Genomic DNA, 57,671 nt, shown 5'->3' on the forward strand with positions numbered 1-57,671 from the left:
AAGATTAGATTTCCCATAGCGTAAGCTAGTAAGATCCCTTGAAGAACACAAGGTTGATAGGTTAGGGGTGTAAGCATGGTAACATGTTCAGCTGACTAATACTAATAGATCGAGGGCTTGACCAATAAAAATATCAACAGAATTTGATGTGCAATTTTCAGAGAACATCTGATAATTTGGTGATGATGGCATAGAGGGTACACTCCTTCCCATTCCGAACAGGAAAGTTAAGCTCTATAACGCCGATGGTACTGCATGGGAGACTGTGTGGGAGAGTAGGAAGTTGCCAAGTGAGAACTCAGGAAGAGTCAGTAGATTTATCTACTGGCTTTTTTTATTTAAAATAAATATAATTAAATTTAGTTAATAATGATTTTATTTTAAATAATAGATTTGATTTATTTTATAGTTACTAAATAAATCAACAGATAAAATTTTTAGATTAGAGATTGAATAATAACAATATGCTTCTTATTAAAATAAATATATGGTATTATTTGTATGTGAGGGGGTAAGTTATGAGATATTTATGGAGTTGTATAGGAGTATTAGCTGTTATTTATTTTATAGTTATTAATATATTAGGTGGAAGAATTTATTTTAGTGAGGTATTTTTAATTTTAGGATTAATTGCAATAGTAATATCAGTTTTCTATAATAAAATATTAAATGTAGATTTTATAAAAAAACATATAAAATTTATTAGGGGATTAATTGTTGCATGTATTTCTATTTTTATTATTTTTGAAACTATGATAATAATGTATCCAAAAAAAAGTTTGGAAAAATCAAATGTTATAATTGTTTTAGGAGCAGGACTTAGAGGATCTATTCCAAGTTTGACATTAAGATATAGATTGGATTCTACTATTGAATATGTGAATAAAACAGATTATAATGGAAAAATAATTGTAAGTGGAGGGCAAGGTCCAGGCGAGGATATTACTGAAGCTGAGGCAATGAAAAATTATTTAATTGATAAAGGAATTTCTTCTGATAGAATAATAAAAGAGGATAAATCTACTAGTACAAGTGAAAATTTAAGATTTTCAAAAGAAGTGATTAAAAATAATCTTAATTATGATGTAGGTAAAAATATAACAACAACAATAATAACAACTGATTTTCATGCTATGAGAAGTAATATGTTAGCTAAAAGGAATGGATATGAAAATGTTGAATTATATACAACTAGTACTGAGTGGTATTTAATTCCTAATATGTATTTTAGGGAGTTTTTTGCTTTTATAAAATCATTAATTTTAGATAGATAATGTCAATGAAGAGAGGATATTTTTATGAATAGAAACATTGAAGATTTAAAAGGAAAAGTAGTAAAACATTTTAAAGGAAAATTATATCTTGTAGTAGATATAGTTAAACATAGTGAAACAATGGAAGAATTAGTTTTATATAAAGCTTTATATGGAGAGTTTGGATTGTTTGTAAGACCTAAAGAAATGTTTTTAAGTGAGGTAGATAAAATTAAATATCCAAACTGTAATCAAAAATATAGATTTCAATTAATAAATGAAATAGATATAGATAATATAAAAAATTCTATAATTGAGTAATTTAAAATTTACAAGATAAAATAAGCTGTCTTTAATTTTTAGACGGCTTATTTTTATGTTAAAAATATAAGAACCAATATTTAATATAATATATATTCATGTGATTAAAATAATAAATTAAAAATAGATATAATATACATTTATATATATAATATTTATTTATATTTAGCTAAAAAGAAAAAACTTTTTATTGTCAACTATTTATATTTTAATAGTTGACAAATAAAAAAAAACAATATAATATTTTAATATATTTTGATTATCAAACTATTATAGTTATTTTTATATAACAGTTATTAGATATTACTAGTATAGAAAACTTTATAATTTTTATTATGAATATATTTTTTATTTAAATTAAGTATTAAAAATTCATTTAAATAAGATATAAAAAAATAATATTTAATATATGAATTTTATTTTGAAGAAAAATAAGGAGAAAAGTTTATGAGTTTGAAAACTAGAGATTTAGTTTTAATTTCAATTTTTGCGGCACTTACTGCAATAGGAGCATTTATAAGAATACCATTACCAATAGTACCATTCACTTTACAATATTTTTTCTGTGCTTTAGGAGCAATATTATTGGGAGCAAAAAAAGGTGCATTGGCTCAAGTACTTTATATTGGGGTTGGATTAATTGGATTTCCTGTATTTACTCAAGGTGGAGGAATTGGATATGTTGTTCAACCTACTTTTGGATATTTAATAGGATTTATTTTTGGAGCATATGCTATTGGAAGAATAACAGAAAGAATGAAAGAGCTTAGTGCTTTAAAAATTTATTTTGCTGGATTCATGGGACTTATGATTATTTATTTTTTTGGAGTTATATATATGTATTTCATTTATAATGGATATCTTGGGCAGGCTATGAGTCCTTGGAAAGCTGTTATGGTTGGAATGATAGATTTTCTTCCTAGTGATTTATTATTAACTTTGATAATATCATTAGTTGGAATCAGAGTAGTACCAAGACTTAAAAAATTAGGTTATGTCTAAATAGACTAGGAATAATAATGAAAAAGTTGATAAAAAATAAAGGTCTAATTGGAAAAGAAATAAATAAGAAGATTTAAATTTATATAATTCAGATTTGGTGAATTGTTTTTAGTAGCAAATGATATAAGAGAAAATTTTGTGATAATAATATTAATTTATGTGTGATTATTAATTGGAAGATGAGATGGTTCTCTGGAAAATTGAGTTTATTGTTCTTAATTGAAATGTTTTGAGCTAATAGAAATGTATATAAAAGCAGTTCCAATTAATTTGTTTGCAGTAATAACAGATGATAAAAGAAGTATTAAGAGAAGAGGTTCCTAGTATAATAGAAATTTTATATTTATAAATTTAAAAGTAAATGCAAGACTTTTAATATGGAGAAATATTAAATGCAATTAAGGAATAGAGAAAAAGCTTATCATTTAATTTTTGTAACTAATGAGATTATAACGAGAAGTTTATTAATTACTTTTGGTAATAATATAAAAAAGATAAAAATAAAAAAGTAATTTATTTAAATAATATAATTAATTAAAAAGGCTGTAGAAATACTTGTTTTATTACAAATATTTTTACAGCCCTTTTAAATTATAATTTAAAAATATTAAAGTAATTAATATTAAATTATATTATATTATATCAGCTAAAGTATATTTAGAGAATTCATCAAAAAAGTGAGATAATGAACTATTTATTATTCCTTTCAATTTACAGTTTTCTGAAAAATAAGGACAACAATCATTATTTTTAAAACATTGAACTATATTTAAATTTTCTTCTGTTATTTTTAAAATATCTCCTAAGTTTATTTCAGATGGGGATTTACCAAGTTTTACCCCGCCATTTCTACCTTTTATAGAAATTATATAATCTGTCTTAGCTAATTTATTAATAATTTTTTTTAGGTGATGTTCAGATATTTCAAGGTTAGTTGCCATTTCTTCTATATTACAAAGTTTTTCATTATTTAAAGCAAGAAACATTAATGATCTAAGAGCATAGTCACTAAATTTAGATAGTTGCATATTATTTGCCTCCTTAAATTAATATAAAGTTATATAACTATTATAAGAGTTTTTGTGGAAAAAGAAATAGAATTGATATGGTAAAATTTAAAAGAGTATTTTATTTGCACATTTTAAAAAAATATGATAATATTATTTTAGAAAATAATTATTAATTAATATGATTTATTAAAAACTTAGAATAAATAGAAATATAGGAGATAGAATTATGTTAGATCAAAAAACAAAAGATATAGTAAAAAGTACAGTTCCAGTTTTAAAGGAACATGGAGTTGAAATAACAACTGAATTTTATAAGGATATGTTTAAACGTTACCCTGAAGTAAAAAATATGTTTGATATGAGCAAACAAAAATCAGGAGAGCAACCAAAAGCTTTAGCTATGACTGTTCTTGCAGCAGCACAAAACATAGATAATTTAGAAGTTTTAGCTCCAGCTGTTGAAAGAATAGGAAAAATACATGTTGATGCTAAAGTTAAAGCTGAGCATTATCCAATAGTAGGAGAATGTTTATTAAGAGCAATAAAAACTGTATTAGGAGATTCAGCTACAGATGAAATAATAGAAGCTTGGGGACAAGCTTATGAAGAAATTGCTAAAATTTTTATAAATGCAGAAAATAAAATGTATGAAGCAAAATAATTTTTAAATAATTCCCACATAATAAAATAAAATTTTTCTCAATAAATAATAAAAAATAAGTACATAATAAATGTATAAAATAGGTGTATAAAATAAGTGCATAAAAAAGTCTAGATAATTAATATTCTAGGCTTTTTATTTTTATTAGAATTATTGTATATAAAAAGTGTCACAAAATTCTTCAATAATTTTGTGACACTTTTCATTAATTGATAACTTTATTTTTTTCTGCTGTAAAATCTTTGAAATTATCAGTAAAGAAGCTATGATTACTAGTTAAGATATAATATAAATATTTTGTGTTATTAGGCTTTAATGCAGCTTCTATTGCTTGTTTTCCAGGGTTACAAATTGGTCCAATTGGTAATCCTTTATTTAAATAAGTATTATATGGTGATTGTGTTTTTAAATCTTTATCATAAACTTTAGTTACATTTTCACCAAGTTTATCCATTGAATATAAAACTGTATCATCCATTTGTAATGGCATATTAGCTTTTAATCTATTATCTATAACTGAAGAAACATTTTTCATTTGTTCAGGAGTTTTAGCTTCTTTTTCTATTATAGATGCTTTAGTAACAGTTTCATTAATTTGAGCTGGAGTAATTTTAACACCTGTTTCTTTTATAGATGCATCTAATTCAGCAACAAAAGTATTAATCATAGTTTCTATAACTGTATTAACTGATTCACCTTTTTTGAAAGCGTAAGTAGTTGGGAATAAATATCCTTCAAGTTGATATTTTCTTCCTTGAACTGGTTTTATAAACTCTGGTAATTTATAATTATTTACTGCATTTATAAAATCTTGTTTGCTGAACATACCAATTTTATCAAATATTCCTGCTATTTGATTTACAGTGTATCCTTCAGGAATTACAACAGTTATAGTTTTTTGATCCTTTAATATATTTAAAAATTGTTTTACAGTTACTTTTGAATTAATAGTATATTGTCCTGGCATTAAACTAGGTTTACCAGTAACACTAGTATACATTTCAATAAGATTTTTATCTTTTATAATATTTTTTTCTGATAAGTCATTTAAAACATCATTAAAGTTTTCTTTTGTGTTTATTACAAAACTAACATTAGGTTTGTCTGTATTAAATGGTTTAACAGAAGGTATTATAAGGAAGAAAGCAGAAACAGCTATAATAATAATTACTACAATGGTTATAATTATTCCGATAATTAATTTTTTCTTTTTCAAAATAACAACCTCCAATTTAGATTTTAACTTAATTATACATTAATTTTAACAATGTTAACCTTAATAGAGTTATAATTAACAATAATTACATATTTTTAAAATAATTGATTCTTATATATAGTGGAAAATTTTTTAAGCAAATTTTATATAATTTTATAAAATTTTTATAATTATATTATTTGATTTTTATAAGGAGAGAATATAATTACCTCATAAACAAAAGCGAAAGCTTAGGAGGTAGTGAAATGAATAAATTAGAAGTATTATATAAAATGTCAAAGGCTATGAAAGAAAAAGAAAAAATTTCAGGAACAGTAAATTTAGTAGGAACTTCAGAAAAAGGAGAATTTGCTAATATAACAAATAATTTTGAGAAAGATATAAAAAACAAAAAAATGAAAATAGATGCTAAATTAAATGTAAATACAGAAGAGGTTAAAGCTGAAAAAGATATAGTAAAAGAGTTTGATTTTGAAAAATTACATGAAGGACATAGACATGGTGGACATCATTGTGGAAGAGGAAATGGACATATGCATGGTCATGGAAGATGTGGAAATAAATTTGAAAAATTAGAATTCTTATTTAAAACTTTAAATGATATGGAACTTTCAGAAGAAGGAGATTTAAAAGTTATAACTTTAGATATAAAGGACATTATTAAAAAGAAAAAGGAAAAGATGAAAGAATTCCACAAAAATCACGAACATCATGGACATCATCATCATATGGAAGATGGAAAATGTGAAGAGTTAAAAGAAGTGTTTAAAATCAAACATGCAATCTTCAAAGAAATTTTAAGTTGCGAATCTGAGAAAGCGGTATTAAGATTAATTATAGATAAAGATTTTACAATCAAGAGTGTTGAAGTAAAATCTGAAGGGGATAAAAAAGTAGAATTTAAAGCAGATTTAAATTATTAATATGATTTTTAGGCTATATCTTTTGGTATAGCCTAATTTTATATTTTGAAAGGAGATTATTTTGAAACATAATTTTACGAAAAAAGATATAATTATAGAAATAGAAAAAAGACATAGGGAACATCGCATGCATCATCAAAAAAATTATGGACATCATAGAAAACATAATATACATCATAGAGAATTTCATAAAGAAATGGTTGATAGAAAATTGAATGAGTTATTCTTTTTACATAAATATATGAAAATATTTAGGAAGATAACTCTTATAGTAAGTATAGTTATTATATTATTTTTATTAAAAGTAATTGGATTTAAACTGGCAACATGGCTTATAATATTAGTTCTAATAATAAATGAAGGAACAATAGTTTATATGATATCCAGAATGGAAAAAAGATTTGTAAAGCCAATGGAAAAGCTTCAATCAGGAGTAAGAAAAATTGCAGATGGAGATTATACTGTTAGATTAGAAACAGATACGAAAAATGAAATTGGAATTTTAACTAGAGAATTTAATAAAATGGCTTCGAAGTTAGAAGAGGGAGAGAAGATAAAAAAGGAATATGAAGAGAATAGAAAAGCTCTTTTAGCAAATGTGTCTCATGATTTAAAGACTCCTATAACTTGCATAAATGGATATGTAGAAGGACTTTTAGAAAATGTTGTTTCAAAAGATAATGTAGACAATTATTTAAAGGTAATAAAAAGTAATGCAGAGTATATGAATAGATTAATTGACGATTTATTCTTATTTTCTAAGCTAGATATGCAAAAGCTAGATTTTAAATTTGAAAAAACAAATATAAAATTATATTTAAATGATATAGTTGAAGAATTTAGTTTTATATTAGATGAGAAAGAGATTAAATTTAGTTATGAGGAAAGTATAGATACTGAAACTTTTGTTAATATAGATGGCAAAAGATTATATAGATCAATACGAAATATTTTAGATAATGCAATTAAATATGGATTAGACAAAGAAAATTTAAAAATTGAAATGATGCTTTATAAAGATAAAGATAGTATATTTATAGTTATAGAAGATAATGGGTTTGGTATAGAAAAAGATAAAGTTGATAAAATATTCCAAAGATTTTATAGAGTAGATAAAGAAAGAACAAAAGATATAAATAGTACGGGACTTGGACTTGCAATAACTAAAGAAATAGTAGATGCACATAAAGGAGAGATATATGTAAGTAGTGAGGTTAATATAGGAACAAACTTTACTATAAGATTACCTATATTTAAGGAGGACAAAAATAATGGGGAGTAAAATATTAATAATAGAAGATGATTTAAATATAGCAGAGCTAGAAAAAGATTATTTAGAGGTAAATGGATACTCAACTGAAGTAGTAACTGATGGCGCAGTTGGACTTAAAAAAGCTATGTTAGGAGTTTATGATTTAATAGTTATAGATTTAATGCTTCCTAATAAAAGTGGATTTGAGATAGTTAAGGAAGTTAGAAAACAATTTGAAATTCCAATAATAATAGTTTCAGCTAAAGTAGAGGATATTGATAAAATAAAAGGACTTGGATATGGAGCAGATGATTATTTAACTAAACCTTTTAGTCCAAATGAATTAGTTGCAAGAGTTAAATCACATATATTTAGATATGAAAGACTTATGGGCAAGAGAGTAAATCATGAAATTATAAGTATAAAGGCTCTTGAAATCCATAGAGATTCTCATAAAGTCTATCTTGGAGGTAAAGAAATAGTTTTAACAACAAAAGAATATGAGCTTTTAGTATTTTTAGCTTCAAATCCAAATATAGTTTTTACAAAAGAACAGCTTTTAGAAAATATTTGGGATGAGAATTATTATGGTGATACAGCAACTATTGCAGTTCATATTCAAAAGCTTAGAAAGAAAATAGAAAAAGATTCATCTGATCCAGAATATATAGAAACTATATGGGGAACTGGGTATAGATTTAATAGTATATAAAATGAATATTTAATTTTAAAAAAGATATCACTAAAAATTATTATAGAGTGATATCTCTTTTTATTTATTTAAAAACATAAAAAAGCTATAGTTAATAAAATTTTAATAATAAAAATAATATAAATATCATAAATGTAACTTATGTTACAGAAGAGAAGCTTAATAGGGGGTATACTAAGAGCATAAGTTAAATAAAAAAAACACGAAAGTTTTACATACATAGGAGGAATTTTAAGATGGGAATGTTTTGTTTTCAATGTCAAGAAACAGCAGGATGTAAAGGCTGTACAGTAAGAGGAGTTTGTGGAAAAACTGAAGATGTAGCTAAAATACAAGATTTATTAGTTTATGTTACAAAAGGACTTGCAACTGTAGCTGTAGAAGGAAGAAAAGTAGGAGTAGTTAGTAAAGTAGTAGATAAATACATAGTAGAAAACTTATTTATAACAATAACAAATGCTAACTTTGATTTTAAAGCTATTGAAGCTAGAGTTAAAGAAACTTTATCTTTAAGAGAAGAATTAAAAGAAGAAGTTTCAGCTAAAGGTGGAAATCCAGTAGGAGCAGACTTAAAAGGATGTGCAACTTGGATTGGATCTACTTCAGAAGAATTCTTAAATAAAGCAAATGAAGTTGGTGTTTTATCAACAGAAAATGAAGATATAAGAAGTTTAAGAGAACTTATAGTTTATGGATTAAAAGGTATGTCAGCATACATGAAACATGCTATGAACTTAGGTTTTGATGATGATAATATTCACGCATTTATGGCAGAAGCTTTAGTTAAAACTTTAGATGATGCTTTAACTGCAGATGAATTAACAGCATTAGCTTTAGAAACTGGTAAATATGGTGTAGATGGAATGGCTTTATTAGACAAAGCTAATACAGAAAGCTATGGACATCCTGAAATAACTAAAGTTGATATCGGAGTTAGAAAAAATCCAGGAATATTAATTTCAGGACATGACTTAAGAGATTTAGAAATGTTACTTGAACAAACTAAAGGAACTGGAGTAGATGTTTATACTCACGGTGAAATGTTAGCAGGTCAATATTACCCAGCATTCAAAAAATATGATCACTTTGCAGGTAACTATGGAAATGCTTGGTGGTTACAAGATAAAGAATTCGCTACATTCAATGGTCCAATATTAATGACTACAAACTGTATTACACCAGTTAAAGATTCATACAGAGGAAGAATATTCACAACTGGAGCAGTTGGATATGAAGGATGTACTCATATAGAAGCTAAAGAAGATGGAACTAAAGATTTCTCAGAAATAATAGAATTAGCTAAAAAATGTGAAGCACCAACAGAAATCGAAAAAGGTGAAATTATTGGTGGATTTGCACATAATCAAGTTATTGCTTTAGCTGATAAAGTTGTAGAAGCAGTTAAATCTGGAGCAATAAGAAGATTCTTCGTTATGGCAGGATGTGACGGAAGAGCTAAATCAAGAGATTACTATAGAGAATTTGCTGAAAAATTACCACAAGATACAGTTATATTAACAGCAGGATGTGCAAAATACAAATATAACAAATTAAATCTTGGAGATATTGGTGGAATTCCAAGAGTTTTAGATGCAGGACAATGTAATGACTCATATTCATTAGTTGTAATAGCATTAAAATTACAAGAAGTATTTGGATTAAATAGTGTAAATGAACTTCCAATTTCATATAACATAGCTTGGTATGAACAAAAAGCTGTAATAGTATTATTATCATTATTACACTTAGGAGTTAAAAACATCCACTTAGGACCAACACTTCCAGCATTCCTTTCACCAAATGTAGCTAAAGTTTTAGTTGATAATTTCGGAATTGCAGGAATCGGAACTGTTGAAGATGATATGAAACTTTTCTTATCATAATATAAATTTTAAACCTTACTAGCTTAGCTAGTAAGGTTTTTATTTATATTAATTTAAATAAATTTAATAAATAGATTAGTTAATATAATAGTGAACATTTATAGAAAATATTGTATAATATACAAAAATATTAATTTAAAATTAAAGGAGTTTTATATATGAATTTTTTTGATAAAATGAAAGATTTAGCTGAAGATGCTAGTAAAACTGTAGCTACAACTTCTAAAACATTAACAGCTAAAGCAGATTCTAAACTAAAAATAAACTCATTAAATAAAGAAATAGAGGAAGCAAGAGTTAGCATAAGAAAAGTACATGAAAAAGTTGGAAAAGCCTTTTTAGATGAATATAGAAATCAAAATAAAATGGAAGATAATTTTATAATTGATTCTATAAATGAAATTAGTGGCTATGAAGATAAAATTACTAAAGCAAAACTTAAAATAGAAGAAGAAGAAAATGCATTATATGAAAAGCTTCAAGATATTGAAAGAGATAAGTATGATAATTAAAAATTAATAACTATAGTTATTAATTAACAATTTATTTATTGAAAAAAATAATATCTATATACTATAATGAATATAGTAATAAATGAATTTTATAGGTCATGGAGTTGGCCTTTAACCGCTTTCAAAGCTGATGACTCCTGTAGAACTTTTATATTTCTATGGGGGTATTGGCTTTTTTTTATTACATAAAATAATAATGAGGTGAAGACATATGCAAAAATTAACATTCATATTATTAGTTGGATGCGGAGGTTTCATAGGAGCCGCTTTTAGGTACATAATTTCTCTAGGTGCTACAAGAGCATTTGGAGCACATTTCCCATATGGGACATTAATAGCAAACATATTAGGAGCAATAATTATAGGATTTGTTATGAAATTAAGTTTAGACACAAGCTTAGTATCACCAAATACTAAATTATTCTTAACTACAGGAATGATGGGAGGACTTACAACTTTCTCAACATTCTCTTATGAAACAATAGGAATGCTAAATGGAGGAGAAATTGGGCTTGGAGTAGTAAACATAGGATTAAACCTAGGTCTAAGCTTAATAGGTGTTGTAGTTGGTATGGCAATTGCAAGACTTGTAGTATAAAATTCTATAAAGTTTTTAGGAGGGTTTTGTAATGGAAACTGAATATACAGGGAAACTAATTAAAATATTTATTGAAGGTAGTGATAAATATGGGCATGAGCTACTGTATAAATCAATAATAGAAGTCCTTGAAAAGTGTGAAGTTTCAGGTGCAACAGTTATACGTGGAATTGAAGGCTTTGGAGAAGAGAAAAAAATACATGAAGATTTTTTAGAAGTTCTATCAAGAAATTTACCAATAGTAATAGAAGTTGCAGTAAAAAATGAAAAAGTAGATGAGGTTATAGAAAAACTTTCAAAAATGATAACATCAGGTAAAATTGTTATTGTAGACAATGTAAAGATGATATCTTTTGAATAAAATTTAGTAAATTATAAGAAGAGCTTTCATAAGAAACTATTTAGTTTTTTATGAGAGTTCTTTTTTTAAAAGAAAATAAATATTAATTTATTGTTAATAAACTGGAAAGCATAATAATTAAATTGAAATTTTAGTATTAAAAGATTTAAAATCAAAATAAAAATAAAAAATCTTATTTTTATTAAGGGGAGAATATGAAACGAATAGATAAAATTTATAATTATATAAAGCAAAGAAGTAACGAGTACACAAAAGATGACTTAAAAAGCAGAAAAGGAATTGATGTTATTGAGATATCTGAAGCATTAAAAATTTTAAGAAATAATGTAAATAAAGAACTTGAAGAGCTTTTGAGTAAAGGTAAAATAGTACGTTTTAATGGTAATCCTGAAAAATATTTTGATAAGAATAGATTAGAAGAAATGCTAGGTACATCTATAAATGAAATTTCATTAAATTTAGAAGATGTATTTAATATGATGAGTAGTAAAAAAAATAATATAGATAATGACCCTTTTGAATATTTAATAGGTGCTGAAACAACATTAAAGAATCAAATAGAGAAAGCAAAAGAATCAATACTACATTTACCAAAGAGTCTTCATACTTTAATAATTGGAGAAACTGGTGTTGGAAAAACACTATTTGCAAATAAAATGTATGAATATGGTAAGTATAAAGGTAAATTTACAGATGAATCTCCTTTTATAGTTCTTAATTGTGCAGATTATTATAATGATCCTCAATTATTGTTATCTCAGCTGTTTGGGCATATAAAAAGATCTTTTGCAGGAGCAGATAAAGATAGAGTTGGAGCTTTAGAAAAGGCTGATGGAGGAATTTTATTTTTAGATGAAATACATAAATTACCTCCTGAAGGAAAAGAAATGCTATTTTATTTTATGGATAAAGGGAAGTTCAATAGATTTGGAGAAACAGAAGGCGATAGAAATGCTAATGTTTTGATAATTGGATCAACTAATGAATCTAAAGATTCGAATTTAATAAAACCTTTTTTAGAAAGAATTCAATCAAATATTTTTATTCCAAATTTTTCTGATAGAGATATAGATGATAAATTAAAAATAATAAAAGGGCTATTACAAAATGAAACACTTAAAATAAACAAACCTATAAAAATAACAGCAGAAGCTATAAAAGCTCTTATAGGAATAACTAGTTTTGGGAATATAGCACAATTAAAATCAAATATACAAGTATTATGTGCAAAAGGGTTTTTAAATAGCATTAATGAAGATGGAGTAATAAGTATAAATCTTAGCATGATGCCAAGCAATATAAAAGAAGGGCTTATAACTATTAATGCAAGGCAAGAAGAAAATGATAGATTAACAAAATTATTACCAACAGAAGTTTTAGTATATCCAAATAAAAATTATGTTAGTTTAGAGAATGATGAAAAACAATTAAATTTATATAAAATAATTAGTGATGAAGTAATAATTTTAAAAAATGAAGGAATGGACAGTGATGAGATAAAGAAATTTATAACTGCAGATATAAATGTTCACGTTAAATGCCTTTATGATAAATTTAAAAATGACAAGTATTCTAAATATAATTTATATAAGATAGTAGATGCAAAAATTATAAGATTTTCAGAAGAGATAAAAAAATATGCAGAGAAAAAATTAGATAGAGAATATAATGATAGAATTTTATATGCATTAAGCTTACATTTAGCAGTGTTATTTAATAGGATAAATAATATTGATTATGAAGAAACACACGAAAATGTTTTGGATATGACATTAAAAGCACCAAAAGAATATGAAATAGCAAAATATGTTTGTAAAGAAGTAGAAAAAAGATTTGGTGTAAGAATGCCTGAAGAAGAAGTTTTATATATAACATTAATTTTAACCTCAGTTGAGGAAAAAAATAAAAAAGGTAAAATAGGAATACTTGTGATGGCTAATGGAAATAGTACAGCTAGTAGTATGGTAGAAGTAGCTTTAAACTTATTTGATTGCAATAATATAGAAGCTATAGATATACCTTTTGATGTTAAGCCTAGAGAGATAATAAATATTGCAAAAGAAAAAGTAGAAAAAGTAGATAATGGAAGAGGCGTAATACTTTTAGTTGATATGGGTTCATTAGTTAAGTTTGGGAAAATACTTTCAGAAGAAACAGGAGTAAAAATAAAATCTCTAGGAATGGTTTCAACTCCTACTGTTTTAGAAGCAGTTAGACAATCTGAGGCTAATGAAATGAATGTAGATAGATTATATGATTATTTAAAATCTTTTAAAGGATACTATTCTTATGGTGATGAAAAAAATTAAGTTTTGGAGAGTATTATTTCTTGCTTTTATTGATTTTTTAAAATACAATATAGCTTGGAAATAAAATAAATAGATTGACAGTTCGAAAGCCTCCTGTCGTTAAATAAAACTAAGGCATGTAATTTATAATTTAGATTATTATGCGTAGAGTCCCTCTACCTTTTTATTGATTTTTAGACCACAAAATCAATAGATAATATTTATATTATCTTTATTTTGGAGGCAGTTAAGAAGTTCAATCTCTCAATAGGGGGAATTTTTTAATGAATAACAAAACAAAAAGAATAGTGTATTCAGCTTTGATAGCTGCAATTTATGCTGTGGGGACATTATTATTAGCACCAATTAGTTTTGGTCCTATACAAGCTAGAGTGTCAGAAGTAATGGTTTTATTAGCTTATTTTGATCCATTTTATATTATTGGATTGACACTTGGATGTTTTATAGCCAATATACTTGGATCAACATTTGTAGATGCAATTATAGGTTCATTTGCAACTTTAATTAGTGTTATAATGATTTATCAAACTAGTAAGTTAAAAATACAAAGTGAAAAGATAAAGTTATTTATTTCATCTTTATGGCCAGTTATTTTTAATGGAGCAATAATAGGATGGATGCTGATTGAATTTGGAACAGAAACTAAAACTATACATGCAATGATTATAGCAGGAATAGAAGTTGCTTGTGGGGAATTTTTAGTAGTATCAATTTTAGGAGTTATCCTAGCATATAAATTAAAAGATAGAATAAGAAAATTATTATAAAAAAGAGCTGCTTTTAAGCAGCTCTTTTTAATTAAGTTCTATATGACAATAACCATTTGGATTTTTCTTAAGATAATGCTGATGATATTCTTCGGCTTTATAATAAGAAATAAGTGGTTTAATTTCAGTGACTATAGGTTTTGTATATATTTCTTGTTCGTTATCTCTGGTTAAAATTATAGTATCAATATCACTTTCTTTAGTATAATAAATACCAGTACGATATTGTGATCCTATATCATTTCCTTGTCTGTTTAGAACAGTTGGATTGATAATTCCCCAGAATTCTATTAAAAGTTCTCTTAGAGAAATAATATCTTCATTAAAAGTAACTTTGCATACTTCAGCATATCCAGTATCTTTTGTGCAAATATCCTCATATGATGGGTTTTCAGTTCTACCATTTGCATATCCAACCTCTGTAGAAATGACACCGTCAAGTCTAGACATAAATTCTTCTACACCCCAAAAGCATCCGCCAGCTAAAACAATTTCTTTCATAATATAACTCTCCTATACAGATTTATTCGTTAGTATAACCAAATTATAATTTAATATTTATCTAATTATTATAATAATATATATAGATTACATCAATCATAAAAATGTTATAAAATTTTTAAATTTTTCTTTTTTTAGATAAAATATTTACAAAAGATGCAAATATAATAATTACATATCCAATAACAGAATATATATCAGGAATTTCATAAAAAATAAGTAAGCCATAAATAGCGGCAATTATAAGTCCAATATATGAATACATAGATATTTCTGAAGCTGGAGCATTTCTATAAGCTAAAGTTAAAAATATTTGACCTAACATAAAACTAAGTCCAGCAACAGCCATTACTGAAATATTAAAAAGTGTTAATCCACTTTTATCAGCAAATAAGGATGGAAAACAGGAAATAGTAGCTATTCCACTAAAAGAAAGGATAACTGTAAAGAAATTTTCTTTATCTCCAATAACTCTTATCATAGTATATGCTAGTCCAGCTGTAGCAGCTGCAAATATTCCCATTAGAGCAGGCAGTATAGATGAATTAAATTGAGGTCTAACAATAAAAATACAACCTATAAAAGCAACTAATAAACAAATTAATTGTTTTTTAGTTAATTTTTCTTTTAATATTAGGAATGAGAATATTATTGTAAAAAACGGACTTAATTGATTTAACATAGTAGCATCAGATAAAAATAAATATTCAAGAGAAAAATAAAAAGCACAGATAGAAATTGTACCTGCAATTCCCCTAATTAATAAATATTTTCTGTTTTCAGATTTTCCGAAAAATGAAGCATTTTTACGTTTGATTATTATGCATACAATTATAGTTGCAACGAAATTTGTTATAAATGTTTTTTGATAAGGATTCATCCCCTCTGAAAGCTTACCAAACATATTCATAGTAGTGAAGAAAAAAGATGCTAAAATCATGAAGATTATAGCTTTTTTCTTGTTGTTAATTTGCATTATTACATTCTCCTAACAGTTTCTTTATCCCAAATAAAAAGTTGTGATGAATTAGTTAAACATCCAAATAAATTCTTTTTAAATCCGGGCATTTGCTTATTTAGATTTTTAATAAGTTCTTTCATATCTTGTCTATTTGTTTTACCATCAGCAGGACATGGATTAGTTATTACAGGATAATTATATTCACGTACTGCACGTTTTATCATATATTCTTCTATATAAACCATTGGTCTAATTAAAGAAAGTTCATACTTATCCATATAGCTTTTTGGTGAAAAACAATTTATTCTTCCTTCATAGAACATAGACATAGCTAATGTTTCAATAGCATCATCCTTATGATGGCCTAAAGCAACTTTATTACACCCTAATTTTCTCGCATTATCATTTAATGCTCCACGCCTTAAATTTGCACAGAGTGAGCATGGATTCTTTTCTTTACGGATGTCAAAAACTATTTCTGATATATTTGTTTGAACTTCGTGAAATTCTACATCAATTTCTTTACAAAGCTTATGAAGAGGAGAATTATCAACATTACCTGGATTTAGAGTAATAGCGATTAACTCAAACTTTTCAGGTGAAAACTTTTGATAATTTTTTAAAATATGTAATAAAGTAAGACTATCTTTACCACCAGATAAGCCAACAGCTATTTTATCTCCATTTTCAATTAAATTAAAGTCATTAATTGCTTGCCTAGTTTTACTTAAAAGTTTTTGCATAGTCATAAAATTAATCTCCTTTCTTAAAAATAGTCGCTTTATATATTTTATAACATATGGTAAAGAAAATGAATTGAAAGATATGTTAATAATTGAATTAGCATATATTTTCATATTAAAAAGATATATTTTAATACATTAAAAGTACTTAGTATAAACTAATAAACATTAGAATGCATTAAGAAAATATATATTTGCAAAAGAAGATAATGTAAAGAGCAAAAATATATTAGAAATTATATTAAAGGCAAAAAATCTTGATAAATAGAAAGATAAGCAGTGAAATTCAATAAGAGAAATATAAAATGAAAAAGTAGAAGGCAATAAAAGTTTTCTATTTTTTTATAGAAAATAATATAAAGAATAAATAATTATAAAAGGGAGAGAAAGAGTAAATAAAGTTAATAATAATTAAAAATATGGAGGGATTTAGTACTAAAAAAAGAATATAAATAATATTAGGAAAAAATTTAAAAAAATAATAAAAAATTACATAAAAATCATATTAATATACTTTTAAACTGATATAGACTTTCTTTGACTTTTATAAAAATAAATAAAAAATGAAAAATCCTAAGTAGCTAAATACTTAGGATTTTAAATTATTCAAATTTTAAATTTTCTTATCTTTGATTTTCTGGTAAATCAGATACTACTATATCTCTAACAGTATTGTGTAAATCAGCAATTTCTTCTTTTGAAAGAGTTGTAACATCTATTGGCTCATGAAGAGTTACAGCTACATCAGCAGCTTTAATTTTACCTCCATTTGCATCAAGAAGTTTATATGACCCATCAATAGTAACAGGAATTATTTTAACTTTTGATTTTAAAGCTAATTTAAAGCTACCAGCTTTGAATTCTTTTACTGGGCCACCTTTACTTCTAGTTCCTTCTGGAAATATAACCATAGAATGTCCAGCTTTAAGAATTTGAATTCCTTTAACAATAGCTTCTGCTGATTTTCTTATATTATCTCTATCCATAAAAACACAATGTATTTTTTTCATCCAAAAAGTAAGAATAGGTATATTTCCTAATTCTTTTTTAGCTATGAATCCTTTTGGGCAGCGAATAGCACTAAGTAATAATGGAATATCAAAATTACTTTGATGATTAGAAACAAATAAATAAGTTTCACCTTCTTTTAAGTATTCTTCGCCAGTTACAGTTATTCTTGCGCCACTTAATCTCATCATAAGTCTAGCCCATGCAGAAGAAATCCTATATACGCTTAAATTAAATTTTTTATTACTAGGTTTCGAATCTACAAATCTATATCTGAAAGATGGTATAAAAGAAAGAACCAATGTCATAACAACACAAGGATAAAATATTATGGTTCTAAGCATAAGTTTCCCTCCTAAAATTTAAAAAACATAATTACATCATAATCAAAAGTATATTATAAATTAAGCAAAAATTAAAGAAGGAATCGTTTTATTTTTAGAAAAATAGGGAAAACATAATAAAGAGGTGAGATTATGAAAAAAGGTAAATATTTATTTTTCATTGGTATGGTCTTTATAGCTGTAATAACTATTTTTATAACTAAAAATGTAATTAGTTACTCGAATGAATTAAAAAAAGATTATTATGATATTGTTGATAACAGAATGGTTAAAGTAAAAAATCATGGAGAATTTTTAGAACTAGCTTGCAAGGAAAGACAGGGGTTAACAGGATTAATAGTGTATTTAAGTGAAGAAGATGATTTAGAAAAAAGCTTGGAGTTATTAGGAAAAATAAGTGAAAGAGGGTATAATGTATATATTATAAAAGGAAATGTAAAGAATAAATATTCTGTAGGTAAAAGAATAGTTAGAGAAGGAAGAGAAAATATAAATTGGATTTTAAATAAAAATTCAAGTAATGTTAATGAGGTGAATGAATTAAAGATATGGATGTTAGAGAATAATTATAAAACAGGCGAAATATCCAATCATATAAATTCATTTGCAATTAACTTAGATGAAAATAAAAGTTTAAAAGAAATAAACAATGAATTAAATGAAATAAGGAATAAAATTAATAAATAAGAAAATTTTAATATAATAAATATAAAAAATTAAGGATTAGTTAAGATTAAAATTTTAAAATATAATTAAAAAATTAAATATTTATAAGGAGTTTGAGCATGGAATGTAGATCGATAGAAAGTGAAACAAATGATATCTTAGGATTAACGGATAAACAGGTAGAAGATAGGATAAAAAGAGGCGAAATAAATACACTTCAAAAAGCTCCTTCAAAAACATTTGCTCAAATAATAAGATCTAATTTTTTTACAATGTTTAATGTTTTAAACTTAGTTTTAGCCGCGGCTGTAATTTTTGCAGGTTCTCCTAAAAATGCTATATTTGCAGGTGTAATTATAGTAAATAGTTTAATTGGAGTAATTCAGGAGCTTAAAGCTAAGGGAATTATAGAAAAATTATCAGTAATAAGTGAAGCACATTGTAATGTAGTGAGAAATGGAGAAAAGAAAACTATAGGCATTGAAGACATAGTTAAAGATGATATAGTATTTTTAACTACAGGTGATCAAATATTAGCAGATGGAGAGCTTATAGATAGTAATGAAATTGAAGTTGATGAATCTATGTTAACAGGTGAAGCTGATCCTGTTGATAAAAAGATAAATGATAATATGCTATCAGGAAGCTTTGTAGTTGCAGGTGAAGGATATATGAGAGTTACTAAGGTTGGAGCAAATACATATTCATCTAAACTTGCAGATGAAGCTAGAAAATTTAAAATAACAAACTCTGAACTTCAAAATGCAACAAATAAAATTTTAAAAGTACTTTTATTTATGATAGTTCCAATAGGAATATTATTAGCAGTAAGTCAGTTAGTATTTATAAAAACAAGTTTAGATAATGCAATATTAGGGACAGTTTCAGGAATAATAGGAATGGTTCCAGAAGGATTGGTTCTTTTAACAAGTGCCACATTTATTGTTGCTATAATAAAATTATCCAAATATGATACATTAGTTCAAGAACTTTCAGCAACAGAAGTGCTTGCGAGAGTAGATGTCTTATGTGTTGATAAAACAGGAACAATAACTGAAGGAAAGTTAAAATTAGTTGGAGTTGAGAAACTTGCAAATGATTATGAAGAAAGTGAAATAGATACTATATTAGCAACTATTTCACATGAATTACCAAGTAAAAATCCAACTCAACAAGCTATTTTGGATAGATATAAAGATAATCCTAATTTAAATATAATAGAGAAAATGCCATTTTCATCAAAAAGAAAATGGGGTGGTCTTATAATAGATAATAAGGGCACATTTATATTAGGAGCACCTGAGATTGTTATGGGTGAAAGATATTCAGAAATAGAAGAATTGGTTAATGAAGAAGCTATTAAAGGTAGAAGAGTATTAATTTTAGGTAAATCAGAACTAAAGACTGTTAAAGTAGAAAAATTATCTAAAGTTGAGCCATTAGCATTGATATTAATAGAGGACATAATAAGAGAAGAAGCCCCTGAAACATTAAAATATTTTAATGAAGAAGGTGTTGATGTAAAAGTAATTTCAGGAGATAATCCAGTAACTGTATCCGCAGTTGCAAAGAGAGCTGGAGTTTTTGGAGCAGAAAATTATATTGATGCAAGAGAACTTCCAGTAGATGAAGAAGGATTAAAAGAAGCTATGAATAAATATACTGTTTTTGGTAGAGTAACGCCTCATCAAAAGAAGGCTTTTGTAAAAGCACTTCAAGCAGATGGGCATACAGTTGCAATGACAGGAGATGGAGTAAACGATGTACTAGCACTTAAAGAAGCAGATTGTGGAATAGCTATGGCAAATGGTTCAGATGCTACAAAAGCAGTTGCTCAGTTAGTATTAATGAAATCAAATTTCAGTGCATTACCAAAAGTAGTAGCAGAAGGAAGACAACAAATAAATAACTTAGAAAGAGTAGCTCAGTTATTCTTATCAAAAACAACATATTCAATAATATTAGCAGTTGTATTTTCAATTTTAATGATGCCATTCCCAATAGATCCAATACAATTATCTTTAATAGGTAGTTGTGCTATAGGAATACCAGCATTATTCTTAGCTGTATTACCAAATACAAATAGAGTAAAAAAAGGTTTCTTAGGAAGAATATTAACAGCTAGTATACCAAATGGTATATTAATATCTATATTTGTTACAGCTACTTTCCTAATATCCTATAATCATGGAGTTGGAATTCAAAAAGCACAAACTTTAGCTGTATTAATGTTAGCTGGTGTTAGTATAGTAATATTATTTAAGGTTTCATTACCATTAACACCATTTAAAGTATTTTTAGGACTTTTTATGAGTGCAATAATAGTATTAGCCTTCATAACACCTATAGGAAGAGAAGTGTTTTCATTATCTCCTATAACAAAAAATGAATGGTTATTATCTGGAGCAACAGTACTTGCTTCAATACCAGTTTTAGCAGCTGTAGTAAGCCTTCTAAGAACTAAGAGGCACATAGAAAAATAAAATATAAATAATAATGAAATAATTGACATGAGAGGCATTATATAATACTATTTAAAGTATAGATTATGCCCTCATAGTTTAATGGATAGAATAGTCCCCTCCTAAGGGATAGATACAAGTTCGATTCTTGTTGGGGGTGCCACAATTTTATAAGAAAAGCTTAACCTTTTTGGTTGGGCTTTTTTTTAATTTGCAATAAAAATATTTATAAGATTAAATGAACTAATATAAAAAATATTTTCTAAAATATAGTTTAATTTGTATAAAAAGTATAATTAACATAATATTCCCAAATTATACATATATAAAAGAAATATTTGTTATATAATTACAATAATTTATACAATGGAGATGATTCATATGAAATATCTAGGGATTATATTAAATTTATCTATGTTTTTTTTATTAGTAATGCTTGGGATTGCTATGAGAAAAGGAGATTTTGATGAAAATTCAGCATTTGGATATAGAAGTAAAGCTGCTAGAGTTTCAAAAGAAGCAGCCCAATATGCAAATAAGAAGTTTGGGTTATATTTAATTATAATATCAATAATTTCTTTGGTTATATCTATATTGGGATCATTTTTTTATAATTCTTCTTATAGTTCATTAGTAAATTTAGTGACTACTTTTATTCTTCCGGTAATTCTTTTGATTTTAGGTATTATAAATATGGAATATTCATTAAGTGTTAAGTTTGGATTAGAGGAAAATAAGAGTAAATTATCAAGAAAAATTAGTTTGAAAGTGATAATTGCAATAGTAATAGTAATAATAGCAGTAGTAGTCGTAATAATGCCTATGACAAATACAAGTAAGCCATTTAAAGTAGATGTTAATAATACAAATATAATAATAGATGGATGGGGTTCAGCAAAAATAAATTTGAATGATATTAAAGAAATTAAGTTATTGAAAAAGGCACCAGAAGTAGAATGGAATGATGGTGGAGGAAATATTGGAAATAAGATATTTGGAGATGAACATTTGAATGAGTTAGGAAGCACAAACTGTTTTGTTGAAAATGATAATGAAGATGTGATTTATATAAAGACTGGTAATGAAAAATATTTAATAGGATTTAACAATGATAATAAAACAATTTCTTTATTTAATAAAATTAAAAAAGGAAATGATTAAGATATAAATAAAATTTTATAAAATTAAGAAAAACACCTTAAAGTAGGTGTTTTTTTTATTGAAATATAATTAACATTAAAAATTATTTGTTTTGAAATTTTGAATGGAAAAAATGAATTTTTATAGTTACTAAAAAGTGCGTACTTGTTAAAAAAGGCAAATAGTTTTATAGTTGAATTAAATAATAATTATAATTAGTTAATACTATATAAAAATTAATATATAAGTTCAAAAATGAGAATTATAAATTTGTATAGAAAACACTAATTATCAAGAGGAGTTGTTAAAATGAGAAGAGAAGACATTAGAGATGCATTAAATTTTAGATATGCATGTAAAATTTTTGATGAAAGTAAAAAAATTAATGAAGCAGATTTTGATTTAATATTAGAAGCAGGAAGACTTGCTCCAAGTTCAATGGGAATAGAACCTTGGAAGTTTGTAGTTCTTCAAAATGAAAAATTAAGAGAAGAAATAGCAAATGTATCTTGGGGTGGAAAAAAACAAATACCTTCAGCAAGTCATGTAGTACTTATTTTAAGCAGAAAAGCTGATGATTTAAAATATGATTCAGAATACATAAATGATTTATTAGTAAAAACTAAAAAATTACCTGATGATGTTGTAGACATTATGAAAAAGATAATGAAAGACATTGAAGATAGTAGATTTGAAAATAAAGATGATTTAATAGAACATTATTCAAAAGAGCAAGCTCATATAGCTATGGCTGATATGATGCAAACAGCAGCATTAATGAGAATTGATTCATGTCCAATTGGAGGATTTGATAAAGAAGCAGTTGAAAAAATACTAATTGAAAACAATATTTTAGATCCAAAACATTTTGAATTAGCACTTATAACTGCATTTGGATATAGAGCAGAAGAACCTGCTCCAAAAACAAGAAGAGCTAAAGAACAAGTAATTGAATGGGTTAAATAATACAAGAAAAACCAGTCTAATTTTATTAGACTGGTTTTTTATATTAATTGATCTAAATATCTTTTTAAAGCAGATATTGAAGGAACTGTTATATTCCCACCAGAACAGTTTATTAAATTTAGAGAGGATAATTCTTTAATTACTCTATTTATACTTCTTATATTAGATCCTACTCCTTCTACTATAAGTTTTTTTGTAATTTGAATACTTAAATTTTTATTTTCTATTTTTAATATAAAGTAAACTACTTTGTATTTTAGTGGAAGAGTAACATTTTTCATTTCTCTTGACCAACTTTCATACATTCTATTTGCAAATAATTTATTTATTGAAAGGGACATATTAGGATATTTTTTTATTATTTTCAAGAAAATTGATTTAGGTATTTCTAATGTTGTACATTTAGTTAAGGGAAGAACAGTAGTAAGAGTATGATTGCCACTTAAAGCTTCAATTTCACCAAATATTGATATAGCTGCTTCTATATCAATTAAGTAGTTAATATTATATATGTCTGAATGGCAAAGCTTAACTATACCATCTAATAATATATAAACATTATCAAGTCTATTACCCTGTGTTAAAATAGGGTTATCTATATTAAAATCTCTATAATTAAAATGAGATTTTAAATCTTTTGGCAAAGAATTTATAATATTTAATATGTCTATATTTTCCATGAAATTACCTTCTTTTCTTTATAATACATACAAATTATCAAATAATGGTTTTAGCTGTCAATCTTTTTCAGAAATATTGAAATTTAAAATATTATTAAAAAAAATTAGGACAAATGTCCTTGAAAACAATTTCCTTAAAAAAGATAATCAGATTATAAGGGAAATTACTAAAAATTATATGATGCTTTAATAATGGGGAATTTTAAATATGATTAATTAACAAAAGTAAAAATTTGAAAGAGGTGTAATTTTATGATGAGTCAGGTGGAAACCAAAAAAGGCTTCTGGGGTTCATTAAGTAATTTTCAAAAAGGATTTTTTATAATATTTATACTAGCAAGTATATTTTCGTTTATTAGTCCAGTATTATTAGGTTCTAAAATGAGTGATTTATTTACTCCACTTGCAATAATAGGATTGATATGCTCTGTAACAGGAGTTTTAACTTCAATATATCAAGCTAGAGGAGAAATTATAGTTTATTTATTTTTAATAATAAATACATTAACTTATGCTTGGGTTTCATATAAAGGAGCTTTATATGGACAAGTAATTCAAAATATAATTTTATTATTACCAATTCAAATAGCTGGTCTTATTTCTTGGAAGAAAAGTATGGATAAGTCTACAGATAATAAGATTGAAATTAAAAAATTTAATTTTATACAATGGGTAATAACTATAATATCACTGTTGATTTTTTGGTTTATATACTATGAGTTCTTAAGTCATTTGCCACAAATTTTACATGCTATATTTGGAGGAAAAATGATTGCGCCAGATCCAAGTCCAAAATTAGATTCATTAACTACAGTATTAACAGTAATGGCAATGTTCTTAACATCAAGAAGATTTATAGAGCAATGGTGGTTCTGGATATTCTGTAATATAGGTGCGGTATTATTTATAGAAGGATTATTTAAAACAAAAGTGTTTACAGGATCTGTTTTAGTTAGTGATTTATCAGGAGCTTTAAACTGGATTCAATATGGAGTAGGAGCTATATATGGATTCTACTTATGGAAGAAGATGTACAATGAAAGAAAAAGAACACACTCTATTTAACAGTGTAAAATCATATTAAAATAGATATGTTCTATAAAATAAAAACTCTACAATAGGTTTCTGTTGTAGAGTTTTTTATTTTAAATTGAATAATATAGCCAATAAAGGGAGAAAATTATGAAAAAGGAGGATAATGAAATGAGAAAGATTAAAAATAAATTGGCTATATTAATTTTGAGTAGTTTTATTATTATTTTAGTTGGATGCTCAAATGAATCAAATAAAAATATACAAAGTACTTCAAATGAATCAAATCCAATAGGCGCTGAACAAGCAAAGGAAATAATGACTGATAAAGTTCCAAATGGAAAACTTGTTGAATTTGGATATAACAATAAAGGAAGCTTAAAAATATTTGAAGGAAAGATAATTAAAAATGGTAAAGAATATGATATAAATGTAGACTCTAAGACTGGTGAAATAATAAATTATGATGAAGAGAGAATAGATAAAACAGAAGCTATATATAATGGAAGTATAATAACTGAGGATGTAGCAAAAAATATTATATTAAAAAGAGCAGGAAAAGGGGCGCTAGAGAGTTTTAAGTATGATGGATATGATAGTATACCAATATATGAAGGTAAGGTTGTAAGCGATAATAAAGAAACAGAAATAATGTTAGATGCAAGAGATGGTAAGATTATAGGAATTGAAATTGGAAATATACATAAATAATTTCAAAAGTAAAAATAGAAAATTTTTAAAATTAAACCTTAAAGAGTTTTATTATAATTAAAATTCTTTAAGGTTTTCTTTTTATATAAGTTCTATAAAGAAAACTAAAAGATTAGAATATATAAAACATTTTAATTAGATGAAGAGGAGAATAATATGTTTAAGAAATTTATAATATCACAATTATCTAAAATAAAAGTAGCTAGTAAAGAGAAAGAAAAAATAATTTTTAAAGTTAGTTCATTAAAATTAATTCCAGCCGAATATAAAGAATATGAGAGATTTTTATTCCAAGCATTAGAAAAATTAAATGGGATAAAAGATGTAAAAGTAGATATGGAGAATGGAAAAATAGTTGTTATTTATGATTCTGCGATTGTTAAAGAGGAAAAAGTATTGAAATGGGCAGAAGTAGTGAAAAAAGTTGGAATAAATAATTATGATTTAATTGAGAAATATGGAGAGAAAAATTTAGATTTTGTAGTTAAAACTATAGAAAAGCAATTAGATGATGAATTGAAGAATATATAAAGCATAGCCAATTTTAGAAAAAATAAAATTTCAAAATAGAGTGAGAGCGATAATTCATAATATGACAAAAATAATAAAAAAATATAGTTAAATTTTAAAAGTTAAAAAAATAACAATAAAAAATCGACATGCTATAAAGTGAGTTATACCAAGGGATTAAGTGAGATTTTTATAAGAGAAAATCAATGATATTGTTAAATAAATAACAATGGTGAAAAAATAGGTTAAAATTTTAACAAAGATAACTTTGAAACTAAAGTCATCTTTGTATAAAAAATTCATAGTATATGATATAATGGAAAAAATATATAATTGAGAAAATTTAGGAGAGTGATTATTTTTGGACTCTAGTTATACGGGGCAGATTGTTTTATTAATTGTACTTTTAATATTGTCAGGATTTTTTTCAATGTCAGAAACAGCTCTTATGGCCTTAAGCAAAATAAGAATAAGGCATTTAGTTGAAGAAGGTGTTAAAGGAGCTAAATTAGTTGAAAAACTTACTGAAAATCCTAATAAATTATTAGGTGGAATACTTATAGGAAATAATATTGTAAATATAGGAGCTTCTTCTATTGCAACTTCATTGGCAGTTAGAATCTTTGGAGCAGATAGTGATATAGCTATTGCAATTTCTACTGGGGTTATGACAGTTTTGGTACTTATATTTGGAGAAATAACTCCTAAATCAATAGCAAAACAAAAGTCAGAACAGGTTGCACTTAAGGTTTCTAAACCAATACAATTTTGCGTAGGAGTATTTAAGCCATTTGTAATAATATTTACTACAATATCATCTATATTTATAAAAATATTAGGTGCAGATCCTAAAGCAACAGAGCCGTTTATTACAGAAGAAGAGTTAAAAACTATGGTTGGTGTTAGTGAAGAAGAAGGAGTATTAGAAGATGTTGAAAAAGAAATGATTTTTAATGTCTTTGATTTTGCTGATTCACAAGTTAAAGATGTAATGATACAAAGAGTTGATGTTACAGCTATAGATATAAATGATGATTATAAAGAAATTTTAAGAGTCATAAAGGAAGAGCAATTTTCAAGAATTCCAGTTTATGATGATAGTATAGATAACATAATAGGTGTATTAAATGTAAAAGACCTTATAATAGCTGGTGAAAGAAAAGGTGAGTTTAAAGTTAAAGATTATATGAGAGAAGCCTTTTTTACTTTTGAATTTAAGAAAATTACCGAATTATTTAATGAAATGAAAAAGACTAGAAATCATTTAGCCATAGTTTTAGACGAATATGGTGGAACAGTTGGAATAGTAACTATTGAAGATTTAATAGAAGAAATAGTTGGAGATATAGAAGATGAGTATGATCAAGAACGAGATATGATAGAAGTCATTAAAGAAGATGAATATATTGTAGATGGAAGTTCTAGATTAGATGATGTAAGTGAACTTATTGGAGTTAATATGGAATCAGAAGAATTCGATTCTGTAGGTGGACTTATAATAGGGGCTCTTGGTAGGATTCCAGAAGATAAAGAAGAAGTAATAATAGATAGAATAAAGTTTATAGTAGAAGAAGTAGATAAAAATAGGATTAAAAAAGTTAGAATATATACTTAGGATTGGGGATAGCAATTTTTGCTGTCCCAATTTTTTTGAGAGGATGATATTAATGAAGTTTTTAGATTTAGCTATATTAGAAGCAAAAAAAGCTTTAGAAGCAGGAGAAGTTCCAGTTGGAGCTGTAATTGTAAAAGATGGAGAAGTTATTTCAAAAGCACATAATATGAAAGAAACTTTAAAAAATCCTCTTGCTCATAGTGAAATAATTGCAATAAATGAGGCTTGCAAAAAGAATGGAGATTGGAGATTAAATGGATATGAAATGTATGTTACTTTAGAGCCTTGTTCAATGTGTGCTAGTGCAATAATTCAAAGTAGGATTTCAAAATTATATATAGGTACTTTTAATATAGATATGGGGGCTTGTGGAACTGTTATAGACATAACTAATAATAAATATTTAAATTCAAATTTAGATGTTGAATGGATGTATAATTTAGAATGTAGTGAATTAATAAAAAGATTTTTTGAAGTAAAGAGAAAAGTAAAAAAGAGTAAATAAAAGTAAAAAAGAGTAAATAAAATACAGAAAAAGTAATTTATTTTCTAAAAAATTACAAAAAAATAGCCCCTAAAATATTAAAATACACAAAAAATTCATAAAATTAACTATATTAATAAAACTTAGAATCGCAAAAATAGTTTAATTTAACAATTAAGGTAAGATAACTCTTTTAAATAGATAGTAGACAAAAACAATTTAAACTGAAATAAAATTAAAATAAAAACTAAAAATGTATTAATTACATTAAAATAGAATAAATTGTTGAAAATTGGATAAAAACAATTTAGAAATTAGGAGAAATATATATTATTAGAATTTTAAGGAAAAGAATTAAGCCGTTGTTAAGTATTTAATAAAGGATAAATAAAGGGTTAAATTTACCTGTAAATTATTGAAAGTTTAACCTTAAACAAGTATATTTAGCTTGTCGAAACATTATTAGTTTATTTTGAAAATAATTAAATTCTGTTAGGTTTGATATATTAAAATATACTAATTTCTAAAGAGGTTATGTATGTAACTTAACAGAATTATAATTATCTATTTAGGAGGGATAATTATGAAACAGTTAAAGATTGCTTGTACAGCTGTATCAAAAGACTTCTTCAAAACAGAAAGACCAACAGTATGCGTTGAAGATACTGATTTTACAGATGTAGCTGCGATAGTAGTAACAGCTTCTGAAAAAGAAGTAATTAAAAAGGCTTATGCAACTAAATTAGGAATTCCAGTATTCGTTAAATTAGAAGCTGGTGAAAGTCTTGATAGTGAATTAGTACCTATGGTATATCACGTTATTGATGATAACAAATTTGATGAAACTCTATATAACAGAAAAATTGAGGCAGCAGCTAGTGAATATGAAGAAAGAGTATTACCACCTTTCTTTGGTAGCTTAAAAAAATATGTTGAAAAAGGAAATATACAATTTGATTGTCCAGGTCACCAAGGTGGACAATACTTCCGTAAACATCCAGCAGGAAGAATGTTATATGAATTCTACGGAGAAAATGTATTTAGATCAGATATATGTAATGCAGACGTTGCATTAGGAGATTTATTAATCCATGAAGGACCAGCAGTTGCAGCAGAAGAACATGCAGCTAAAGTTTATAATGCAGATAAAACATATTTTGTTATGAACGGAACTTCTTCATCAAACCAAGTAGCTATTAAAGCAGCTGTAGCACCTGGGGATTTAATATTATTTGATAGAAATAACCATAAATCAAACTATATTGGAGCATTAGTTCAAGCTGGTGGTATTCCAGTTTATTTAGAAACTGCTAGAAACCCATTTGGTTTCATTGGTGGTATTGATGCACACTGTTTTGATGAAGAGTATATTAGAGCTGAAATAGCTAAAATAGATCCAAAAAGAGCTAAAGAAGAAAGACCTTTCAGATTAGCTATTATCCAATTAGGAACTTATGATGGAACAATTTACAATGCTAGACAAGTTGTAGATAAAATAGGACATCTTTGTGATTACATCTTATTTGACTCAGCTTGGGTTGGATATGAACAATTCATACCAATGATGAGAGATTGTTCTCCATTATTATTAGAATTAAATGAAAATGATCCTGGTATCCTTGTAACTCAATCAGTTCACAAACAACAAGCAGGATTCTCACAAACATCACAAATTCACAAAAAAGATAGCCATATAAAAGGTCAAAAAAGATATATTGACCACAAACATTTTAATAATGCATTTATGGCTCAAGCTTCAACAAGTCCATTCTATCCTTTATTTGCAGCATTAGATGTAAATGCTAAAATGCAAGAAGGTGAAGCTGGAAGACAATTATGGCATGATTGTGTAACTTTAGGAATAGAAGCTAGAAAAATGGTACTTGCTAACTGTGAAATGTTTAAACCATTTATACCAACTGAAATTAACGGAAAGAAATGGGAAGAATATCCAACTGAAGAAATTGCAAATAATATTGAATTCTTCAAATTCCACCCAGGACAAAAATGGCATTCATTTGAAGGATATGGTGAAAATCAATACTTCGTTGATCCTAACAAGTTCATGTTAACTACACCAGGTATAAATGTTGAAACTGGAGAATATGAAAGCTTTGGTATACCAGCAAACATACTTGCTAACTACTTAAGAGAAAATGGAATAATACCAGAAAAGAATGACCTTAACTCAATATTATTCTTAATGACTCCAGCAGAAACTATGACTAAAATGCAAAATTTAGTATCTCACTTAGTTAGATTTGAACAATTAGTTAAAGAAGATGCACCATTAAGTCAAGTTATACCAACACTTTATGCTAAGAACGAAGAACGTTACAGAGGATATACTATAAGACAATTATGTCAAGAAATGCATGATTTCTATAGAGAATCAAATGCTAAAGAATATCAAAAACAAATATTCAGAAATGCTTCATTCCCAGAAAGAGTAATGAATCCATATGATGCAAACGTAGAATACTTAAGAAACAACTGTAAATTAGTTGCTTTAGAAAATATTGTTGGAGAAGTAGCACTAGAAGGAGCTCTTCCATATCCACCAGGAGTATTCTGTGTTGTTCCAGGAGAAAGATGGACAGAAACAGTTCAAAGATATTTCTTAATACTTGAAGAAGGAATAAATAAATTCCCTGGATTTGCACCAGAAATTCAAGGTGTATATTTAGAAGAACAAGCAGACGGAAAAGTTAAAGCTTTCGGATATGTATTAGATAAATAATTCTAATTTTTAAAGCAGAGAATCTAGACACTAAGTATTAGGTGTTTAGATTCTTTTATATTAAGTAATATCAATAATATTAGATAATTAATGCTGAATTCACAATTATATTAAATAAGCTACATAATAATTTTAAAATTATTATATAGCTTATTTTTTTTATTTATAAAAATTAAAAAAAAATATATAATATATAATAAATATGAATAAAAGGTTATAATTATTAAAAAAGATAATTGGGAGGATAAATATGAATAATCCAGTAGCTTTTGAAATTTTTGGATTTCAAGTTATGTGGTATGGAGTTTTAATTGGAATAGGCATAATATTAGCTTTTATATTAGCTTATTTTAATGCAAAGAAAAAAGGATTAAACTTCGACACATTAATAGATGTATTTTTAATTGCTTTTCCTTGTGCCATTATAGGGGCAAGGGCTTATTACGTAATATTTGAATGGGATTATTATAGAGGAGACATAGGAAAAATACTAGATATAAGGCAAGGTGGGCTTGCTATACATGGAGGACTTATAGGAGCATTTTTAGTAGCTTTTATATATACTAGAGTAAAGAAAATTAAATTTTTAGCATATGCGGATTTAGTTGCACCATCTATAATTTTAGCTCAGGCTATAGGAAGATGGGGAAATTTTATGAATAGTGAAGCTCATGGAGATGTAGTTACTAAAGAGTTTATATCTCATTTCCCTAAGTTTATACAAGATGGGATGTATATAGGAGGTCAATATTATCATCCAACCTTCTTATATGAATCTTTATGGGACATATCAATGTGTTTAGTCCTTATATTTATACTTTATAAAGTTAAAAAAGGGTATGAAGGAATATGTATATGTAGCTATATGATATTATATTCTTTAGGAAGATTTTTTATAGAGGGGCTAAGAACAGATAGTTTAATGCTTTTAGGACTAAGAGTAGCACAACTAGTTTCTTTAGCAGGAATAATTGTTGGATTAATAGGGATATTAAGTATTTATGTAAAAAATAAAAGAGTAAAATTAGCATAATTAAAATAAGAACTTGAATATATAAATTCAGGTTCTTTTTATATAAAAAAATTGGATCAATTAGGTAATAAAATTTTATATTGGTATTTTATATGAATAAAATTATAACAAATATATGTAAAATAAGCATTTAAATAGAAAAGTAAATGATTACGACACATAATATTAAAAAAGTTAATAAAATAATAATTATTATATATGCTTGTCCTCTTGTATTATAAGAAAGATAGTATTAAGAATGACAATTAAGGGGAGGCAATAAATGAACTTTTTTAAATCATTTTCTAAATTTCATAAGATTTATTTTGTAGTATTCCTAGTGTTAAATATTGTACTTTTCTTTGTTCCAGCAATTCAATCTGGTTCATTAGATTCAATTTTAACTTTAACAGGAATAATAGGATTAGTAGCAACAATTGCAGGGCTTTTTGCAGCCATATATACTGCTAGAGCAAGTGTAGTATGTTATATATGGGGATTATTAAATACATCATCATATGCATTTGTAGCATATCACAGTCATGTATATGGGCAAGTGATTTTATATGTATTTTTCCAAATCCCAATGCAATTTGTAGGTTTTTATTTATGGAATAAAAGCTTAAAGAGTGGAAATACTGGTGAAATAGAAGTTAAAAGAATGACTGGGAAGAATTGGGCTGTATTAGCAATATTCTTTATAGTAGTATGGATTTTATATGGAATATTCTTAAAATACTTACCAAATATATTCCAATGTTTATTCCACACACACATTGATGCAGATAAACAATATATAATAGATGCATTAACTTCAACATTAATGATTTGTGCTGTTATAATGGCGACTAAGAGATATGTTGAACAATGGTATTTCTGGATAGTGTCAGATGGAGTTGGGATAATATTATTTATACTTTCCTTAATAAGTACAAAACATTTTTCATTAAATTCATTATCAGGAGCAATAATGTGGACTCAATTCACTTTAAATGCTGTTTATGGATTTATTAACTGGAAGAGATTAAATAAAAATAAATAATAATATTAGGATAGAAATTTAAAATTTCTATCCTTTTTTTATTGAAAGATATTTTATATTTACTGTTGTTCTAATTTTAATTTTTTTGCCATCATTAAAATTAAATTTAATGTAGAATAATAAGTACAAGCTTAATTATGCTTTAATTTTTATATATCATATAATTTTATAAATTACTTTTTAAAAAGTGATTTATATTGTTTTTAGAATTAGATTAAAATTGATTTAGATTGAGAAATAAAAATTATTATTAGTAAAATTTTATAGTATAAAAATATGCAGAAGAATATAAAATAGGAGAAAGTTAAGATGAATAGTACAAATAAAAGAAAAATAATAATATCTATTATTATATTATTAATTGTTGTAATAATAGGAATATCTACTTTTATATATTTTAAAGGGCAAAGTAAATATCAATATATTAATAGTAAAGGTGATAAATTTACTAGTAATGAAATATCAGAGATAACTATAAATAATTCAAGAATAGAGATTTTAAAAAATCAGTTAAAAAACGAAGAAGAGAAAAATTTAGGTACAATTACTAATGAGGGGGCTAAAGATTTACAAGCTTCTATTCCAAGTATATCTGGTGATAGTGCAAAAAATATATTAGCTTTACAATATCAGCTTTTACAAAATCTTCAACAAGATGTAAGTGCAAATTAATTTTATAGAAAAAAGTTTCATTTATTTAATGAAGCTTTTTTTATTTACCAATATTATTTGGTAAATTTATATAATGCATAATAGTATTGAACTATATAGCTATTTATGATAGAATGAAACAGAATTAAAAAATGCGTTTTAATATTTATATTAAAGCAATCAATTTTTATAGCATTATGGAGAGATGTCCGAGTGGTCGAAGGAGCACGCCTGGAACGCGTGTATAGGGGAAACTCTATCGTGGGTTCAAATCCCACTCTCTCCGCCAGAACCGTGCTAGATGGGGAGTTAGCGGTGCCCTGTAACCTGCAATCCGCTATAGCAGGATCGAAGTCCTCAGGGAGGCCTTAACTTGTTTGGTCTGCCCTATGCAAGTGGTGTTGATGGCTGGGTCCCACGCAATGGAAGCCCATGAACCTTGTCAGGTCCGGAAGGAAGCAGCAATAAGTGGTGTCTTTCCGTGTGCCGTGGATAAATCTGGCCTGAGCTAACTACATAGGTAACGCTTATAAGTTATTGTCGAAGTGAGGTGCACGGTTTTTTAATGAAAAAAATTAAACGTACATAAATATAAATTTTTGGACGCGTTTTAATAAAATCAAAGTAGGTTACTCTTCAATAGGATTAACATATAAAAACAATAGGACAAGAAAAAGAGGGATTATTGCCACACAATAAGATCCCTCTTTTTCTTGCCCAAAAATATATATAGATATTAAATATTATTTTTAGAATTCGTTTTTACATTATAGTTTATTAATGCTGTTTGGTCTTCTTTTGGGAAATCAAATTGAATTTTCCATTCACCTTTTTCACCTTTAAATGTATAATTGACCTTATTTTCATCTAAAATTCCTTCATCCATAGTTATTCCTTTAGGATTAATAATTTTATAGTTTAAATTTTCTACGTTACTTTTCTCTTCAATTCTTGATGATAAATGAATATATTTATCAAGATATCCGCAGTTAAAAGTTATAGTATTATCGGATTGAGTTTTTAATTCAGCTGCTATAGTGGAAGTATCATAAAATTCTCTAAGTATTAGAATTCCTGAGCCAAATATAATTAATGCTAATAAAGGAATTACTAGAAACTTAAATTTTTTATTATTTATCATTTTAAAACTACTCCTTTAATAATTAAATAGAATTTTTTTTATTAATATGATAGCATTTAAAACATTAATTTTTTGCTGTTTTTTGTAGTATAAATATAAGTTTCCTTTGACATTTTTTTTATATAAAAAAAGATAATCTAATTAAATATTAGATTATCTTTAAAATAAATAGACTATCTTCTTTTTAAATCCACAAATTCAAAAATTAATCCACTGTTTTCATCTGCTAATTCACCTGAATTGTGGATAGTTTCCCATTTGGAATAATCAATCTGTGGAAAAAATGTATCTGCTTCAAAATCTTTTTTTACATTAGTTAAATAAAGTTTATTACAATATGGATGAAGAAGATTATAAATTTCTCCTCCTCCTATAACAAATACTTCTTCTTCTGAATCTTTAAAATTGGATATAGCTTCTTCTAAAGAATGTATAACAGTTACTTTATTAGAATCTACTTTAAAATTTTTATCTCTAGTTAAAATATAATGATGTCTATTTGGTAAAATTCCAGGAAGAGATTCAAAAGTTTTTCTCCCCATAATAAGGCTATGACCTGAAGTTATAGATTTAAATCTTTTTAAATCTTCAGATATATGCCATAAAAGCTTATTATCTTTTCCAATAGCATCATTAGATGCCTTAGCTACTATAATTGATAGCATTAAACAGATACCTCCATTTTTATAGATGGATGATGTTCATATCCTTCAAGCTTAATATCATCAATAGTGAAATCATAAAAATCTTTTATTTCAGGATTTATCCAAAGTTTTGGAGCTTCAAAAGCATCATCTTTTCTAGTTAATTGAAGTTTCATTCCTTCAACTTGGTTTTCATAAATATGAGCATTGTTTATTACATGAGTAAATAAACCAGGTTTAAGTCCTGTAACTTGTGCAATTAAATGTACAAGAACTGCATATTGAGTAGTGTTAAATGGTACTCCAAGTGGAATATCTCCTGAACGCTGAACTAACATACAATTTAATTTACCATCTGTTACATCCCACATTGTTAAGAAGCAACAAGGGTGTAATGCACCAGTATCTAAATATGGAATTTGCCATAAGTTTATCATCATTCTTCTATCTTGAGGATTTGTTTTTAATGCATGGATTAATTTATCAAGTTGGTCAAATTTTTTAACTACCCAACCATAAGATGTTCCTATTGTTCCATCATCCATCATCCATTCATTCCATATATTTACGTTTTGCTCTTGTAATTTTTTTACGCTGTTTGATTGATCTTTATATATCCAAAGAAGTTCTTTAACAGCTGTTTTAAATGCAACAAATTTAGTTGTAAGAATAGGGAATTCTTTTTCTAGATTAAATTGCATAATTTGGTGAGGTAATTTATAAGTTGCTACACCGGTTCTGTTTTGGTCATAATATCCATTTTCTAATATGTTTTCAACAATATTTAAATATTGTTTATCATAAAGACTCATAATATGACACCCCTTTCTAAATTATCATCTAATTTTAACATAATATGCCCTTAAAGAGAAAAGAATAAAATTTAAAATATAATCAAATAGAGGAAAAATATATACAAATAAAAATAAAGACGTATCCTAAAAATTTTTAAGATACGTCTTTATTTATATAAAAAGTATGTGTAGTAAAGTAAGAATAATAAAACTTATCCCTAAATATTTATGTGTTTTGAAACCTTTATTAAATATTCTAAGAATACCTGATATAAAAAGTATTAATAATACTATGGCAGCTAGTGCGCCTAAAATATATCCTAGATTCCACTTAAATCCTAAATGTATAAATATATATACATGAATAGAAATAACTGCAAATCCAATAGCGGATAGAGGAATGTGCAATTTTTGAACTATTTTTGATATATATATTAAAAATTTTTTTAATTCATTTGTTAGAAAACTTGAAATAAAATCTTTTGTAGTTTTAGAAAGTCTAATTTTTGTTTTATCAATTAAGTTCCAAATAAAATTAAATGTTTTAGGATTTATATATTTTAATATTAATCTAATACACCAAAGACTTATTACTATAAGAAATAATATTTCACAAAATGTACCAAGATTTGAACTAAAATGTTTTAAAAATCTATAACTAAAATTTGATATATAATTTTTACTAAATGAAAAAGCAATGAATATAAAAGCTATAATTGGAAGTATTAAACCAATTAGAAAAGTATTTAAATTTTGTTTTTGAAATTTTGATAATTTTTTCATAGAAATCCCTTCTTCTGAGCTAATGATTTAATTATATATTTTAACAGATGATTAAAAAAATATAATTTACTTAATATTTTCATAAAAATAAATGAAGAAATTAATGTATATATTAGTTTTTCATAAAGTATTATAGTTTATAAAAGCTTGTATACGCTATAAAAATATAAATTTAAGGTTAACATATAAAAACTATGATAATAATTATAAAGAAGAGTAAATATTAAATTATATAATTTTTATATTAATATCTTGAAAGTTTAATTGGCTCATAAGAATACTCTTAAAATAAAAGTAGAACATGAATTCTCATGTATAGTATAATTAAGTTATATAATTTACTTAAAAAGGTGGTGCAGATATTTTGGCATATACTGCTTTATATAGAGAATGGAGACCAAAGACATTTGAGGATGTCATAGGGCAAGAACATATAACAACAACACTTAAAAATCAAATATTAAATGATAGAATCGCACATGCATATCTTTTCTGTGGAACTAGAGGAACAGGTAAAACTTCTACGGCTAAAGTTTTTGCAAAAGCTTTAAATTGTCTTAATTTAAATGAAGGTGAGCCTTGCAACGAATGTGAAAATTGTAAAAGAATAAATGAAGGGTTGCTTATGGATGTTACTGAGCTTGATGCAGCTTCAAATAATGGAGTTGATAAGATTCGTGATATTATTGATGATGCAAAATATCCTCCACAAGAAGCAAGATTTAAAATTTATATTATGGATGAGGTTCATATGCTTTCTACTGGAGCTGTAAATGCATTTTTAAAAACATTAGAAGAACCTCCACAAAACGTAATATTTATTCTAGCAACTACAGACCCTCAAAAATTACCTATAACTATACTTTCCAGATGTCAAAGATTTGACTTTAGAAGAATAAGTAATGATGAAATTGTTAGTAGGCTTAGAAAGATAGTTGAAGCAAAAGGAGTTTTTGCAGAAGATAAGAGCTTACAACTTATATCAAGAGTATCAGATGGTGCAATGAGAGATTCACTTAGTATATTAGACCAAGCAATAGCTATGGGAGATGGAAATGTAGATTATAGCGAACTTGTAGCAATGTTAGGGCTTGTAACTAATGAATATTTATTTCAAATAGTATCAGCTTGTATAGAAAGAGATATAGAAAAATCAATGCAAATAATTGATAAGATTGTTTTTGCAGGAAAAGATGTATACTTATTTATAAAAGATTTAATAGCGCATTATAGAAATCTTCTTATGGTTAAAGTTACAAATAATCCAGATGAAGTTTTAGATATGTCTCTTGAAAATATTCAACTTTTAAAAGAACAGGCAGAGAGAATAAGAGTTGAAGAAATTATGAGATGCATAAGAATTTTCCAAGAGTGTGAAAGTGATGCTAAAGCTACTAAACAAGCTAGACTTTATTTAGAATTATCAGTTATAAAGGTTTGTAAAATACAATATGATACTTCTAATGAAGTAATATTAGCAAGAATAAACAAATTAGAAAGTGCATTAAAATCCGGAAAAATACAAGTTTCTAAAGTAGAAGCTGAAACTGCTGTAACTTCTATGCAAAAGAAAGTTCAAAATGCGGTTAAAGAAGCTCCTAAAAGACCAATTGATAATACTCCAGTAGATGAAAATAGTACTTTAACTGTTAATGATGTTAGAAAAGCTTGGAAAGATATATTAGAAACCTTTAGAAATAGAAGACTTATGGTTATATATGCTTCTATAACAACAGGTAAAATTACTGCTTGTTCAGGTGGAGTAATAACTATAAATTACGATAATCAATATTCATTTAATAAGGATAGACTTGAAAAACCAGAAAATAACAAGCTTGTAAATGAAGTATTTACTGAAATTCTTCGTTCAAGAGTTAGAGTGCAATTTACTGTTGATGAAGGAGAGGAAAAAGTGAAATCAACAGAAGAAGTATTAACAGATGTAATTGGCTCAGATTTTTTAGAAATTATAGATGAATAGTAGCAAAAATAAATGTCAATCATAGTATAGAATAAGCAGAGCTTGTAGGTGAATGTACAGATTTGCTTAAATATAGAAAAGTTTAAATAAATACTATATAATAAGAATATATTTTGTTATAAGAAGGAGGAATTATATATGGCAAAAGGTGGATTCCCAGGTGGAATGGGTAACATGGGTAACTTAATGAAGCAAGCTCAACAAATGCAAAAAAGAATGGAGCAAATGCAAAGAGAAATGGAAGAAAAGGAATTCGAATCATCAGTAGGTGGTGGTGCTGTTACTGTTAAAGCTAATGGTAAAAAAGAAATCCTAGCTATAAACATAAAACCTGAAGTTGTTGACGAAGACGACGTAGAAATGTTAGAAGACTTAGTACTAAGTGCTGTAAATGAAGTATTAAGAAAAGCAGATGAAGAAACTGCAAATCAAATGGGTAAAGTAACTGGTGGAATGAACATACCAGGATTATTCTAATAAATTTAAAGCAGATAAGAGGTTTTACTTCTTATCTGCTTTTTGTTGTATATAAATTATACTTTAAGAGGTGAAATTAAAATGGATTTTAAAATAAAAAAATTTAATGAGCTTGATATAAATGAATTATATGAAATTTGTAAAGCTCGTTATGAAGTTTTTGCTTGTGAACAAAAGATATTTCAGGAAAATGACTTTGATGACATTGATAAAAATGTTTTTCATATATTTTTAGAAGAAAATAATAGAGTAATTGCCTATGCTAGACTAATAAAAAGTGGAATAAAAAGTAATTATGCTTCAATAGGAAGAGTGTTAGTAATAAAAGAATATAGAAGAAAAGGGATAGCAACTGAACTTATGAAAAAATGTGTGGAGTTTTTAAAAGAGCATTGTAATGAAGAAGAAATAAAAATTTCAGCTCAGCTTTATGCTAAAAAGCTTTATGAAGATGTTGGATTTAAAATAATATCAGATGTTTATGATGAAGTTGGAATTCTTCATGTTGAAATGAAATATATAGGAAGTAAAGGAGAAAAATAAATGAATTTAAATGCTATACACCATATTGCAATAATAGTTTCGGATTATGAAAAATCAAAAGATTTTTATGTAAATAAATTAGGATTTTCTATAATAAGAGAAAATTATAGAGAGAGTAGAGATGACTATAAATTAGACTTAAAATTAGGTGATGTTGAGTTAGAAATATTCGGAATAAAAAATAGTCCAAAGAGAGTTTCAAGGCCAGAAGCATGTGGATTAAGACATTTAGCCTTTAAAGTGGAAAATATAGAAGAAGTTATAAAAGAATTAAATTCTAAAGGTATAGAAACAGAGGAAGTTAGGATTGATGAATTTACTAATAAAAAAATGACTTTCTTTAGAGACCCTGATGATTTGCCATTAGAATTACACGAGTAGTTAAATACTAAATTAATAAAAATTAAATTAGAAAAATAATCTCTAATAATATTAGATATTTATGGGAATAAAATAATATGAGTAATTAACATAATGAGTTAAGCTTTTATGTTTTTATGTACTGTAAATAGATAATAAAAGGAGAAGTTAATTTTATGAAGAGGCTTAAATTGAATTTTATTAATATAGTATTTTTATTGCCAATTGTACTTATAATTTCAGGATGTTTTTTAATTAAATCAGAAGAATCGAAAGATGTAATATCAGTTGATACTCTAGAAAATACTATAATTCCTAAACCTTTAAGCTTTGAAAAAACTGAGGGTGAATTTACTTTAAAGAAAGATACTATAATTTATGTAAAAGGAAATACAGATGAAGAAACAGAAGAAATTTATAATATAGCACAATTTATGAAAAGTAAATTAGAGCCAGCCACTGGATATAATTTAAAAGTTAAAAAAGAATATCCTAAAAATAAAAAAAATTTTATTTATTTAACTACTACAGGAGCAGAAAAGGATCTTGGAAGTGAAGGGTATTTATTAAATTCTTCAAAGGATAATATTAAAATAATAGGGTATAAACCAGATGGAATTTTTAAAGGAATTCAAACATTAAGACAGCTTTTTCCTCCTGAAATAGAAAAGTCTTGTGTTGTAAAAGATATAGAATGGACTATTCCAGCAGTAAATATAAAAGATAAGCCCAATTATGAACATAGGGGAATAATGATAGATGTAGTAAGACATTTCTTTACTGTGGATGAGGTAAAGCGCCAAATAGATCTTGCATCAGCATATAAAATAAATAGAGTTCACTTACATTTAAGTGATGACCAAGGTTGGAGATTAGAAATAAAAAAATGGCCAGAACTTGCTTTAAAAGGTGGTCAATTACAAGTAGGTGGGGGAATTGGAGGTTTTTATACTCAAGAAGATTTTAAAGATATAGTTAAGTATGCTCAGAGTAGATATGTAGAAATTATACCTGAATTTGAAATGCCAGGACATTCAAATGCAGCATTAGCATCTTATGGTTTTTTAAATCCTGATGGAAAGCCTAAAGACTTATATACTGGAACTAAAGTAGGTTTTAGTTCATTTATGACTAGAGATGAAAAGACTTATTCATTTATAGAAGACATAATAAAAGAAATTTCAGAAATATCTCCTTCTAAATATATTCATATAGGTGGAGATGAAGCATACGCAACAAGTAAAGAAGATTATAATTATTTTATGGGAAGAGTATCTAAAATAGTTCAAAAGTATGGAAAGACACCAATAGCTTGGGATCCAGCAGATACTTCACCAGATATAAATTCTGACACTATACTTCAAAATTGGAAAAATTCAAATAAAAGTGCAGTAGAGAAAAATATGAAAATGATAATATCTATTGCAGAAAAATCATATTTAGATATGAAGTATAATGAAAAAACTCAATATGGATTAACTTGGGCAGGACTAATTCCAATAGATAAGGCATATAATTGGGATCCAATAGATTATGCACCAAAAGAACTTATATTGGGGTTAGAATCACCACTTTGGACAGAAACAATTGAAATAGAAGAAGCTATGGATTTTATGATATATCCTAGACTGCTCGGATATGCTGAAATAGGTTGGACTCCAAGAGAAATGCGAGATTATAAAGAATATAAAATTAGACTTTCAGCTCATGGAGAAAGAATGGAGAATAAGGGAATAAATTATTATAAAGATCCATCTATTTGGAATTAAAATATTTATAAATAAAAAAGGGCATTGTAATATGATTTTTAATCATTTTACAATGCTCTCTTTAAATTAAGGATGTTTTTCATTTAACTCTGTGAATAAAGAAATCAAAAGATCTAATTTTTCTGATCCCATAGCATTAGATAATTCTAAATACCAATCATCTAATATTTTATTTATAATTGGTATAAGTTTTTTACCTTCTTCAGTAAAGTATATATTTAAACTTCTTTTATCAGCTTTATTTTTAACTCTCATTATCAAGTTTTTATTTTCTAAAGATTTCATTACTCTACTTGCTGCGGCCTTATCCATACATGTATTTTGGACTAAAACATCTTGGATTGACCCTTCATTGTACATAAGTTCTTTTAAGTAAGCAAATTCAGCTGAACTTATATTTAAGTCTTTAATATAAGTTGCTACATAAGCATGATATTTTTTTCTAAAAAGGGCAGAATTTTTTATTAAATCTAGATTCTTAATACTCAACTTGAAAACTCCTTTATGTTAAATTACTAATTTCCTATCACTAATTATAGCATATATTGAAACTAATAACGCAACTATGCAAACTATACAAGCTCCAAATAGACTTCCAGTTACATTTTGTATATTTAAAGTTTTAGATAAGAATTGTAAAATTAATGGTGATACGAATTCTCCAAAATATAATCCTGTAGTTACTATAAGTATTGCTAAAGCTGTATGTGTTTTATGTACTAAGTTTGATGCAAATAACATTCCAAAAGGAATTACGTCACCAAATCCAAATCCAACAAATATTGCTCCAAGTAATATCATTGGCATGCTATGTGCAGTTCCTAATATAATAAATCCTAAAAACATAGATATAAAAATAATTAATGAGAAATATCTTTTAAATATTTTTATTAGTTTTGGGAATATAATTGCAGAAATTAATGAAGTTAATGTACCTATTGAAACTATATTAGCTGCAGTAGATGCACCACCTAAATTTCTTAATTTAACTAAAAAATCCATATTTGTAGGAATAGCATAAAATGCAATAAGTCCTAAAAATACTAAAATAGCATATTTAAAAATTCCTTTATTAAGTCTAATATCTTCTTCAATATTTCCTGTGCTTAACTTTTCTTCATTATTTTCGTAGTCATTTGGTAAAAAGAATACAATTAAAATAAGTACTATAATTGCTACAGCATAAACTAAGAAAGAATATCTCCAACCTAAGCTTACAAGAAAACCTACAAATAAAGTAGAAAGTATTCCACCTAAGTTAGTAGTTGCAGTTGAAAATCCCATAAATTTAGCTCTTTCTTTTCCATGAAAGAAATCTCCTATTAAAACTAAAGAAAGAGGAGCTGTTACTCCAAGTCCTAATCCAAGAATAGCTCTTGTAAATAGAAGTACATATATATTAGGGCTTAAACTAGAAGATAAACCTCCTATAGTATATAAAATTAATCCTATAATTATTAAATTCTTTTTTGATATAAATTTCATAAATGCTTTGTTTAATAATCCAATGGGAATACATATTAAAGCTGGTAATGTAACAACTAGCTTTATAAGTGTTTCAGGAGCATTTATGAAATGTAATTGAATTCCGTTAAGTGCAGGTGCCATAGCGGCAGTTGCTATAAGGGATATGAATGATAATGATAATATAGATAATTTTTGTATTTTATTCATAATGATTTCTCCTTCGTTATTATTGTTGTAAAGTCAACTAAAATTTTTCAAAAATAAAAAGTTGATTTATCAACTAAAAGGAGTTTATCATGGTTTCGTTGACTTGTCAACTATATTAAAATTTTTTAGGCATAAATAAAATACAGTGTGGGAAACTTAGTGTATAATATATATTAGATTTGAGCTTAAATGCTTTATTAAAGATTATAATTTTTTTGAAAAGGAGATATATTATGGACTTTTATCCAGTTGCTATAGAAAAATTGATTGGAGAGTTTGCTAAACTTCCAAGCATTGGGCAAAAAACTGCTCAAAGATTAACTTTACATATCTTAAATTTACCTGATGAAGAAGTTAAAGAATTTGCAGATGCTCTTGTAAAAGCAAGAGGAACTATAAAATATTGTTCAGTTTGTGGTAATTTTACAGATACTGATCCTTGTTCAATTTGTGGAAATCCAAATAGGGACAAGAGTACTATTTGCGTTGTTGAGCAACCAAAAGATATTATGACAATGGAAAAAGTTAAGGAATTTAATGGACTTTATCATGTTCTTCATGGAAATCTTTCTCCAATGCAAGGAAGAGGGCCACAAGATATAAAAATAAGAGAATTAGTTGCAAGAATGAGTGATACTGTTAAAGAAGTAATAATTGCAACAAATCCTAATATTGAAGGTGAAGCAACAGCTATGTATATAGCTAAAATATTAAAGCCATTAGATGTTAAAGTAACAAGAATTGCTGCTGGAATACCAGTAGGTGGAGATTTAGAATATGCAGATGAAGTAACTTTATCTAAAGCACTTCAAGGAAGAACTCAAATATAAAAGAAGGACTCAATTAAAATAATTGAGTCCTATATAGATGGGAGTTAGAAGTTTTGTTTGAGAATGAGTGAAAAGCTTCTTATAGTTCTAATTTATGATTAAGAGAAAAATGTGTTACAAATAAAAATAAAAAAGTGAATAAGCCTGTCCATACTGGTAATAATAAAAATAAGATAAATTTTTTTAATATGGAGGGGAATAAAAATGAAAAAAAGTAACATAAAGGAATATTTTAATAATATATTAGGAAATAGAAGTGAAAAAGATTATATACTAGAACAAATAAGTGCCACAAAGGCAGAAATGGAAATTGCAAGCAGTGCATTTGATAATGTTAAAGATCCACTTCTTATAGAAGTTGCTATATATGCAGAGAGAGCAGCTATGAAAAGATATTCCTATTTTATTGAACTTGCAAAAAAGAAAGGAATTGTTGCATCTAATGGATATATTATAGAAAATTGTACTAGCATTGCAGAGTATTAAATTTTTATAGTACCTTAAAGTGGCTATATTAAAAGGTGAGGTGAGTTTATGGATGCTGGATTATTTGTTTATGGTATTATTGGATTAATAATATTATACGTAATAATAAAACTTCTAAAATGGCCTATAAAATTGTTGCTAAATGGTATTATAGGAGTCATACTTCTATATGTAGTCAATTTATTAGGTGCTGGATTTGGAATTCATATAGGAATAAATATTGTAACGTCATTAATTGCAGGTATTTTTGGAATACCAGGAGTTATTGTTATGATATTATTTAATTTTTTTGTTTAAAAACATAACTATCTTAAAGATTATTTTATAAAAATCTTTGAGATAGTTTTTTTATTTATATTTATTAATAAACAGTTAAGAAAATATTAAGATTTTGAACAGTTAATATTAAGATTTTTTATCTATCATTTAATTATAAGTTAATAGGGGGAAAGGAAATGAGAGTTTTAGAGGTTAAAAATCTTAAAAAGTCTTTAGGTAAAAGAGAAATAATAAAAGACTTAAGTTTTACTGTAGAAGAGGGAGAAGTATTTGGGTTTTTAGGTCCAAATGGTTCTGGTAAAACAACTACTATAAGAATGTTGGTAGGTCTTATAAAACAAAATTCAGGAACTATTGAGATTTGTGGAAAAGATTTAAATAGAAGAAGAGAAGAAGCGCTAAGAGAAGTTGGAGCAGTTGTAGAAAATCCAGCACTTTATAAGTTTTTATCTGGAAAAGAAAATCTTATGCAAATTGCTAGAGTTAGAAAAATTCCAATGAATGAAGTGGAAGATTTAATAAAGCTTGTTGGATTAGAAAACAGAATAAAAGATAAGACAAAAAGATATTCTTTAGGAATGAAACAAAGACTTGGAATTGCAGCAGCTTTATTAGGTAATCCAAAGCTTTTGATTTTAGATGAACCTACAAATGGATTAGATCCATCAGGAATTATTGAATTTAGAGAATTAATAAAAAGGATAGCTAAAGAAAGAAAAATAGCTGTATTCGTTTCATCTCATATATTAAGTGAAATAGAACAAATGTGTGATAAAGTAGCTTTTTTAAAAGATGGTGTAATAAAATCAGTAGAAACAATGGGACAATCTGTTTATGGAGCAAATAAAGAAAACTTTGTATTAGTTCATAAATCAGAAGAAAAAGTAGTTTTAGAAATTCTAAATAGACAACCATTTATTGACTCAATTCAAGTTGTAGAAAAAAAGATTCATATGACTTTACATGAAAAAACATCACCAAAGCTTATAAAGGTATTAGTAAATAATGATATTTTAATTGAAGAAATTTATAAGAATAGAGATGGGTTAGAGCAAAGATATATGGAGCTTGTTGAAGGAGGAAATAAATAATGATATTAACTTTAATTAAAAATGAATTTATAAAATTATTTAAAAGACCTAAAACTTGGGTTTTATTAGGATTATTTTTTCTTTCTGCAGCAGGACTTACTGGAATAGCTTATTTAGAAGAGAAAAATACTCTTGATAATATGGATCCAAAATATAGAATTGAAATTGAAAAAGATAGTCTTGAACATTATAAAGAAAACGTAAAAATAGCAGAAAAAGAATGGAAAAATTCTAAAAATGCTCAAGAAAAAGAAAGTAATTTAAAATGGTTAGAACAATCAAAAATAGATTTAGAAAATGCACAAGATGAAATTAAAAGATTAGAAAAATTAATTAAAAATCCACCAACATGGCAAGAGGAGTTAAAAGAACAAATCAAAGAAAGAGAAGAAAATATAAAATATCTGGAATCTAATGGGATTTCTAGTAAAGCAGAAATTGAAGCTGATAAAGAGTGGTTAGAACTTTATAAATATTATCTTGAAAACAATATAAAGCCGGTAGAAATGTGGGAGTTTAATCCTATAATGGCTCTTTTAAATTTTGCATTTATACTTAGCGTTGCAATTCCAATTTTTATAGCTGTGTTTGGAAGTGATATTGTTTCAGATGAATCTACAAATGAAACTTTTAAGTTCTTACTTATACAACCAGTTTCTAGAGGAAAAATACTTTTATCAAAATTTTTAACTTTTTTAATTACATCACTAACTTTAATATTTGGTACTCAAGGAATAATATTTGGTATTATAGGAGCTATAAGAGGTTTTAAAGGATTTGACCAATTTACTAAAGTTGGTCTTAGATATGAAATAGATAAAGAAGTACTTCTTAAAGAAGGTTATGAATCTTTAAAACAAATAGAAGGTACGGGAGAATGGATTACCTACGGAGAGCTTTTAGGGCAAAGTTTATTTTTACAACTTTTATTTGTTATAGCGTGTTGTGCTGTAGTATTTATGATTTCAACTTTAGTTAAGAGTAATATGGTTGGAATGGCAATATCTATAATATTAGTAGTTGGAGGTTCTGTATTGCCATTAATGATACCTAAAATTGCTAAATTGGCACATTTAACTTTCTTAGGTTATGGAAATGCTCCAGCAATAATAAATGGAGATATAGCACATGTATTTCATGCAAATGTAAATTTTAGACCAGGAATGGGAATGGTGGTATTATTAGCAACAACTATAATTTCATATATAATAGCACACATAGTATTTGAAAAAAGAGATATTTTAGTATAATAATATATTAAATAAAAAATAGTAAAAGGTTCTAAATTTTTATATGAATTTAGAGCCTTTTATTTTATAAAAATTAAAATTTGATATAATAAGGTAAAATAAATATTTAAAAAAATAGGAGGGACTAATTATGGCAGCTGGAGTAGGAGTAAACTGTGAAGAGTGTCCAGAAAAGAAAAGTGGGGATTGTGACGGAAAAGATTTAGGATGTGTTTGTTTTAAATGTCCGAGAAAATTAAGTGTATGTATGATTACAAAGTATTGTAGAGAAACTGAATCTGTACTTTATTTTGGACCAGAATGGTAGGTGAGTATATGAAAGAGAAATTAAAAGAATTAAAACTAGAATTGGATAAAATCGGAAAAATGAATTCAGCTTTAGAGCTTATATACTGGGATATGCAAACTAAAATGCCAAAGAAAGCTATAGAACAACGTTCTGGAATTATAGAGCATATATCTGGAGAAATATTTAATATGACAACATCTGATAAAATGGGAGAAATTCTTGAATATTTCTCAGGAAATATTGAAGAATTATCAGATATGGATAAAGCAATAATTAAGTATGCAAAAAAGAATTATGAGCAAACTAAGAGAATACCGGATAAAAGATATAGAGAATTTATAGTTGCATCAGCTATTTCAGAAGGAGCTTGGGAAGAAGCAAAAGAAAAGAAAGATTTTGAAATATTTAAACCACACTTAAAGAAAATGATAGATTTTCAAAGAGAATTTGCAGAATATTATGGTTATAAAGAAGAGAAATATGATGCTTTATTAGATAGGTATGAAGAAGGTCTTACAGTAAATGAATTAGATAGAGTTTTTTCAGAATTAAAAGATGGGATATTTAAAATTCTTAAAAAAATTGAGAGAAGTGGAAAAATAGTAAATAAAGATTTCTTTATAGGAAACTTTAGTAAGGAAGAGCAAGAAAAGTTTTCTTTATTTGTTTTAAATAAAATGGGATATGATTTTGAAAAAGGAAGACTTGATGAAAGCATGCATCCATTTACTATAGGATTTGGAAACAAAGATGTTAGAATAACTACTAATTATGATAATCCTGATTTTACAAATGCATTATTTAGTTGTATCCATGAAGGAGGGCATGGAATTTATGATCAAAATATTCCTGATGAACTTCAAAATACAGGATTAGATACAGGACTTTCAATGAGTATTCATGAATCACAATCTAGATTTTATGAAAATATAATAGGAAGAAGCGAAGAGTTTTGGGAATACTTTTTTCCATATGCAAAATATCAATTTAAAGAATTTGAAAATGTAAGTTTTAAAGAATTCTATGAAGGAATAAATAAAGTTAGTTCTTCTCTTATAAGAACAGAAGCTGATGAGTTAACTTATAGTATTCATATAATAATAAGATATGAAATAGAAAAAGCACTTATTTCAGGAGAATTAGATATTGATAATGTGAAAGAAGAGTGGAATAAAAAGTATAAAGAATATTTAGGGGTAGAACCAAAAGATGATAGTGAAGGAATTTTACAAGACGTACATTGGTCAGATGGTTCATTTGGATACTTCCCAAGTTATGCATTAGGAAATCTTTATGGAGCTCAAATGTTAAATACTATGGAAAAAGATTATAAAGAGCTTTATAATGATTTAAAAGTTGGAGAGTTAAGTTATATTAAAAAATGGCTCAATGAAAATGTCCATAAGTATGGAGCAATATATTCACCAAAAGAATTAATAAAAAGAATTTCAGGAGAAGAATTAAATCCGATATACTTCTTAGAATATTTAAATAAAAAATATAGCAGGATATATAAATTTTAAAATAATAAAGGCTAAAAGAATAAAGATTAAAAGATAACTGATTCAAAAATTCAATTTTTTAGAAAGTTATATAATTAATTGATAGAAATGTTTAAAATTTCAAGCATTTTTCTTAGATGTTAATAAATTGTCAAAAAAATAGATTTTTTTATGACATAGACTATTAAATTATTGTGATATAATCTTTAAATATAGCTAATAAACAAAAAAGTTTTTTAGCTATTTAATTTTACATTTATTTAGAAAAATAAAGTCAAAAGGAGCAAAAGAAAATGAAAAAGAATGTGGTCACTATTGGATCATTACTTGTTGCACTTGGAATTGTGTATGGTGATATAGGAACATCACCTCTTTATGTAATGCAAGCAATACTTTCTACAAATAACAATTATTCATCGACCAATGTTATTTTAGGAGGAGTATCCTTAGTGTTTTGGACATTAACGCTACAGACTACTATAAAGTATATTATTTTTACTTTAAGAGCTGATAATAAAGGTGAAGGAGGAATATTTGCCCTATATACTTTGGTTAAGCGATACGCGAAGTGGCTTATTGTACCAGCTATAATAGGTGGAGGAGCATTACTTGCAGATGGTATATTAACACCACCAGTTTCAGTAACTTCAGCTATTGAAGGGTTAAATGTACTTTTCCCTATTAAAGACGAGGTTACTATAGTAATTGTAATAGCAATAATTTTAGTGCTATTTTTATTCCAAAGATTTGGAACTGAAAAGATAGGAAAAATATTTGGACCTATAATGCTTATATGGTTTTTAATGATAGGTATACTTGGATTAGTTCAACTAACTAAAAATCCTACTATAATAAAAGCTATAAATCCTTATTATGCAATAAGATTAATATTACATGGAAATAGTGCAGTATACATTTTAGGAGCAGTATTCCTTTGTACTACAGGAGCTGAAGCTTTATATTCAGATCTTGGTCACTGTGGAAGATCAAATATTTATTATACATGGGTATTAGTAAAGATTTGTTTAGTACTTAGTTATTTAGGGCAAGGAGCATATCTTCTAGCTCATAATGGGGATCTTATTACAGAAAGTCCATTCTTCTTAATAATGCCTCATTGGTTTATTATAATAGGAGTTATAATAGCTACACTTGCAACAATAATTGCCAGTCAAGCTTTAATATCTGGTTCATTTACACTTGTCTCAGAAGCAATAAAACTTAATATTTTCCCAAGACTTCATATTAGATATCCTAATGGAGAAAAGGGGCAATTATATATAGCAGCTGTAAACTATGCTTTATGTATAGGATGTATAGCAATAGTATTAATATTTAAGAAATCTGAAAACATGGAATCAGCATATGGTCTTGCAATAACAATAACTATGCTTATGACAACAATACTTTTATCACAATATATGAGATATAAGAAGAAGAAAAAAGTTTTATCAATTATTATTTTAGTGGTATTTGGAACTATAGAAACAAGTTTCCTATATGCAAATAGTTTTAAAATAATAAGTGGTGGATATATTACATTACTAATTACAGCAGGTTTAATATTCTTAATGTATATTTGGTCATATAGTTCACAAATCAAAAAGAAATATAGAAGATTTGTCAGTCTTTTTGACTATGAAGAAAAATTTAATTTAATAGAAGAAGATAAAGAACTACCTCTTTATGCAAGTAATATTGTTTATTTAACTAAATCAAGAAAATGGAGTGAAGTTGAAAATAAAATAGTTTATTCAATATTTAATAAACAACCAAAGAAAGCACAATATTATTGGTTCATACATATTCAAGTTACAGATGAACCATACACAAAAGCTTATAAATTTAAAACTATTAAAGAGAATAAAGTATTTAGACTTGAATTTAAACTTGGTTTTAGATTATCTCAAGGAATAAATGGTCTTTTAGCTGAAGTTGTAGAGCAACTTATGGAAAGTGGAGAAGTACAATTTAAACCAAAAGATTATATGATAACTTCAAGAGGCAGAAAAGCAATAGGTAACTTTAAATTTATCCTTATAGAAGAAATACTATGCAGTGAAAGTGTATTTACAGGATGGGATAAATTTATATTATCTGCAAAATTACTTATAAAGAGACTTACTGTTTCACCTGAAAAATGGTATGGAATAGATACTAGTGTAGTTGAAGTTGAAAAAGTTCCAATATTAGTTGGAAATAATTCAAATAGTAAAAAAATAGTTAGAATTTACGATTAATAAAAAATGGATTGATTTTTAATCAATCCATTTTTTTATTATTTTATTTGAAAATAATTACACTGATGTGAAGAGAATGCATAAGCTAATTTTCTATAAAAAAAGATGTGTGTTTATAAAATACAAGAGAATTAAATATGTTTTTAAAATAATATATTAATTGTATTTAATTCCAAAAAGTAGTAAAATTAACAATAAATTAAAGTTAATAAACATGTTTTAAAAAATTGGGGGATGATTTAAATGCATAAAAAATTATTTATACCTGGTCCAGTTGAAGTACGTAAGGATGTATTAGAAAAAATGGCAACACCTATGATAGGTCATAGAAGTGCAGACGCATCATTTTTACAAAGAAGAATAAGTGATAATTTAAGAAAAATTTTCTATACACAAAGTGAAATTCTTTTATCAACTTCTTCAGGAAGTGGATTAATGGAAGGTGCTATAAGATGTTGTACAGCTAAAAAAGCAGCAGTATTTTCAGTAGGAGCATTCGGGAAAAGATGGTATGAAATGGCCTTAAATAATAATGTTAAAGCGGACTTATTTGAAGTACCTATGGGAGAAGCCGTAACTCCAGAAATGGTAGATAAAGCATTAAGTACAGGAGAATATGATTTAGTAGCTGTAACTCATAATGAGACATCAACTGGAGTTATGAATCCAATTAAAGAAATTGGTAAAGTAGTTAGTAAATATGATGACATTATATTTATTGTTGATGCTGTAAGTTCAGCAGTTGGAACTAAAATAGAGGTTGATGAATGGGGAATTGATATATTAATAACTTCTACTCAAAAGGCTATAGGATTACCTCCTGGAATGTCAATTTGTACTTTTTCAAATAAGGCAAAAGAAAGAGCAGAAAAAGTTCCAAATAGAGGATTCTATTTAGACCTTTTAGCATTATATAAATATATTCAAAAAAAGGATTATCAATATCCTTCAACACCTTCTTTATCACATATGTTTGCACTAGATTACCAGTTAGATTATATATTGAATAAAGAGGGAATTGAAAATAGATATGCAAGACATATAGAACTTGCAAAAATGGTTAGAGCATGGGCAAAGAAGCATTTTGAATTATTTGCAGATGAGAAACATCTTTCAAATACAGTAACAGCTATAAAAAATACTAGAGCAATTGAAGTAGGAGCTTTAAATAAAGAATTAGCAGCAAGAGGATTTGCTATTTCAAATGGATATGGAACTCTTAAAGATAAAACTTTTAGAATAGCTCATATGGCTGATTGTACTATAGAAGATATGAAAGACTTACTAAAAAATATAAATGAAATATTAAAATTAGAAGATTAATTTGGGGGAATAATCTTTAATTTAGAGGGGGCTATAAAATGTATAGAGTTTTAACAAATGATGGTTTACAAGCAGGAGCAATTGATAAACTAAAAGAGCTAGGCATAGAAGTAGTAAACCAACACTTTAATCAAGAAATACTTGGGGAAAAATTAAAGGAATTTGATGCTGTAGTTATAAGATCAGCAACAAAATTGACAGAAGATGTTTTAAAAGAGGCTAAAGGTGGAAAGCTAAAATTAGCTATTAGAGCAGGAGTAGGAATAGATAATATAGACATAAAATATGCGCAAAGTATAGGAATAGATGTCAAAAATACTCCTAATGCTAGTTCAAATTCTGTTGCAGAACTTGCTTTAGGGCATATGTTTGCAGTATCAAGATTCATAGGAATATCAAATTTTACTATGAGAAATGGAGAATGGAATAAAAAATTATATCAAGGTAGTGAATTGTCAGGAAAAATACTTGGTATTATTGGTATGGGGAGAATAGGAAGAAGTTTAGCTAAGAAAGCTGATGCTTTGGGAATGAAAATAATATATTATACTATGGAGGGAAAACATGAAGATTTAAATTATGAATTTTTAAGCTTTGAAGAGGTACTTAAAAATTCAGATTTCATATCATTACATGTTCCATATGATAAAGAAAAAGGGGCGTTAATTGGGGAAAATGAATTGAACATTATTAAAGATGGAGCATATATTATAAATTGTGCTAGGGGAAAAGTTGTTGATGAAAAAGCTCTTTTAGAAGCTTTAAATAGTGGCAAAATTAAAGGGGCAGGAATAGATGTTTTTGAAAATGAGCCAACAACAAATAAAGAACTTATAAATAATCCTAGAGTTAGTGTTACACCCCATATTGGAGCAGCAACAGATGAAGCACAAAATAGAATAGGTGAAGAAGTTGTGGAAACATTAAAAAATTTCTTTAATATATAACTTAAACTATAGAAATATAGTTTTAAAATTGGGGGTAAAGCATAAACCTTTTGAAATCTATTAGATTGAAAAATTACGAATGAGGGTTTATACTTTGCCCCTAAAATATTTAAATAAAGATTTATAATAAAATTGAAATATAAATAGGAGGTTTTTTTATGGCAAAAATAAAAGGTTTTAAAGGAATAAGACCGGTTATAGAATTAGCATCAAAAATTGCGGCACTTCCTTATGATGTAATGGATAGTGATGAAGCAAGAGAAAGAGTTTTAGGAAATAAATACTCATTTTTACATGTTGATAAAGCTGAAATAGACTTAGATAAAGATATTGATATACATGATAAAAGAGTTTATGAAAAAGCTAGAGATAATCTTAAAGAGATGATTGATAAAAAATATTTTATACAAGATAAATCAGATTGTCTTTATATATATAGACAAATTATGGATGGAAGAGCTCAAACTGGATTAGTATTTTGTGCGTCAATAGATGATTATCTAAATAATGTTATAAAGAAACATGAGTTTACAAGAGAAGAAAAAGAACAAGACAGAATAAATCATGTAGATTATTGTAATGCCAATACAGGACCTATTTTTTTAACTTATAGAGAAGATGAGATAATATCAGCTGTTATAAATGCGTGGAGTAATAGAGAAGCTGAATATGATTTTTATGCAGATGATGGAATAAGGCATATAGTATGGGTAATAGATAATCCAATAATAGTTAGAGAAATAGTTGAATTATTTAAAAGTGTAAAATACATGTATATAGCTGATGGACACCATAGGACAGCTTCAGCTGCAAAAGTTGGGTTAATGAGAAGAGAGGAAAATCCAAATTATACAGGAGAAGAAGAATTTAATTATTTCTTAGCTGTTGCCTTTCCAGATAAAGATTTAATGGTTATGGATTACAATAGAGTTGTTAAAGATTTAAATGGGTATTCTAAATATGAGTTTTTAGAAAAAGTTTCAGAAAAATTTAATATAGAAAAATGTAAAAATAATGATGGATTTAAGCCAACAGAAAAACACACTTTTGGAATGTGTATAAAAGGAGAATGGTATAAAATTTCAGCTAAAGAAGGAAGCTTTAATGAAAATGATCCAATTGAAAGATTAGATGTTTCAATACTTCAAGAAAATATTTTAACACCTATATTAGGTATAGAAGATGTTAGAAAATCAGAAAGAATAGATTTTATAGGTGGTATAAGAGGGATAAAAGAAATAAATAAAAGAATAGATAAAGATATGCAAGTAGGTTTTTCAATGTATCCAACAGAGATAAGTGATATAATGGCGGTTGCAGATATGGGAAAAGTTATGCCACCAAAATCAACTTGGTTTGAACCAAAGCTTAGAAGTGGGTTATTTATACATCATTTATAAATTTCACTTAAATTTAACAGTAATTCATTTGATATGGTAAATTTGATTTAAAAATCTATAGAATTCCAATAAAAATATGAAGAAAAAGTTTTAAATTAATAAAAGTGACATTAATTGTAACAAAAAGTAGTGTTATAATTTATATTATAAATAAAAACAGAGTGGATAAGGATAACAAGTGATGAAAGTTGTAGATTTAAAAAATATAAAATTTAATGAATGTAAAACATATGAAAAATCAGCTAAAATGCAATATAGCTTACAACAAAAAGAAGTAACACCTATTGATAAGGTGAAAATGAAAAAAATAACTTATAGACAAAAGCAAAGAATTGCTCCAGTAAAGCATAAAACAATAAGCAGTAAACTTAGTTATAAGAAGAGAAATGGAGATGCTTATACAGTAGGAGAAATAATATTAATAGTTCTTATTGTATTATTAGTAATCGGAATAATAATAGCTGGAGCAACAATATTTCTTAACTATAGTTTAAGATAATGATTTATTTTTAAGAACATCTAAGGATGTTCTTTTTTTATAATCTAATATTTTATATATTATAAATAATTTACAAAAGAAATGTACAAAAAATATTCTAAATATACAATGACTTAAATTTATAAATGATATAATTTAGATAATATTTGATAGGGAGATGAGTAATTTGGAATCGATTCAAAATTTTTATGAGAATAAAATAACTAGAGAAGCTATACATCATATACCAAAAAGTAATTATTCATATGGATATGACAAAGATACTCTTCATTTAAGAATAAAAACTAAAAAAGGTGAAATAAAAAAAGCAGAATTAAGAATTGGAGATCCATATGATTGGGATCAAGGTGGATGTGATGGTGGAAATATGAATAGTACAGGAGGATCATGGACAGGTGGAAATACTTATCCTATGAGAAAAGAAGTTGAAACTGAATATTTTGATCATTGGATAGCAGAATTTAAACCACCAAAAAAGAGAGCGAGATATGCATTTATATTACAAGGAAAAAATGAAAAAATATTATATACAGAAAAAAGAATTCATCAATTAGGAACAAAAGATGATATGAGAATATTATCTAGAATAAATGATTTTTATTGCTTTCCATATTTAAATAATATAGATGTACCTAAAGCACCAAAATGGGCTAAAGATACTATTTGGTATCAAATATTTCCAGACAGATTTAATAATGGTGATTCATCTATAAATCCTAAGAATGTTATGCCTTGGGGGACTGAACCAACAGAACATAATTTTATGGGTGGAGATTTAAGAGGAATAATAAATAAATTAGATTATTTTTTAGAACTTGGAATTAATGGATTATATTTTTGTCCAATTTTTAAAGCAACACAAAATCATAGATATGACACTATTGATTATATGGAGATAGATCCAGCACTAGGAACTAAAGAAGATTTTAAAGAATTAATAGAAAAGGCACATAAAAAAGGAATTAAAATAATGTTAGATGCAGTGTTTAATCATATGGGCTATTTTTCATATCAATGGCAAGATGTAATATTAAATGGAGAAAAATCAAAATATAAAGATTGGTTTCATATAAATAAATTTCCTGTAGTAGATAAACCTTTTGAAGAATTAGATGGCAGAAATTTAAATTACGAAACTTTTGGAAGAACACCTTTAATGCCAAAATTAAATACAGAAAACAAAGAAGTAGTAGAGTATTTATTAAATGTAGCAGAATATTGGAGCAAAGAAATGAAGATAGATGCATGGAGGCTTGATGTTTGTAATGAAGTTGACCATGTATTTTGGAGAAAATTTAGAGAAAGAGTTTTATTAGCTAAT

57 protein-coding genes, 2 tRNA genes, 2 rRNA genes, 1 other RNA gene and 1 riboswitch (1 of these 63 running past the window's edge) are annotated in these 57,671 nt (G+C 26.3%); of the genes, 49 read left to right on the forward strand and 13 right to left on the reverse strand.

Annotation, left to right across the window (positions count from 1 at the left end):
• The 5 genes from CLTHE_RS01940 to CLTHE_RS01960 all read left to right on the forward strand — a co-directional run.
• Nucleotides 1-125 (forward strand): 23S ribosomal RNA (locus CLTHE_RS01940); the annotation flags it as partial.
• Between the two features lie 50 nt (nucleotides 126-175).
• A 5S ribosomal RNA gene (gene rrf / locus CLTHE_RS01945) occupies nucleotides 176-292 on the forward strand.
• A 226-nt stretch (nucleotides 293-518) separates the two neighbouring features.
• The gene (locus CLTHE_RS01950) at nucleotides 519-1,274 is read left to right on the forward strand and encodes a YdcF family protein (protein ID WP_080021755.1); all 756 of its coding nucleotides are present in this window, start codon (nucleotides 519-521) and stop codon (nucleotides 1,272-1,274) included.
• Nucleotides 1,275-1,298: 24 nt separating this feature from the next.
• A complete protein-coding gene (locus tag CLTHE_RS01955; protein ID WP_080021756.1) occupies nucleotides 1,299-1,574 on the forward strand; it encodes a DUF1653 domain-containing protein in 276 nt (91 codons plus the stop codon).
• A 447-nt stretch (nucleotides 1,575-2,021) separates the two neighbouring features.
• Entirely contained in the window at nucleotides 2,022-2,576 is a 555-nt protein-coding gene (locus CLTHE_RS01960) for a biotin transporter BioY (protein ID WP_080021757.1), read from the forward strand.
• Nucleotides 2,577-3,208: 632 nt separating this feature from the next.
• On the opposite strand, the gene CLTHE_RS01965 is transcribed toward CLTHE_RS01960, so the two are convergent.
• The gene (locus CLTHE_RS01965) at nucleotides 3,209-3,604 is read right to left on the reverse strand and encodes an RrF2 family transcriptional regulator (RefSeq protein ID WP_080021758.1); all 396 of its coding nucleotides are present in this window, start codon (nucleotides 3,602-3,604) and stop codon (nucleotides 3,209-3,211) included.
• 208 nt (nucleotides 3,605-3,812) lie between these two features.
• Here CLTHE_RS01965 and CLTHE_RS01970 point away from each other — a divergent pair, with 208 nt between their 5' ends.
• Nucleotides 3,813-4,247, forward strand: a complete 435-nt coding sequence (locus CLTHE_RS01970) for a globin domain-containing protein (protein WP_080021759.1) — start codon at nucleotides 3,813-3,815, stop codon at nucleotides 4,245-4,247.
• Nucleotides 4,248-4,452: 205 nt separating this feature from the next.
• Here CLTHE_RS01970 and mltG read toward each other — a convergent pair whose 3' ends face one another.
• Complete coding sequence (gene mltG / locus CLTHE_RS01975) at nucleotides 4,453-5,463, reverse strand: endolytic transglycosylase MltG (RefSeq protein ID WP_080021760.1); 1,011 nt, start codon at nucleotides 5,461-5,463, stop codon at nucleotides 4,453-4,455.
• Nucleotides 5,464-5,708: 245 nt separating this feature from the next.
• On the opposite strand from mltG, the gene CLTHE_RS01980 reads away from it, so the two are divergent.
• The 9 genes from CLTHE_RS01980 (at nucleotide 5,709) to CLTHE_RS02020 (ending at nucleotide 14,780) form a co-directional block, all read left to right on the forward strand.
• The gene (locus CLTHE_RS01980) at nucleotides 5,709-6,386 is read left to right on the forward strand and encodes a hypothetical protein (protein WP_080021761.1); all 678 of its coding nucleotides are present in this window, start codon (nucleotides 5,709-5,711) and stop codon (nucleotides 6,384-6,386) included.
• Between the two features lie 61 nt (nucleotides 6,387-6,447).
• Nucleotides 6,448-7,668: an ATP-binding protein gene (locus tag CLTHE_RS01985; protein WP_080021762.1), complete on the forward strand. Its 1,221-nt coding sequence runs from the start codon at nucleotides 6,448-6,450 to the stop codon at nucleotides 7,666-7,668.
• Complete coding sequence (locus CLTHE_RS01990) at nucleotides 7,658-8,350, forward strand: response regulator transcription factor (protein ID WP_002596529.1); 693 nt, start codon at nucleotides 7,658-7,660, stop codon at nucleotides 8,348-8,350. The genes CLTHE_RS01985 and CLTHE_RS01990 overlap by 11 nt, the downstream gene beginning before the upstream one ends.
• A 236-nt stretch (nucleotides 8,351-8,586) precedes the next feature.
• Nucleotides 8,587-10,233 (forward strand): hydroxylamine reductase, encoded by a 1,647-nt coding sequence (gene hcp / locus CLTHE_RS01995; RefSeq protein WP_002596530.1) that lies wholly within the window; start codon nucleotides 8,587-8,589, stop codon nucleotides 10,231-10,233.
• A 158-nt stretch (nucleotides 10,234-10,391) separates the two neighbouring features.
• A complete protein-coding gene (locus tag CLTHE_RS02000) occupies nucleotides 10,392-10,745 on the forward strand; it encodes a coiled-coil domain-containing protein (RefSeq protein WP_080021763.1) in 354 nt (117 codons plus the stop codon).
• Between the two features lie 85 nt (nucleotides 10,746-10,830).
• Nucleotides 10,831-10,892: riboswitch (Fluoride riboswitch) on the forward strand.
• Between the two features lie 64 nt (nucleotides 10,893-10,956).
• Nucleotides 10,957-11,343, forward strand: a complete 387-nt coding sequence (gene crcB, locus CLTHE_RS02005) for a fluoride efflux transporter CrcB (protein ID WP_002596532.1) — start codon at nucleotides 10,957-10,959, stop codon at nucleotides 11,341-11,343.
• Nucleotides 11,344-11,374: 31 nt separating this feature from the next.
• Nucleotides 11,375-11,704, forward strand: coding sequence for a DUF190 domain-containing protein (locus CLTHE_RS02010; RefSeq protein ID WP_002596533.1), 330 nt, complete (start codon nucleotides 11,375-11,377; stop codon nucleotides 11,702-11,704).
• Between the two features lie 194 nt (nucleotides 11,705-11,898).
• Entirely contained in the window at nucleotides 11,899-14,013 is a 2,115-nt protein-coding gene (locus tag CLTHE_RS02015) for a sigma-54-dependent transcriptional regulator (protein ID WP_080021764.1), read from the forward strand.
• A 263-nt stretch (nucleotides 14,014-14,276) separates the two neighbouring features.
• Nucleotides 14,277-14,780, forward strand: coding sequence for a QueT transporter family protein (locus CLTHE_RS02020; protein WP_080021765.1), 504 nt, complete (start codon nucleotides 14,277-14,279; stop codon nucleotides 14,778-14,780).
• A gap of 27 nt (nucleotides 14,781-14,807) precedes the next feature.
• Here the strand turns inward: CLTHE_RS02020 and msrA are convergent, their stop codons facing one another.
• From msrA to CLTHE_RS02040, 4 genes are all read right to left on the reverse strand, one after another.
• A complete protein-coding gene (gene msrA / locus CLTHE_RS02025; RefSeq protein ID WP_080021766.1) occupies nucleotides 14,808-15,281 on the reverse strand; it encodes a peptide-methionine (S)-S-oxide reductase MsrA in 474 nt (157 codons plus the stop codon).
• Nucleotides 15,282-15,399: 118 nt separating this feature from the next.
• Nucleotides 15,400-16,257 (reverse strand): DMT family transporter, encoded by an 858-nt coding sequence (locus CLTHE_RS02030; protein WP_080021767.1) that lies wholly within the window; start codon nucleotides 16,255-16,257, stop codon nucleotides 15,400-15,402.
• Between the two features lie 2 nt (nucleotides 16,258-16,259).
• Nucleotides 16,260-16,985, reverse strand: a complete 726-nt coding sequence (locus CLTHE_RS02035) for a tRNA 2-thiocytidine biosynthesis TtcA family protein (protein ID WP_080021816.1) — start codon at nucleotides 16,983-16,985, stop codon at nucleotides 16,260-16,262.
• 623 nt (nucleotides 16,986-17,608) lie between these two features.
• Nucleotides 17,609-18,337, reverse strand: a complete 729-nt coding sequence (locus tag CLTHE_RS02040; protein ID WP_002596539.1) for a lysophospholipid acyltransferase family protein — start codon at nucleotides 18,335-18,337, stop codon at nucleotides 17,609-17,611.
• Nucleotides 18,338-18,469: 132 nt separating this feature from the next.
• Here CLTHE_RS02040 and CLTHE_RS02045 point away from each other — a divergent pair, with 132 nt between their 5' ends.
• The 5 genes from CLTHE_RS02045 to CLTHE_RS02065 all read left to right on the forward strand — a co-directional run bounded on the left by CLTHE_RS02045 (nucleotide 18,470) and on the right by CLTHE_RS02065 (nucleotide 23,571).
• Nucleotides 18,470-19,024 carry a hypothetical protein gene (locus CLTHE_RS02045; protein WP_080021768.1) on the forward strand — a complete coding sequence of 185 codons (555 nt, stop codon included), beginning with the start codon at nucleotides 18,470-18,472 and terminating at the stop codon, nucleotides 19,022-19,024.
• A gap of 98 nt (nucleotides 19,025-19,122) precedes the next feature.
• Nucleotides 19,123-21,486 carry a cation-translocating P-type ATPase gene (locus CLTHE_RS02050; protein WP_080021769.1) on the forward strand — a complete coding sequence of 788 codons (2,364 nt, stop codon included), beginning with the start codon at nucleotides 19,123-19,125 and terminating at the stop codon, nucleotides 21,484-21,486.
• A gap of 67 nt (nucleotides 21,487-21,553) precedes the next feature.
• Nucleotides 21,554-21,628 (forward strand) — tRNA-Arg (locus CLTHE_RS02055).
• A 218-nt stretch (nucleotides 21,629-21,846) separates the two neighbouring features.
• Nucleotides 21,847-22,626, forward strand: a complete 780-nt coding sequence (locus CLTHE_RS02060; RefSeq protein ID WP_158082642.1) for a PH domain-containing protein — start codon at nucleotides 21,847-21,849, stop codon at nucleotides 22,624-22,626.
• Between the two features lie 288 nt (nucleotides 22,627-22,914).
• Nucleotides 22,915-23,571, forward strand: a complete 657-nt coding sequence (locus tag CLTHE_RS02065) for an NAD(P)H-dependent oxidoreductase (RefSeq protein ID WP_080021771.1) — start codon at nucleotides 22,915-22,917, stop codon at nucleotides 23,569-23,571.
• Nucleotides 23,572-23,609: 38 nt separating this feature from the next.
• Here the strand turns inward: CLTHE_RS02065 and CLTHE_RS02070 are convergent, their stop codons facing one another.
• Nucleotides 23,610-24,251, reverse strand: a complete 642-nt coding sequence (locus tag CLTHE_RS02070; RefSeq protein WP_080021772.1) for a Crp/Fnr family transcriptional regulator — start codon at nucleotides 24,249-24,251, stop codon at nucleotides 23,610-23,612.
• A 252-nt stretch (nucleotides 24,252-24,503) separates the two neighbouring features.
• Between CLTHE_RS02070 and pnuC (CLTHE_RS02075) the strand changes: the two genes are divergently transcribed.
• The 11 genes from pnuC (CLTHE_RS02075) (at nucleotide 24,504) to ffs (ending at nucleotide 34,606) form a co-directional block, all read left to right on the forward strand.
• A complete protein-coding gene (gene pnuC / locus CLTHE_RS02075) occupies nucleotides 24,504-25,316 on the forward strand; it encodes a nicotinamide riboside transporter PnuC (RefSeq protein ID WP_080021773.1) in 813 nt (270 codons plus the stop codon).
• A gap of 138 nt (nucleotides 25,317-25,454) precedes the next feature.
• Nucleotides 25,455-25,994 (forward strand): PepSY domain-containing protein, encoded by a 540-nt coding sequence (locus tag CLTHE_RS02080; protein WP_158082643.1) that lies wholly within the window; start codon nucleotides 25,455-25,457, stop codon nucleotides 25,992-25,994.
• A gap of 156 nt (nucleotides 25,995-26,150) precedes the next feature.
• Nucleotides 26,151-26,525, forward strand: a complete 375-nt coding sequence (locus tag CLTHE_RS02085; protein ID WP_080021775.1) for a heavy-metal-associated domain-containing protein — start codon at nucleotides 26,151-26,153, stop codon at nucleotides 26,523-26,525.
• Between the two features lie 340 nt (nucleotides 26,526-26,865).
• On the forward strand, nucleotides 26,866-28,119 hold the full coding sequence (locus tag CLTHE_RS02090; protein ID WP_080021776.1) for an HlyC/CorC family transporter: 1,254 nt from the start codon (nucleotides 26,866-26,868) through the stop codon (nucleotides 28,117-28,119).
• A gap of 52 nt (nucleotides 28,120-28,171) precedes the next feature.
• Nucleotides 28,172-28,624, forward strand: coding sequence for a nucleoside deaminase (locus CLTHE_RS02095; RefSeq protein WP_080021777.1), 453 nt, complete (start codon nucleotides 28,172-28,174; stop codon nucleotides 28,622-28,624).
• 562 nt (nucleotides 28,625-29,186) lie between these two features.
• Nucleotides 29,187-31,343, forward strand: coding sequence for an ornithine decarboxylase (locus tag CLTHE_RS02100; protein WP_080021778.1), 2,157 nt, complete (start codon nucleotides 29,187-29,189; stop codon nucleotides 31,341-31,343).
• A gap of 250 nt (nucleotides 31,344-31,593) precedes the next feature.
• Nucleotides 31,594-32,376: a prolipoprotein diacylglyceryl transferase gene (lgt, locus tag CLTHE_RS02105; RefSeq protein WP_080021779.1), complete on the forward strand. Its 783-nt coding sequence runs from the start codon at nucleotides 31,594-31,596 to the stop codon at nucleotides 32,374-32,376.
• Between the two features lie 262 nt (nucleotides 32,377-32,638).
• Nucleotides 32,639-33,397 (forward strand): nicotinamide riboside transporter PnuC, encoded by a 759-nt coding sequence (gene pnuC / locus CLTHE_RS02110; protein WP_080021780.1) that lies wholly within the window; start codon nucleotides 32,639-32,641, stop codon nucleotides 33,395-33,397.
• Nucleotides 33,398-33,706: 309 nt separating this feature from the next.
• On the forward strand, nucleotides 33,707-34,069 hold the full coding sequence (locus CLTHE_RS02115) for a hypothetical protein (RefSeq protein ID WP_002596553.1): 363 nt from the start codon (nucleotides 33,707-33,709) through the stop codon (nucleotides 34,067-34,069).
• 178 nt (nucleotides 34,070-34,247) lie between these two features.
• Nucleotides 34,248-34,337 (forward strand) — tRNA-Ser (locus tag CLTHE_RS02120).
• A 3-nt stretch (nucleotides 34,338-34,340) separates the two neighbouring features.
• Nucleotides 34,341-34,606, forward strand: an RNA gene (ffs, locus tag CLTHE_RS02125) — signal recognition particle sRNA large type.
• Nucleotides 34,607-34,784: 178 nt separating this feature from the next.
• Here the strand turns inward: ffs and CLTHE_RS02130 are convergent.
• The 4 genes from CLTHE_RS02130 to CLTHE_RS02145 form a co-directional block, all read right to left on the reverse strand.
• Nucleotides 34,785-35,189: a hypothetical protein gene (locus tag CLTHE_RS02130; RefSeq protein ID WP_080021781.1), complete on the reverse strand. Its 405-nt coding sequence runs from the start codon at nucleotides 35,187-35,189 to the stop codon at nucleotides 34,785-34,787.
• A gap of 173 nt (nucleotides 35,190-35,362) precedes the next feature.
• A complete protein-coding gene (locus CLTHE_RS02135; RefSeq protein WP_080021782.1) occupies nucleotides 35,363-35,854 on the reverse strand; it encodes a dihydrofolate reductase in 492 nt (163 codons plus the stop codon).
• Nucleotides 35,854-36,645 carry a thymidylate synthase gene (locus CLTHE_RS02140; protein ID WP_080021783.1) on the reverse strand — a complete coding sequence of 264 codons (792 nt, stop codon included), beginning with the start codon at nucleotides 36,643-36,645 and terminating at the stop codon, nucleotides 35,854-35,856. The genes CLTHE_RS02135 and CLTHE_RS02140 overlap by 1 nt, the downstream gene beginning before the upstream one ends.
• Nucleotides 36,646-36,798: 153 nt before the next feature.
• Complete coding sequence (locus CLTHE_RS02145; RefSeq protein ID WP_080021784.1) at nucleotides 36,799-37,410, reverse strand: hypothetical protein; 612 nt, start codon at nucleotides 37,408-37,410, stop codon at nucleotides 36,799-36,801.
• Nucleotides 37,411-37,774: 364 nt separating this feature from the next.
• Between CLTHE_RS02145 and dnaX the strand changes: the two genes are divergently transcribed.
• The 5 genes from dnaX (at nucleotide 37,775) to CLTHE_RS02170 (ending at nucleotide 42,540) form a co-directional block, all read left to right on the forward strand.
• Nucleotides 37,775-39,391, forward strand: a complete 1,617-nt coding sequence (gene dnaX, locus CLTHE_RS02150) for a DNA polymerase III subunit gamma/tau (RefSeq protein WP_080021785.1) — start codon at nucleotides 37,775-37,777, stop codon at nucleotides 39,389-39,391.
• Between the two features lie 138 nt (nucleotides 39,392-39,529).
• Nucleotides 39,530-39,868, forward strand: a complete 339-nt coding sequence (locus CLTHE_RS02155) for a YbaB/EbfC family nucleoid-associated protein (RefSeq protein WP_002596559.1) — start codon at nucleotides 39,530-39,532, stop codon at nucleotides 39,866-39,868.
• 81 nt (nucleotides 39,869-39,949) lie between these two features.
• On the forward strand, nucleotides 39,950-40,411 hold the full coding sequence (locus tag CLTHE_RS02160; RefSeq protein ID WP_080021786.1) for a GNAT family N-acetyltransferase: 462 nt from the start codon (nucleotides 39,950-39,952) through the stop codon (nucleotides 40,409-40,411).
• Nucleotides 40,412-40,792 (forward strand): SMU1112c/YaeR family gloxylase I-like metalloprotein, encoded by a 381-nt coding sequence (gene gloA2 / locus CLTHE_RS02165; protein WP_002596561.1) that lies wholly within the window; start codon nucleotides 40,412-40,414, stop codon nucleotides 40,790-40,792.
• Nucleotides 40,793-40,947: 155 nt separating this feature from the next.
• Entirely contained in the window at nucleotides 40,948-42,540 is a 1,593-nt protein-coding gene (locus tag CLTHE_RS02170; protein ID WP_080021787.1) for a beta-N-acetylhexosaminidase, read from the forward strand.
• Nucleotides 42,541-42,606: 66 nt separating this feature from the next.
• Here the strand turns inward: CLTHE_RS02170 and CLTHE_RS02175 are convergent, their stop codons facing one another.
• Both CLTHE_RS02175 and CLTHE_RS02180 read right to left on the reverse strand, forming a co-directional pair.
• Nucleotides 42,607-43,029 (reverse strand): MarR family winged helix-turn-helix transcriptional regulator, encoded by a 423-nt coding sequence (locus tag CLTHE_RS02175; RefSeq protein WP_080021788.1) that lies wholly within the window; start codon nucleotides 43,027-43,029, stop codon nucleotides 42,607-42,609.
• A gap of 18 nt (nucleotides 43,030-43,047) precedes the next feature.
• Complete coding sequence (locus tag CLTHE_RS02180) at nucleotides 43,048-44,214, reverse strand: MFS transporter (protein ID WP_080021789.1); 1,167 nt, start codon at nucleotides 44,212-44,214, stop codon at nucleotides 43,048-43,050.
• A gap of 233 nt (nucleotides 44,215-44,447) precedes the next feature.
• On the opposite strand from CLTHE_RS02180, the gene recR reads away from it, so the two are divergent.
• From recR to CLTHE_RS02240, 13 genes are all read left to right on the forward strand, one after another.
• On the forward strand, nucleotides 44,448-45,044 hold the full coding sequence (gene recR / locus CLTHE_RS02185) for a recombination mediator RecR (protein WP_080021790.1): 597 nt from the start codon (nucleotides 44,448-44,450) through the stop codon (nucleotides 45,042-45,044).
• A 204-nt stretch (nucleotides 45,045-45,248) separates the two neighbouring features.
• Complete coding sequence (locus CLTHE_RS02190; RefSeq protein WP_080021791.1) at nucleotides 45,249-45,530, forward strand: DUF2508 family protein; 282 nt, start codon at nucleotides 45,249-45,251, stop codon at nucleotides 45,528-45,530.
• Between the two features lie 48 nt (nucleotides 45,531-45,578).
• Nucleotides 45,579-45,827: a pro-sigmaK processing inhibitor BofA family protein gene (locus tag CLTHE_RS02195; protein WP_080021792.1), complete on the forward strand. Its 249-nt coding sequence runs from the start codon at nucleotides 45,579-45,581 to the stop codon at nucleotides 45,825-45,827.
• Between the two features lie 158 nt (nucleotides 45,828-45,985).
• A complete protein-coding gene (locus CLTHE_RS02200; RefSeq protein WP_080021793.1) occupies nucleotides 45,986-46,900 on the forward strand; it encodes an ABC transporter ATP-binding protein in 915 nt (304 codons plus the stop codon).
• On the forward strand, nucleotides 46,900-48,150 hold the full coding sequence (locus tag CLTHE_RS02205; protein WP_080021794.1) for an ABC transporter permease subunit: 1,251 nt from the start codon (nucleotides 46,900-46,902) through the stop codon (nucleotides 48,148-48,150). The genes CLTHE_RS02200 and CLTHE_RS02205 overlap by 1 nt, the downstream gene beginning before the upstream one ends.
• A 130-nt stretch (nucleotides 48,151-48,280) precedes the next feature.
• A complete protein-coding gene (locus CLTHE_RS16860; RefSeq protein WP_002596571.1) occupies nucleotides 48,281-48,457 on the forward strand; it encodes a hypothetical protein in 177 nt (58 codons plus the stop codon).
• Nucleotides 48,458-48,465: 8 nt separating this feature from the next.
• The gene (locus CLTHE_RS02210; protein WP_080021795.1) at nucleotides 48,466-49,962 is read left to right on the forward strand and encodes a carboxypeptidase M32; all 1,497 of its coding nucleotides are present in this window, start codon (nucleotides 48,466-48,468) and stop codon (nucleotides 49,960-49,962) included.
• A gap of 272 nt (nucleotides 49,963-50,234) precedes the next feature.
• Nucleotides 50,235-52,181 (forward strand): KUP/HAK/KT family potassium transporter, encoded by a 1,947-nt coding sequence (locus CLTHE_RS02215; protein WP_080021796.1) that lies wholly within the window; start codon nucleotides 50,235-50,237, stop codon nucleotides 52,179-52,181.
• Between the two features lie 243 nt (nucleotides 52,182-52,424).
• A complete protein-coding gene (locus tag CLTHE_RS02220; RefSeq protein ID WP_002596574.1) occupies nucleotides 52,425-53,504 on the forward strand; it encodes a pyridoxal-phosphate-dependent aminotransferase family protein in 1,080 nt (359 codons plus the stop codon).
• Between the two features lie 38 nt (nucleotides 53,505-53,542).
• Nucleotides 53,543-54,451 carry a D-2-hydroxyacid dehydrogenase gene (locus CLTHE_RS02225; protein WP_080021797.1) on the forward strand — a complete coding sequence of 303 codons (909 nt, stop codon included), beginning with the start codon at nucleotides 53,543-53,545 and terminating at the stop codon, nucleotides 54,449-54,451.
• 158 nt (nucleotides 54,452-54,609) lie between these two features.
• On the forward strand, nucleotides 54,610-55,851 hold the full coding sequence (locus CLTHE_RS02230) for a DUF1015 domain-containing protein (protein WP_080021798.1): 1,242 nt from the start codon (nucleotides 54,610-54,612) through the stop codon (nucleotides 55,849-55,851).
• Nucleotides 55,852-56,032: 181 nt separating this feature from the next.
• The gene (locus CLTHE_RS02235; protein WP_080021799.1) at nucleotides 56,033-56,350 is read left to right on the forward strand and encodes a hypothetical protein; all 318 of its coding nucleotides are present in this window, start codon (nucleotides 56,033-56,035) and stop codon (nucleotides 56,348-56,350) included.
• Nucleotides 56,351-56,507: 157 nt separating this feature from the next.
• Nucleotides 56,508-57,671, forward strand: partial view of a glycoside hydrolase family 13 protein gene (locus tag CLTHE_RS02240; RefSeq protein ID WP_080021800.1) — the 5' portion only. The gene runs 699 nt beyond the window's last position; 1,164 of the gene's 1,863 nt are visible here — the first part of the coding sequence; the start codon lies at nucleotides 56,508-56,510; its stop codon lies off the right edge, out of view.

It is taken from the genome of Clostridium thermobutyricum DSM 4928, from assembly GCF_002050515.1.
Classification (GTDB): Bacteria; Bacillota; Clostridia; order Clostridiales; family Clostridiaceae; genus Clostridium; species Clostridium thermobutyricum.

Excerpts from the sequence above, each read along its gene's own strand:
- CLTHE_RS01950 (WP_080021755.1), top strand. The coding sequence starts at position 519 with ATGAGATATTTATGGAGTTGTATAGGAGTATTAGCTGTTATTTATTTT.
- CLTHE_RS01955 (WP_080021756.1), top strand. The coding sequence starts at position 1,299 with ATGAATAGAAACATTGAAGATTTAAAAGGAAAAGTAGTAAAACATTTT.
- CLTHE_RS01960 (WP_080021757.1), top strand. The coding sequence starts at position 2,022 with ATGAGTTTGAAAACTAGAGATTTAGTTTTAATTTCAATTTTTGCGGCA.
- CLTHE_RS01965 (WP_080021758.1), bottom strand. The coding sequence starts at position 3,604 with ATGCAACTATCTAAATTTAGTGACTATGCTCTTAGATCATTAATGTTT.
- CLTHE_RS01970 (WP_080021759.1), top strand. The coding sequence starts at position 3,813 with ATGTTAGATCAAAAAACAAAAGATATAGTAAAAAGTACAGTTCCAGTT.
- CLTHE_RS01980 (WP_080021761.1), top strand. The coding sequence starts at position 5,709 with ATGAATAAATTAGAAGTATTATATAAAATGTCAAAGGCTATGAAAGAA.
- CLTHE_RS01990 (WP_002596529.1), top strand. The coding sequence starts at position 7,658 with ATGGGGAGTAAAATATTAATAATAGAAGATGATTTAAATATAGCAGAG.
- hcp (WP_002596530.1), top strand. The coding sequence starts at position 8,587 with ATGGGAATGTTTTGTTTTCAATGTCAAGAAACAGCAGGATGTAAAGGC.
- CLTHE_RS02000 (WP_080021763.1), top strand. The coding sequence starts at position 10,392 with ATGAATTTTTTTGATAAAATGAAAGATTTAGCTGAAGATGCTAGTAAA.
- crcB (WP_002596532.1), top strand. The coding sequence starts at position 10,957 with ATGCAAAAATTAACATTCATATTATTAGTTGGATGCGGAGGTTTCATA.
- CLTHE_RS02010 (WP_002596533.1), top strand. The coding sequence starts at position 11,375 with ATGGAAACTGAATATACAGGGAAACTAATTAAAATATTTATTGAAGGT.
- CLTHE_RS02015 (WP_080021764.1), top strand. The coding sequence starts at position 11,899 with ATGAAACGAATAGATAAAATTTATAATTATATAAAGCAAAGAAGTAAC.
- CLTHE_RS02020 (WP_080021765.1), top strand. The coding sequence starts at position 14,277 with ATGAATAACAAAACAAAAAGAATAGTGTATTCAGCTTTGATAGCTGCA.
- msrA (WP_080021766.1), bottom strand. The coding sequence starts at position 15,281 with ATGAAAGAAATTGTTTTAGCTGGCGGATGCTTTTGGGGTGTAGAAGAA.
- CLTHE_RS02030 (WP_080021767.1), bottom strand. The coding sequence starts at position 16,257 with ATGCAAATTAACAACAAGAAAAAAGCTATAATCTTCATGATTTTAGCA.
- CLTHE_RS02035 (WP_080021816.1), bottom strand. The coding sequence starts at position 16,985 with ATGCAAAAACTTTTAAGTAAAACTAGGCAAGCAATTAATGACTTTAAT.
- CLTHE_RS02040 (WP_002596539.1), bottom strand. The coding sequence starts at position 18,337 with ATGCTTAGAACCATAATATTTTATCCTTGTGTTGTTATGACATTGGTT.
- CLTHE_RS02045 (WP_080021768.1), top strand. The coding sequence starts at position 18,470 with ATGAAAAAAGGTAAATATTTATTTTTCATTGGTATGGTCTTTATAGCT.
- CLTHE_RS02050 (WP_080021769.1), top strand. The coding sequence starts at position 19,123 with ATGGAATGTAGATCGATAGAAAGTGAAACAAATGATATCTTAGGATTA.
- CLTHE_RS02060 (WP_158082642.1), top strand. The coding sequence starts at position 21,847 with ATGAAATATCTAGGGATTATATTAAATTTATCTATGTTTTTTTTATTA.
- CLTHE_RS02065 (WP_080021771.1), top strand. The coding sequence starts at position 22,915 with ATGAGAAGAGAAGACATTAGAGATGCATTAAATTTTAGATATGCATGT.
- CLTHE_RS02070 (WP_080021772.1), bottom strand. The coding sequence starts at position 24,251 with ATGGAAAATATAGACATATTAAATATTATAAATTCTTTGCCAAAAGAT.
- pnuC (WP_080021773.1), top strand. The coding sequence starts at position 24,504 with ATGATGAGTCAGGTGGAAACCAAAAAAGGCTTCTGGGGTTCATTAAGT.
- CLTHE_RS02080 (WP_158082643.1), top strand. The coding sequence starts at position 25,455 with ATGAGAAAGATTAAAAATAAATTGGCTATATTAATTTTGAGTAGTTTT.
- CLTHE_RS02085 (WP_080021775.1), top strand. The coding sequence starts at position 26,151 with ATGTTTAAGAAATTTATAATATCACAATTATCTAAAATAAAAGTAGCT.
- CLTHE_RS02095 (WP_080021777.1), top strand. The coding sequence starts at position 28,172 with ATGAAGTTTTTAGATTTAGCTATATTAGAAGCAAAAAAAGCTTTAGAA.
- CLTHE_RS02100 (WP_080021778.1), top strand. The coding sequence starts at position 29,187 with ATGAAACAGTTAAAGATTGCTTGTACAGCTGTATCAAAAGACTTCTTC.
- lgt (WP_080021779.1), top strand. The coding sequence starts at position 31,594 with ATGAATAATCCAGTAGCTTTTGAAATTTTTGGATTTCAAGTTATGTGG.
- pnuC (WP_080021780.1), top strand. The coding sequence starts at position 32,639 with ATGAACTTTTTTAAATCATTTTCTAAATTTCATAAGATTTATTTTGTA.
- CLTHE_RS02115 (WP_002596553.1), top strand. The coding sequence starts at position 33,707 with ATGAATAGTACAAATAAAAGAAAAATAATAATATCTATTATTATATTA.
- CLTHE_RS02130 (WP_080021781.1), bottom strand. The coding sequence starts at position 35,189 with ATGATAAATAATAAAAAATTTAAGTTTCTAGTAATTCCTTTATTAGCA.
- CLTHE_RS02135 (WP_080021782.1), bottom strand. The coding sequence starts at position 35,854 with ATGCTATCAATTATAGTAGCTAAGGCATCTAATGATGCTATTGGAAAA.
- CLTHE_RS02140 (WP_080021783.1), bottom strand. The coding sequence starts at position 36,645 with ATGAGTCTTTATGATAAACAATATTTAAATATTGTTGAAAACATATTA.
- CLTHE_RS02145 (WP_080021784.1), bottom strand. The coding sequence starts at position 37,410 with ATGAAAAAATTATCAAAATTTCAAAAACAAAATTTAAATACTTTTCTA.
- CLTHE_RS02155 (WP_002596559.1), top strand. The coding sequence starts at position 39,530 with ATGGCAAAAGGTGGATTCCCAGGTGGAATGGGTAACATGGGTAACTTA.
- CLTHE_RS02160 (WP_080021786.1), top strand. The coding sequence starts at position 39,950 with ATGGATTTTAAAATAAAAAAATTTAATGAGCTTGATATAAATGAATTA.
- gloA2 (WP_002596561.1), top strand. The coding sequence starts at position 40,412 with ATGAATTTAAATGCTATACACCATATTGCAATAATAGTTTCGGATTAT.
- CLTHE_RS02170 (WP_080021787.1), top strand. The coding sequence starts at position 40,948 with ATGAAGAGGCTTAAATTGAATTTTATTAATATAGTATTTTTATTGCCA.
- CLTHE_RS02180 (WP_080021789.1), bottom strand. The coding sequence starts at position 44,214 with ATGAATAAAATACAAAAATTATCTATATTATCATTATCATTCATATCC.
- recR (WP_080021790.1), top strand. The coding sequence starts at position 44,448 with ATGGACTTTTATCCAGTTGCTATAGAAAAATTGATTGGAGAGTTTGCT.
- CLTHE_RS02190 (WP_080021791.1), top strand. The coding sequence starts at position 45,249 with ATGAAAAAAAGTAACATAAAGGAATATTTTAATAATATATTAGGAAAT.
- CLTHE_RS02195 (WP_080021792.1), top strand. The coding sequence starts at position 45,579 with ATGGATGCTGGATTATTTGTTTATGGTATTATTGGATTAATAATATTA.
- CLTHE_RS02200 (WP_080021793.1), top strand. The coding sequence starts at position 45,986 with ATGAGAGTTTTAGAGGTTAAAAATCTTAAAAAGTCTTTAGGTAAAAGA.
- CLTHE_RS02205 (WP_080021794.1), top strand. The coding sequence starts at position 46,900 with ATGATATTAACTTTAATTAAAAATGAATTTATAAAATTATTTAAAAGA.
- CLTHE_RS16860 (WP_002596571.1), top strand. The coding sequence starts at position 48,281 with ATGGCAGCTGGAGTAGGAGTAAACTGTGAAGAGTGTCCAGAAAAGAAA.
- CLTHE_RS02210 (WP_080021795.1), top strand. The coding sequence starts at position 48,466 with ATGAAAGAGAAATTAAAAGAATTAAAACTAGAATTGGATAAAATCGGA.
- CLTHE_RS02215 (WP_080021796.1), top strand. The coding sequence starts at position 50,235 with ATGAAAAAGAATGTGGTCACTATTGGATCATTACTTGTTGCACTTGGA.
- CLTHE_RS02220 (WP_002596574.1), top strand. The coding sequence starts at position 52,425 with ATGCATAAAAAATTATTTATACCTGGTCCAGTTGAAGTACGTAAGGAT.
- CLTHE_RS02225 (WP_080021797.1), top strand. The coding sequence starts at position 53,543 with ATGTATAGAGTTTTAACAAATGATGGTTTACAAGCAGGAGCAATTGAT.
- CLTHE_RS02230 (WP_080021798.1), top strand. The coding sequence starts at position 54,610 with ATGGCAAAAATAAAAGGTTTTAAAGGAATAAGACCGGTTATAGAATTA.
- CLTHE_RS02235 (WP_080021799.1), top strand. The coding sequence starts at position 56,033 with ATGAAAGTTGTAGATTTAAAAAATATAAAATTTAATGAATGTAAAACA.